The sequence below is a fragment of the Stenotrophomonas sp. STEN020 genome (assembly GCF_056760195.1).
Genome location: NZ_JBRREI010000022.1, coordinates 1 through 57102, shown reverse-complemented (window position 1 = coordinate 57102; position 57102 = coordinate 1). Strand labels below are relative to the sequence as shown.

Below are 57102 nucleotides of genomic sequence, written 5' to 3'. Positions count from 1 at the left end.
GCTGGGCAAGCATTGGCCGCTGACCTTCGCGCTACCGGGCAATGGTGCGGCGGCTACTGCCAGTACGACCTACTGGTTCGACTATCAGGGCCTACGCGTGGTGGTACTGGATGGTACTTCGGCGCTGGATCTGGGTACTGCCAAGGCGCAGGCGACCTGGTTGGAGGGTGTGCTGGAAAGCAGCCGCCAGCCTTGGAACATCGTGGTTGTGCACCAGCCGCTGTATCCCTTGCGCGCCGAGCGTGACAGCTCGGTGCTTGCCAGCGAGATCCGCCCGGTACTGCAGCGGCACAAGGTCGATCTGGTGCTGCAGGGCCACGATCACACCTACGGCCGCCGTGCCGATGCAGGTGCGGCATTGCCGCAGTACATCTCGTCCGTCGCCGGTCCCAAGCAATACCGCTTGTCGCCGGAAGCGCGCGCGACGATGAAGCCCACCGCAGAGGACACGCAGTTGTTCCAGGTGCTGCGGCTGGACGACAAGGGTCTGCGTTACGAAGCGCGTACGGCAACCGGTCGTCTGTATGACGCCTTCCAGATCAGCCGCAATGTCGATGGCGGCAAGCAGTTCAGCGAGATCACCGAGGGGCGCATCCAGCAGCGTGATTGCCCGCGTGCGGTCTCGCCCAAGGGTCGCGACGACCGTTGCTGGGAGTGAGCAGATGAAGACGATGCAGACAGTTCTATGCGGCTTGGTGCTGGCGATGGCGTCACCGTTGTTGGCAGCTGGTGAACTGCTGCATCCGTTCGCGTTGCCGCAGTCAGACAATGCACCGGAGGAAGCGCTGCTGGTGGTGGAAATCCCCGCTGGCGGCGCGATCAAGTACGAACTCGGCGAGCACGGTGAACTGCGGGTGGATCGCTTCCTGTCGATGCCGGTGGCCTATCCGGCCAACTACGGTTCGATGCCGCAGACCTTGGCCGGCGACGGCGATCCGTTGGATGCGTTGGTACTGACCCGCTTTCCGATCCAGCCGGGTGCGGTCGTGCGTTTCCGTCCGCTGGGCGTGTTGCGGATGGTCGACAAAGGCGAGGCCGACCAGAAGATAGTTGGTGTGCCGGTGGATGCAGTCGATCCCAGCTATGCAAAGGTGCGTGCGTTGGAGGATCTGCCGGCGCTGGAGATCCAGCGCATCGAAGCGTTCTTCCGCGTCTACAAGCAGCTACCCGGTGGCGCCGACATCCAGCTAAACGGCTGGGGCGATGCCGCCGAGGCCAAGCAGGTGATACGCCGGGCACTGGCCGGCTACCAGCGGGCCAAGCCTGCGCGTTGAGCATCGAACCGGCTTCACGGCTCTGCTGCTGGCTTGCTCCTATAATGAATGCGGATTTGTCCCAATGCGTCATCGCGAGTGCCGGTAAGGCTGGCACCGTGATGACAGCACGTAGCAATGACGGCTCAGCCAAGGAGTATCGGCTGGGCGATAACGGCGGGCTGCCGCTAGCGGCAGGTGCCCAATCAAGGAGGGTGGTCATGCGCATTATGGGTAAGGCGTGGAACAAGCTGGCCGTAGCGGCCATGTTGTTGGCAGTAGCAGCGAGCGCGGAAGCCGCGCCGCCGTTGGAGGAGGAGATCGTCAACCCCAGCGAAGTGCTCTTTGAGAACGGCAAGGCCTACGCCGATACCGGTGGTGGGCAGTTGGAGCAGCTGCACAGCCGCAAGCAAGGCGGTGAGACGATCTATTACCGGCTGGTCCGCTACGACAACGAAAACGGTTATGTTGAAAATGACGGCGCGCAGGTGTTGGCGCAGACCTTCCGTACCGAATCGAGCATCGGCCAAACGCCGTATCGTTACTACGGGGAAGGCAGGCTATCGCGCCCGGATTTCTACAACAGCCCCTACAACCGTGATGCCCGCCAGCGCTATTCCGGGCCGGGTTACTTCGGCAGCTGCAGCCGCTATGACGGCTGCAAGGAAGTCCATATCGTGCCGCTGTGGCCGTATTACCGTGGCTATTGATACTTCAAACGCTTGATGCATACAAAAAACGGCGGCCTGTTTGGCCGCCGTTCTTGTTTGATGCATGGCATCGCGCTCAGGCGCTGAGTGCCTCAACCACGCGCAGCTTCGGGTGCCCCTTCGAGCGCTGCTGGTACTCCTGCTCGATATCGGCCAGACGCTTGGCGTTGGGGCATTGCAGCATCATGTAGTTGGCGTCGAAGTTGAGCTTGGCGACCAGGAAGTCGATGAACGCGCGCACCTTGGGTGATACCAGTCGGCCGCCGGCAAACACCGCATTGAAGTCGTAGTCCGGGCCGGTCCAGCCGGGCAGGATCTGCCGCACCATGCCGGATTCGACGAACGGCTTGGCCATCACATCGCTGCTGAGCATCAAGCCTTCGCCGGCCACGAGAGCGGCGTTCAGTGCTGAGGGGTCGTTTGCCACAAGCAGCGGATTGACTGGAAACTCGCGCATCTCGCCGCCATTTTCCGCCAATGTCCAGGTAAAGCGTTGGGTCTGTCCGTGATGGGTCTTGCGGATCGCCAGCGTGCGGTGGAACTGCAGCTCGTCAGGGTGCTTGGGCTCGCCGTGCACGGCGATATAGGCCGGGCTGGCGAATACCTGGGTGCGTAGGCTGCCGAGCTTGCGCGCGATCAGGTTGGAGTCGGGCAGCGCGCCGACGCGCAGTGCCAGATCCACTTCGCCGGAGATCAGGTCCAGGGTTTCATTGCCCAGATGCATATCGACCCGGATCTCCGGGTATTCATTCTGGAACTGGCCCAGCAGCGGTGCAATCCAGCAGGTGCCGATGGAGTACGGCACGGTGAAACGCAGCCAGCCGCGCGGGCCGGATTGCAACTGGCTGACCGCGCTCTCGGCTTGGTCCAGTTCGCGGGCGATGCGCTGGCAGTGCTCGTAGTAGACGGTGCCGGCCTCGGTCAGGCCCAGTCGGCGCGTGGTCCGATGCAGCAGACGTGCACCCAGCCGGGTTTCCAGCTCCTGCACCTTGCGGCTGACCGTGGTCTTGGGTTGGCCGAGCAGTCGCGCAGCGGCAGTGAAACTGCCCTGTTCGACCACTTTGACGAAGATCAGGGTGTCGTTGAGATCGTTGGCCATGGGGGGACTCTTGCGGCAGCGGAATTGTGCCGGCGACGGGATGATTATTCCCTTCAATCCGTACTAATCAAGTCTGGATTAGGGGCCTATCTTGTACGCCTGTATCCAATCCGGACATGCCGTCATGCGCATGCGCTCTCCCATTGCCCTGCCAACGCCACGCCGCGAACCCAGTTACCGCAATGCTTTGCCTTCAAGGTTGGCCTGCAATCAATTGAATCCATTGCAGTTTGAGTCCTTGCTTGGTGACTTGCAGGTCGACGGCCCAAGAGCCTCCCGGCGGCAGGGTGCCCCCTTGTTGCGGCGAGTTCTAGATCACTTTGTCCCATTGGTGGGCCAAAAATTTCCGCGAGCGGGACAGTGATCCTGCCGCAGTCAGTGCTGTTTCCGCCGGCCGAGGTCCCGTTGCGCAACAAGCCGCGCAGCGAGCCGCCGCCCTGGCGATGTTGAGCTCCGCTTTGTAGTCCTGAAATCCCCTGATCACCTCCCCCTTGGAGCACGAAATGAAAGGTATCTCCCCATCACCCACGCTGCGTCGCGTTGCCTTGGCAGGCATGTCGGCACTGAGTCTGGCCGTCCTGGTCGCCTGCAGCGGCGGCCACGCTGAGAACGCCGCGCCGCCGGCACCCGAAGTAAGTGTTGCGCCGGTGCTGATCAAGCAGGTTGCACAGTGGGACGAGTTCAGTGGCCGTATCGAGGCGGTGCAGAGCGTTGAGCTGCGTCCGCGCGTATCCGGCTACATCGACAAGGTCAATTACGTCGAAGGCGAAGAGGTGAAGAAAGGTGATGTGCTGTTCACCATCGACGCACGCAGCTACCAGGCCGAGTTCAACCGTGCGCAGGCCGAATTGAACCGTGCACGCACCCAGGCTGGCTTGGCGCGCAGCGAATCCGAACGTGCGCGTCGCTTGGCCGAGCAGCAGGCTATCGCTGCGGAAACCGCCGAGCAGCGCCGCGCCAGCGCTGATCAGGCCGGTGCGCAGGTACAGGCCGCGCAGGCGGCCTTGGATGCGGCGCGGCTCAACCTGGAGTTCACCAAGGTGCGTGCGCCGATTGATGGCCGCGCCGGGCGCGCGATGGTCACCGCCGGCAATCTGGTCACCGCCGGTGATGCGGCCAGTGTGCTGACCACCCTGGTGTCGCTGGATACGGTGCATGTCTACTTCGACGCAGATGAGTCCACCTATCTGCGCTATGCGCAGATGGCGCGCAATGGTGAGCGCCCGAGCGAACGCGATCAGGCCTTGCCGGTGAAGGTTGGCTTGAGCGGTGAGCAGGGCTATCCGCATGAAGGCAAGGTCGATTTCCTCGACAACCAGATCACCCGCAGCACCGGCACCATCCGCGTGCGTGCGCTGCTCGACAACGCCAGCCGTCAGTTCACTCCGGGCCTGTTTGCTCGCGTGCAGCTGTTGGGCAGCGGCCAGTTCCAGGCAGTACTTGTAGACGACAAGGCGGTGCTGACCGATCAGGACCGCAAGTACGTGTTCGTGCTGGACAAGGACAACAAGGCGCAGCGTCGTGATGTGCAGCTTGGTCGCAATGCCGAGGGCCTGCGCATCGTCGAACAGGGTCTGGCTGCTGGCGACAAGGTAATCGTCGACGGCGTGCAGAAAGTGTTCATGCCAGGCATGCCGGTGCAGGCCAAGGCGGTTGCGATGCAGCGCGTTGCTGCACCGGCCACCCAGGCCGTAAGCAGCATCAACTAAGCCGCCAACTACCTTTGCCGGCGTGGCTGCCGGTCGTGTTTGTCTGCTCCCGATGGGGCGGGCAGGGCGGCTGCAGCCTGACGCCAGCTTTTCCAAGGATTTGCCCATGGATTTTTCCAGATTTTTTATCGACAGGCCGATCTTCGCGGCGGTGTTGTCGATCGTGATCTTCGCCGCTGGCCTGGTCAGCATTCCGTTCCTGCCGATTGGCGAGTACCCGGAAGTGGTGCCGCCGTCGGTGGTGGTGCGTACCGTGTATCCGGGTGCCAATCCAAAGGTGATCGCCGAGACAGTGGCTACGCCATTGGAAGAGGCCATCAACGGCGTTGAGGGCATGATGTACCTCAAGTCGGTGGCCGGCTCCGATGGCGTGCTGCAGATGACAGTCACTTTCCGTCCGGGCACCGATCCTGACGAAGCAGCGGTGAAGGTGCAGAACCGCGTCGCGCAGGCGCAGGCACGTTTGCCTGAGGACGTGCGGCGCCAGGGTGTGACCACCCAGAAGCAGTCGCCGACCTTCCTGATGGTCGTGCATCTCACCTCGCCCAAGGGCAATTACGACACCTTGTACCTGCGCAACTACGCACGCCTGCACGTCAAGGACGGGCTGGCACGTATTCCGGGCGTGGGTGACGCGCAGATCTTCGGCGGCGGCGACTACGCCATGCGTGCCTGGCTGGATCCGGACAAGGTCGCCTCGCGCGGCTTGACCGCCAGCGACGTGGTGCGCGCCATGCGTGAGCAGAACGTGCAGGTGTCGGCCGGTCAGCTTGGTGCCGAGCCGATGCCGAACAGTCAGTTCCTGACCCTGATCAATGCACAGGGGCGCCTGCGCAGCGAGCAGGAGTTCGGTGACATCGTGCTCAAGAGCGGAACCGACGGTGAAGTAGTGCGTCTCTCGGATGTGGCGCGTATCGAACTGGGTGCGGGCGACTACACCTTGCGTTCGCAGCTGGATGGCAAGAACGCGGTGGGTATCGGCATCTTCCAGGCACCGGGTGCCAATGCGCTGGAGATCCGCGATGCGGTGATCGGCCGCATGGACGAGCTGCAGAAAACCTTCCCGGCCGACGTGAAGTACGTGGCGGTGTACGACACCACCATCTTCGTGCGCGATTCGATCAAGGCTGTGGTAACCACGCTGTTGGAAGCCATCGCCCTGGTGGTGCTGGTGGTGATCCTGTTCCTGCAGACCTGGCGTGCCTCGATCATTCCGCTGATCGCCGTGCCTGTTTCGATTGTCGGCACCTTTGCTGCGCTGTACATGTTGGGCTTCTCGATCAATACGCTGAGCCTGTTTGGCCTGGTGCTGGCGATCGGTATCGTGGTCGATGACGCGATCGTTGTGGTGGAGAACGTCGAACGCAATATCGAAGAAGGCCTGTCGCCGACGGCAGCCGCCCATCAGGCAATGAAGGAAGTGTCCGGCCCGATCGTCGCGATTGCGTTGGTGCTGTGTGCGGTGTTCGTGCCGATGGCCTTCCTGTCCGGCGTTACCGGCCAGTTCTACAAACAGTTCGCGGTGACGATTGCCATCTCCACGGTGATCTCTGCGATCAACTCGCTGACCCTGTCGCCGGCGCTTGCAGCGCGTCTGCTCAAGCCGCATGGCGCCGCCAAGGATGCGCCGAGCCGTTTGATCGACAAGTTGTTCGGCTGGGTGTTCCGTCCGTTCAACCGCTTCTTCAAGACCAGCTCGGAGAAATACGAGCGCGGCGTATCGCGCATCCTCGGCCGTCGCGGCGCGGTGTTCGTGGTCTATGCGGTGCTGCTGCTTGGCACCGGGGTGATCTTCAAGCTGGTGCCGCCGGGTTTCATCCCGACCCAGGACAAGCTGTATCTGATCGCCGGTGTGAAGTTGCCGGAAGGCTCGTCGATTGCACGTACCGATGAGATGCTGCGCAAGGTTGCCAAGATTGCCCAGGAAACCGACGGCGTCGCGCACACCATCTCGTTCCCGGGTTTGAATGCACTGCAGTTCACCAATACGCCCAACACCGGCGTGGCCTTCATTCCGCTCAAGCCGTTCAACGAGCGCAAGGGGCGTACCGCTGCGCAGATCAATGCCGAGATCAACCAGAAGATCGCCGGGCTGCAGGAAGGTTTCGCCTTCGCGATGATGCCGCCGCCGATCCTCGGACTGGGCAACGGCAACGGCTACCAGATGTTCATCGAGGACCGCGGCAATCTCGGCTACGGTGCCTTGCAGAACGCGGTGCAGAGCATGCAGGGCGCAGTCGCACAGACGCCGGGTATGGCCTATCCGATCACCAGCTACCAGGCCAACGTGCCGCAGCTAGATGCGGAGGTCGACCGCGTCAAAGCCAAGGCGCAGGGCGTGCAGCTGACCGAGTTGTTCGACACGCTGCAGACCTACCTGGGTTCGGCCTATGTCAACGACTTCAACCAGTTCGGTCGTACCTGGCAGGTGATCGCACAGGCCGATGGTCAGTTCCGTGACAGCGTGGAAGATATCGGCAAGCTGCGTACCCGCAATGATCGCGGCGAGATGGTGCCGATCGGCTCGATGGTGACCGTCAAGGAAACCTACGGTCCTGATCCGGTGCTGCGCTTCAACGGTTACCCGGCGGCTGATCTGGCCGGTGAGGCCGACCCGCGCATGCTGTCCTCGGCCGAGGCGATGAACAAGCTCACCGAGATTGCCGGGCAGGTGTTGCCGGCCGGTATGGTCACCGAATGGACCGACCTGAGCTACCAGCAGGCGACCCAGGGCAAGGCTGCCTTCATCGTGTTCCCGGTGGCGATCCTGCTGGCCTTCCTGGTGCTGGCGGCGTTGTACGAGAGCTGGTCGCTGCCACTGGCGGTGATTCTGATCGTACCGATGACCTTGCTGTCGGCATTGTTCGGGGTATGGCTGACCGGCGGTGATAACAACGTCTTCGTGCAGGTTGGCCTGGTCGTGCTGATGGGCCTGGCGTGTAAGAACGCGATTCTGATTGTCGAGTTCGCCCGCGAGTTGGAGATGGGTGGCAAGGGTATCGTCGAGGCGGCATTGGAAGCCTGCCGTCTGCGTCTGCGCCCGATCGTGATGACCTCGATCGCCTTCATCGCCGGCACGGTGCCGCTGGTGCTGTCGCATGGCGCCGGTGCCGAGGTCCGCTCGGTGACGGGTATCACCGTATTCGCTGGCATGTTGGGTGTGACCCTGTTCGGCCTGTTCCTGACCCCGGTGTTCTATGTGGCGCTGCGCAAGTTCGTGTCACGTAACGGCGGTGGCAAGCTGATACAGCATGGTGAGCCGACCATCCACCACTGATGGCAGGTGTAACTTCGTTGCGGGAGGCTGCAGATGTGTTGCCTCCCGCAGGTCCTTGCCACCTTCACCGGCAATGACGGTTTGAAATGTTATCGGGCTTGTATCAATTCATTCCCCCAAGGAAAAGCAAATGAATACCCAGAACACCAAAGTTGCCCTGGTTACCGGCGCCACCCGCGGCATCGGCCTTGAGACCGTACGCCAACTCGCCGCCGCAGGCGTGCACACGCTGCTGGCCGGGCGCAACTACGACACTGCTGCCGCAAAGGCGCAGGAGCTGCAGGCAGAAGGCCTGCCGGTGGAAGCCATCCAGCTCGACGTCAACGATACCGACAGCATCGCGGTGGCGGTTGAGCAGGTGACCCAGCGTTACGGCCACCTCGATATCCTGATCAACAATGCCGGCGTGCTGGTCGACGACCTGCAGGCTGGTGCCAGCGGTCAGTCGCTGGAAACCTGGCGCAGCACCTTCAACACCAATCTGTTTGCAGTGGTTGAAGTGACTGTGGCGTTCCTGCCCTTGCTGCGTGGCGCGCCGGCTGGACGTATTGTCAATGTGTCCAGCATTCTGGCTTCGCTGACCCTGCACTCCCAGCCGGGCTCGCCGATCTACGGCTTCCTGGTGCCGGCTTACAACGCTTCCAAGAGCGCATTGAACGCCTGGACAGTGCAGCTGGCGCATGAGCTGCGCGAAGGCCCGATCAAGGTCAACGCGGTGCATCCGGGCTACGTCAAGACCGACATGAACGGTGGCGAAGGTGAAATCGAGATCACCGAAGGCGCGCGTTCCAGCGTAGGCATGGCCTTGATTGCTGCCGATGGCCCGACCGGTAGCTTCAGCTACCTCGGCGAGGTGCTGCCGTGGTGACGCGTGTATTGGTAACCGCAATGGCCAGCGCCCTGCTGGCCGGCTGCGTGAGCGTTGGTCCGAACTACAAGGCAGCACCGGTTGAGCCGGTGAGCCTGCAGGGCGCGGCAGATGCCGCGTTCTCCACTGCGCCGCCGGTGGCCAACTGGTGGGCGCAGTTTGATGACCCGGTCCTGGGCCAGCTGGTGCACGATGCGCTCGGCGACAACCTCGATCTGCAGATCGCCATGGCCCGCGTGCGCGCCGCACGGGCGGTGTTCACTGAGCAGCGCCTGGATCAGCTGCCGCACATCACTGCGGGTGGTAGCCAGGATCGGCGCATGCAGCCGGATGCATCGCTGGGTGGCGAGCGTGTTTCCAGCGAAACCTACCAGCTCGGCTTCGATGCTGGCTGGGAACTGGATCTGTTCGGCAGGCAGCGCCGTGCGGCCGAAGCTGCACGCGCCGACCTTGGTGCCGAACGCGACAATCTGGCCGATGCGCAGGTCATGGTGGCAGCCGAAGTGGCGCGCAACTACTTCGAGCTGCGCGGATCACAGAAGCGGATTGCGGTTGCGCGCGACACGCTGCTCAATCTGCGTGAAACCCAGCGTTTGACCGAAACCCGGTTGGAGCTCGGTGCTGGCAGTGAACTGGATGTGCAGAGCAGTCGCGCCCGTTTGAAGGCGATCGAGGCCGATATTCCGTTGTTGGAAGTTGCCGAGGTGCAGTCGCGGCATCGCCTTGCCGTGCTGCTCGGGCAGCGTCCAGGTTCGCTGGATGCCTTGCTGCAACCACGTGAAGTGCCTGCGTTCGCCAAGGCATTGCCGCTGGGCGACACCAGCGACCTGTTGCGACAGCGTGCTGACGTGCGCATGGCCGAGCGTCGCTTGGCAGCAGCTACCGCGCGCGTTGGTGTGGCAACTGCGGATCTGTTTCCGCGCATCAGTCTGAGTGGTTTCGTCGGCTTTCTCGGCGGTGATGCTTCGGGTCTGGTGAATGGCAACAACAAGGCCTGGTCGTTGACCCCGTCAATCAGCTGGGCGGCATTCGACTTCGGCACCGTGCGGGCGCGCCTGCGTGCGAGCAAGGCGCAGGCCGATGGCGCAGCCGCCGAGTATGAGAAGGCGGTGCTGCTGGCCTTGGAAGACACCGAGAACGCACTGACCCGATATGCCAAGCAGCAGGCGCAGTTGGGTATCGTGGCTGAGCAGGCACAGGCCGCACGCAAGGCGGAATCGCTTGCGCAGCTACGTTATCGCGAAGGCTCCGAAGACTTCTTGGCGTTGCTGGACGCACAGCGCAATCAGTTGGCTGCCGATGATGCATTGGCGGCAGCAGAAGCGTCGGTGAATGTCAGTGTGGTGGCGGTGTACAAGGCACTGGGCGGCTGGGGCGGGCAACCAGGTCCCGCACTGGCGGTTACCAGCGTGCGTTGAGAGAGCGGGAGCTTCTGGATCTGCAAACAGAAACAGGCGGCCAATGGCCGCCTGTTTCGTTACACATCACAGAAAATCAGGCAGCGTCAGCTTGCGCTCGACGCGGGCCTTCAACCAGCGCACGACCAACCATGTCCACCAGCACGTCGAGCTCTTCTTCATCCATGCCGAAGTGCGGGGTGAAACGCAGCGAGTTTTCGCCACCGTGGATCACGTTGACGCCATGCATGCGCAGCCACTCTTCGGTGGAGCCGGCGCCATAGCACTTGAACTGCGGGGCCAGCTCGCAGGAGAACAGCAGACCGGTGCCCTGCACCTTGGTGATCAGGCCGCCGAGCTTGGCCTTGAGCGCCTCCAGCTTCTGCACGGCCTGCTCGCCGCGCAGACGGATGTTCTGGCGGACTTCCGGTGACAGGCGGGCGAGGGTGGCAACGGCCACATCCAGTGCACGCGGGTTGGTGGTCATGGTGTTGCCGTACACGCCCTTGCGATACAGCTTGGCAGCATGCTCGGTGACGGCCAGTACCGACAGCGGGAACTGCGCGCCGTTCAAGGCTTTGGAATAGGTCTCCATGTCCGGCGGGTCCAGCATCTCGTAGCCCGGGTAGTCGACGAAGGACAGGGTGCCGTGCGCACGCAGTGCGGCCTGGATGGAATCGATCAGCAGCAGGCTGCCGTGCTCGCGGGTCAGTTCGCGGACCAGCTTGTAGAAGCTGGCCGGTACCGCGCGGCCGGGGTCGCCTTCGCCCATCACCGGCTCCAGGAATACCGCCTCGATGAACCAGTTGTTGGCCTTGGCATCGGCAAACACCTTGCGCATCGCTGCTTCATCGTAAGGCGCAACGGTGATGACGCTGTTCTCGCCGCGGTAGCTGGCCAGGTGCTGGTCATAGGCCTTGCGGCTGGAGTCCGAGTACAACGCGGGACGGTCGGTGCGGCCGTGGAAGCTGCCCTTGATCACGACCCGTTTGATGGTGGCGCCGGCATGCGGTGCGCCCGGGTCGGTCTGCAGCTTGGCGTTGATATCGGCGATGCGTGCGGCCAAGCCGACGGCTTCGGAGCCGGAGTTCAAACACATGAAGTGGGTGAACGGACAGCCGCCGCGGCTGTGGCCGATCTCTTTCTTCATGGCCTGGGCAAAGCGGCGCTGGGCCAGACTTGGGGTCATGATGTTGGCCATGACCTGCGGTTTGGCCGCAGCGGCCATCACGTCAGCCGGGGTGTGGCCGAAGCCGAGCATGCCGTAGCCGCCGGCGTCATACAGTACGGCGCCCTTGAGCGAGACCACCCACGGGCCGCAGGCGGCCAGGGCGATATAGGGAACGATGGCATCGTCGGCGTAAAAATTGACGAAACCAGCCTGCATGGCGGCGATCTGGTCGTGCTCTTCCAGATCCAGCAGGTCGGCAGCTTCGTCCTTGATGCGGGTGTATTCGCTGGCGGCAGCGGCGATGGCGCCGGCCAGATCCGGGTGAGCGACGGCCAAACGTTCAACGCTGGCGTCGTCCAGGCCTGTGGTCAGGCGGCTGCCGGCGTGCGCGCGAAGCGGGGCGAGGGGGCCGAGTACGGTCATGCTCATCTCCAGAAGTTTCTTGTATATACCCATTATGTGGAGATTCTGGACATATGGCAGCTATGATCTCGACGGATTTTCGGGTAATTTCGTCGAATCGACGAAGCTGGTTCGCAATGTGAATATTTCTCCTGCCGACGAACGCCTGTTGTCCGTGCTCCGTGAGGATGCGCGCGCCTCCACTGCGCAGATCGCCCGCCGGCTCGGCCTGTCCCGGACCACAGTGCAAAGTCGCATCGACCGGCTGGAACAGCTGGGGGTGATTGCCGGCTATACGGTGCGTACCCACGAGGACTACGAACAGGGCCAGGTGCGCGCGCACGTGCTGATCACCGTACTGCCGAAGAAGATGCCGGCGGTGGTCAAGGCGCTGCGCGATATCACCGAGGTGCGCTCGCTGCATTCGGTCAGCGGCAACCACGATCTGATCGCGATGGTGGTGGTTGGTGGCGTCAGCGAGATGGATGTGGTGACCGATGCGATCGGCGCGGTTGATGGGGTGGAGCGGACCAATAGCGCGATTATTCTGTCTACCAAGTTTGAGCGCTGAGGTAGCGGGAAGCGTTGCTTTGGCGGAGTTTTGGCTCTGCTTTGGGTTTGGCTTTGGGTTTGGCTTTGGGTCTGGCTTTGGGTCTGGCTTTGGGTTTGCATTGGGTTTGGCTTGGTCTTGCTTCGCCCTTGCTCTACAGCCGTCATTCCCGCGAAGGCGGGAATCGCTCTTGCCTTTGCCTCCAGCTGTTGATTTGACGTGACCCGCGCGAACTCAGAGCCAGAGCCAAAGCCAAAGCCAAAGCCAAAGCCAGAGCGATTCCGGCCTTCGCGGGAATGACGGCAAAAAGCGAGGCCAGTGCCACAGCCAAAGTCCAAGGCACCACCACAGCCACAGCCGAAACCACAACCACAGCCGAAACCACAACCACAGCGACAGCGACAGCCTAAAAACCAGCCCGTCCGCCCGCGAGAGCTACAATAGCCGGCTCCCCGTACGAAGTTCCGGCCTTGAAGAAGTCCGATTTCACCTATGACCTGCCTGAGGAATTGATCGCCCAGGCTCCCTTGGCTGAGCGTTCGGCCAGCCGCCTGCTGCTGGTTCCACCGGCACCGGCGCCGTTCGATGACCGCCAGGTGCGCGATCTGGCCGAGTTGCTGCAGCCCGGTGATCTGCTGGTGTTCAACGACACCCGCGTCATCCCGGCACGCCTGTTCGGGCAGAAAGCCAGTGGCGGCCGCGTCGAGATCCTGATCGAGCGTCTGCTCGGCGGGCAGCAGGCGCGCGCGCAGATCGGCGCCAGCAAGTCGCCCAAGCCCGGTAGCCGCATTCAGCTTGATGCCGGCGGCGAAGCCGAGGTGCTTGGCCGCGACGGCGAGTTCTATGTGCTGCGCTTTGATATTCCTGAGTCGTTGGAATCCTGGTTGGTGCACGAAGGCCGCCTGCCGCTGCCGCCTTACATCCATCGTGAGCCGGGTCTGGACGACCGTGAGCGCTACCAGACGGTGTTCGCCAAGCAGGTTGGCGCAGTGGCTGCGCCGACCGCCGGTCTGCATTTCGATGAAGCGCTGCTGGCGCAGCTGCGCGAGCGTGGCGTGCAGTTCGGTCATATCACCCTGCATGTCGGCGCCGGCACCTTCCAGCCGGTGCGGGTGGATGACCTGTCCCAGCACGTGATGCACCGCGAATGGCTCAATGTCGGCGCCGAGCTGGTCGAGCAGGTGCGCCGCACCCGTGCTGCCGGTGGCCGCGTGATCGGTGTCGGTACCACCGTGGTGCGGGCGCTGGAGAGCGCGATGCGCGAGGGCGAGCTGCATCCGTATGCCGGTGAGACCCAGATCTTCATCACCCCGGGTTACCGCATCCGCAGCGTCGATGCGATGGTCACCAACTTCCATCTGCCGGAAAGCACCTTGCTGATGATGATCAGCGCGTTCGCTGGCAAGCAGCGCGTGTTCGAGGCCTATGCGCACGCAATTGAACAGAAGTACCGCTTCTTCAGCTACGGCGATGCGATGTTGTTGTTCCCGGCAGTTGAGGGTGCGGCTGTTTGACGCAGTGCACGGGCGGATCAAATGAGATAAGTTCTCATTTGATCCGTGTCCGGCCATCGTGGCCGGGACCGACGACCACTTCCGGAGTAATCCATGCGTCATCCGAAGCGTGCCGCCGGCCATCTGGCTGCCCTGTGTTCCCTCGTCCTGCTTGGCGCCTGCGCCAAGACCGGTGACAACCCCGCCTCTGCTGCCGCGCCGCAGAAAACTACCGCCGCTGGTGAGGTCAACCTCTACACCACGCGCGAACCTGCACTGGTGCAGCCGCTGCTGGATGCCTTCACTGCGGATACCGGTATCAAGGTCAACACCGTGCTGCTCAAGGATGGCTTGACCGAGCGGCTCGCTGCCGAAGGTGAGCGTTCGCCGGCCGACGTGCTGATGACGGTGGATACCGGCCGTCTGCTCGATGTGGTCGAAGCCGGCCACACCCAGGCGGTGAAGTCGCCGGTGCTGGAAGCGGCCATCCCCGCACACCTGCGTTCGCCGGAAGGGCAGTGGTTTGCGCTGTCGCTGCGTGACCGCGTGGTCTACGCCGACAAGGACCTGGACCTGACCGGCTTCACTTATGAAGACCTGGCCGACCCGAAATGGAAGGGGCGGGTATGCATCCGTTCCGGCCAGCATCCTTACAACACCAGCCTGTTCGCGGCGATGATCGCGCATGACGGTGCGGAGAAGACCGAAGCCTGGTTGCGCGGCGTCAAGGCCAATCTGGCACGCAAGGCTGCTGGCGGTGATCGCGATGTTGCACGCGACATCCTTGCCGGTATCTGCGATATCGGTGTTGCCAATGCGTACTACGTCGGTCGCATGAAAAATGCGGAAGAAGGCTCCGAGCAGCGCAGCTGGGGCGATGCCATCCAGGTGGTGCGACCGGTATTCGCCAGTGCCGCTGATACCGGCACCCACGTCAATATCTCCGGCGCCGCTGTCGCCCGTCATGCCCCCAACCACGACAATGCGGTGAAGCTGCTGGAGTACCTGGTCAGCGACAGCTCGCAGAGCCTGTATGCGCGCGCCAACTACGAATACCCGGTCAAGCCCGGCGTTGCATTGGATCCGGTCGTCGCCAGCTTCGGTCCGATGAAGGTGGACCCGCTGCCCTTGGCCGAGGTGGTTGCCAACCGCAAGCTGGCCAGTGAGCTGGTGGACAAGGTCGGCTTCGATAATTGAACCTTGCGGTTCCCGACGGGCTGGTGCCGTGCATGCGGTGCCGGCCTGTTGTTTTGTGATGGATAGTGCTTGATGACGTTGCGTTGGAATCCGTGGTTGCTGGGCGCAACATCGGTGGCGGTGCTGATGTTGGCGCCGGTACTGGGCCTGGCGTGGGCGGCCAGCTATGGCAGCGCCGGGCTGTGGGCGCATCTATGGGCCAATGTGTTGCCGATTGCGCTGCTCAATACCGGCCTGTTGTTGCTGGGCGTAGGCGTACTGGTCGTTGTGCTTGGCACTGGCAGCGCGTGGCTAGTGACGGCGTTCGCGTTCCCGGGGCGCAAACTGTTGAGCTGGGCATTGCTGCTGCCCTTGGCCGTGCCTACCTATATCGCCGCCTTCGCCTATCTGGATGTGCTGCATCCGCTTGGCCCGGTGCAGGGCTTGATCCGCGACCTGCTGGGCTATGACAGCCCGCGCCAGTTCCGTCTGCCGGATATCCGCCATCTTGGCGGCTGCATCGTGTTGCTGGGCTTCGTGCTTTATCCCTATGTGTACCTGACCACCCGCGCCTTGTTCATGACCCAGGCCGCGGGCTTGCTGGAGGCGGCACGTAGCCTGGGCGCGACACCACTGCAGGTCTTCTGGCGGGTGGCGCTGCCATTGGCGCGACCGGCGATTGCGGTAGGCGTAGCGCTGGCCTTGCTGGAAACCCTCAACGACATCGGTGCCTCCGAGTTCCTTGGCGTGCAGACGCTTACCGTGTCGATCTATACCACCTGGGTGAGTCGCGGCGATCTGGCCGGCGCCGCCCAGATCGCGCTGGCGATGCTCGGTGTGGTGGCGTTGTTGTTGACGCTGGAGCGCTATGGTCGGCGCCGCCAGCGCTATGCCAGCGTGCTGCGGCCGCGCCCGTTGCAGCCGCAGCAGCTGCGTGGTGCTCAAGCCTTGCTCGCATTGCTGCTGGGGCTGCTGCCGGTGCTGTTGGGCTTTGTGGTGCCGGCGGCCTATCTGCTCTGGGAGGCTGCGGAGCGCCTGCAGGGTGCCGGTATCTCGCCGCAGCTGCTGGTCGCGCTGTGGAACACGCTGAGAGTTGCGTTGTTGGCGACGCTTGCGGCAATGGCGCTGGGTCTGCTGGTGGCTTGGGCGCTGCGGTTGGCGCAGGCGCGGCGGCGCCAGGGCCTGCCCATGGCCAATAGCCGCACTGCCACGCTGGGCTACGCGATCCCCGGCACGGTGCTGGCGATTGGCTTGTTGCTGCCGTTGGGTGGACTGGATGCCATGGCCAGCCGATTGCTGGTGCTGCTCGGTGGTCAGCCACAGATGTTGTTGATGGGTTCGGTGGCCGTGTTGGTGCTGGCGTATACGCTGCGCTTTCTTGCGGTGTCGGTGGGTGGGATTGAATCGGGGCTTGCGCGGATTCCGCTGTCGCTGGATCAGGCCGCTGCCAATCTGGGCGAAGGTGCGGCGGGTATGCTGCGACGCGTGCATTTGCCGCTATTGCGCCCGGCCTTGGCCGCTGCGGCATTGCTGGTGTTCGTCGACACGATGAAGGAGCTGCCCGCCACTTTGGTGCTGCGGCCTATGAATTTCGAAACGCTTGCTACCTGGTTGTATGCCGAGGCCGCACGCGGGACGTACGAAGAAGGCGCGGTAGCCGCCTTGTTGATTGTCGTCAGTGGCTTGCCGCCGGTGATCCTGTTGGCGCGTGCAGGCGCGGCGTATGGAGTTGAAGATGCACGTTGACGCACAACTGGTACTGGACGGCTTGCATATTGGCTATCCCGTCGCGAGCGGTTTCAAGCCCGTGGTTGAGGGCTTGTCGTTGCAGCTCGGCCGCGGCGAGATCGGCTGCCTGCTCGGCGCTTCCGGCTGCGGCAAGACCACGGTGCTGCGTAGCATTGCCGGCTTTGAGCCGCTGCAGCAGGGCAGCATCGTGCTGGCCGGGCGGGAGCTGGCTACGCCGCAGCAGGCGCTTCCGGCCGAGCAGCGTCGGGTTGGGATGATGTTCCAGGACTACGCGCTGTTCCCGCATCTGGATGTGGCGGCGAACATCGGCTTTGGTCTACGCGGCTTGCAGCGTACTCAGCGCAAAGCCCGGGTGCAGGCCTTGTTGCAATACGTGGGCTTGCCAGGTCTGGAGCAGCGCTACCCGCATGAACTATCGGGCGGACAGCAGCAGCGCGTGGCCTTGGCGCGTGCCTTGGCGCCGGCGCCGGACCTGTTGCTGCTGGACGAGCCGTTCTCGAATCTGGATGTGGACACCCGTCAGCGCCTTGCCGGCGAACTGCGTGACCTGCTCAAGGCGGCCGGCACCACGGTGCTGATGGTGACCCATGACCAGAGTGAGGCCTTCGCCATGGCCGACCGCATCGGCGTCATGCACGAGGGCCGCTTGCTGCAATGGAGCAGCGCCCAGGCGCTGTATCAGACTCCGTCGGATCCGTTCGTGGCCGGCTTCATTGGCCGTGGCGCGGTGATCCAGGCTACGCAGCTCGGGATTGGTGGGGGCGGGCGGGTGCTGGTGCGACCGCAGAGCCTGCTGCCGGACCCCGCCGCGCCATTGCGCGCGCGGGTCGAGGCCGTGGTGTTTCGCGGACCGGGCAGTAGTGGCTGGGTGCGCCTGGCCGGTGGCGAGCGGCTGGAGCTGGATTTCGGCCCCGGCCAGCTGCCTGAAATTGGCGCCGAGATCGGCCTGGTCTGGCACGATCCAGCGCCGGTCCGCTTCGCTGACTGACTATTCCGACTGACCGTTCCGGCCGAAAGTTCGCCCTGCTGGCCCATATCCGCGACAATTGGCGCAACTGACGCCTCAATGCTTCCATGTCCAGATTGCAGTTCAAGCTCCAGAACACCGATGGTCGCGCCCGCCGTGGCCAGCTGTCCTTCCCGCGCGGCACCGTGCAGACCCCGGCCTTCATGCCGGTCGGCACCTACGGCACGGTCAAGGGCGTGCTGCCTGAACAGGTGCGCGCGCTCGGTGCCGAGATCATCCTCGGCAACACCTTCCATCTGTACCTGCGCCCGGGCCTGGATGTCATCGCCGACCATGGTGGTCTGCATGGCTTCTGCCAGTGGAATGGCCCGATCCTGACCGATTCGGGTGGTTTCCAGGTGTTTTCGCTGGCGCATCGCCGCAAGATCACCGAAGAAGGCGTCACCTTTGCCTCGCCGACCGACGGCGCCCGGGTCTTCCTGGGCCCGGAAGAGAGCATGAAGATCCAGAAGGTGCTGGATTCGGACATCGTCATGATCTTCGACGAATGCACGCCGTACCCGGCCACCGAGCCGGTGGCGCGCAAGTCGATGGAGCTCAGCCTGCGCTGGGCCCAGCGCAGCCGCAACGCGCATGACGCCATGGGCAATGATGCAGCGCTGTTCGGCATCGTCCAGGGTGGGGTGCATACCGACTTGCGCAGCCGCTCGGCCGAAGGGCTGCAGCAGATTGGCTTTGATGGCTATGCGATCGGCGGCCTGGCAGTGGGCGAGCCCGAGCACGAGCGCAACGCCATGCTCGACCACATGCATCCGATCCTGCCGGCCGACCGCCCGCGCTACCTGATGGGTGTTGGCCGTCCGGAGGACCTGGTCGAAGGCGTGGCGCGTGGCGTGGACATGTTCGACTGCGTCATGCCCACCCGTAATGCCCGTAACGGCCACTTTTTCACCTCGTTCGGCACGGTTCGCATCCGTAACGCCCGTTACGAGCGCGATATGGACGTGATCGAGCCGGGTTGCGGCTGCCACGCCTGCACCGGCGGCTATACGCGTTCCTACCTGCGTCACCTGGACCGCTGCAACGAGATGCTGGCGCCGATGCTGGGCACCCTGCATAACCTGTTCTATTACGAAAAGCTGATGGCCGACATGCGTGCGGCCATTGAGGCGGGAACCTTCCTGGCCTTCCGCGAGTCCTTCTATGCAGCCCGGGGCCTGAACGTCCCGGCGTTGTCGGGGGAGTAGCGGTCTTCACACGGTCCGGGACGCGCTCCCGGACGCGTGGCATACTTCACGGCTGACCCCCGTTTCGCGGTAACTGCTGCAGGCCATCCGGCCTGCATGGGTGCCGCCCAACATCAAGGATTACAAAATGACTCTCATGGCTATCCTGCTCCCCGTCGCCCAGGCCGCTCCGGCCGCACCGGGCATGGGCACCTTCCTGCTGCCCATCGCGCTGATCGCAGTGATGTACTTCCTGATGATCCGCCCGCAGATGAAGCGCCAGAAGGAACACAAGGCAATGCTGGAGAAGATCGCCAAGGGTGACGAAGTGCTGACCTCCGGCGGCATCGCTGGCGTGGTCACCGACATCGGCGACAACTTCATCACCGTGGAAGTGGCCGACAACGTCCGCATCCGCGTACAGAAGGGCTCGGTCGGCAACGTCCTGCCCAAGGGCACGCTGAAGTCCGCTGCCTGAGACTGATCCCTTTCCGTCACGTCGTGACGCCGCACCGGCGTCACGCAGGATCCTGCAATGCTTGAATTTCCGCGCTGGAAGTACTTCCTGATTCTGATCGTTCTGGCGGTCAGCGCGCTGTACGCGCTGCCCAACATCTACCAGAAGGATCCGTCCGTTCAGATCACCGCCAACCGTGGTGGGCAAATTGATGATGCGCTGCAAGAGCGCGTCAGCAAGGCACTGAGCGAGGCCGGTGTTACCGCCAAGTCGGTGGAGAAGGAGGGCGAGAACAATCTGATCGTCCGTCTGACTTCGCTGGACGCCCAGTCGCGCGCCAATGAGGTGCTGCGTGAGACGGCCGGCGAGAACTACACCGTCGCCCTGAACCTGGCTTCGACCGTTCCGGATTGGCTGGCCAATCTCGGTGGCAAGCCAATGGTGCTGGGTCTGGATCTGGTTGGCGGCGTGCACTTCGCATTGCAGGTGGACCAGAAGGCTGCGGTGGACAAGCGCTTCGAAGCCTTCACCGAAGACGTGCGTACCACCCTGCGTGACAACCGCGTCTCCTACCGTTCGGTTGAGCGTCGTGGCGAAAGCGATATCGCCATCGCCCTGACCAACGCGGCCGATGCCGACAAGGCACGTGCGGCGCTGGCCAAGGCGCAGCCGACTTTCAGCTACTCGGTCAGTGGTGATCGCATCACCGCAACCGTGCCGCAGGCAGAAATGCTGCAGATCGCCTCCGGCGCCATCGAGCAGAACCTGACCACCCTGCGTAACCGCGTCAACGAACTGGGCGTGGCCGAGCCGATCATCCAGCGTCAGGGCGAAGACCGCATCGTGGTCGAGCTGCCGGGCGTGCAGGACACGGCTGAAGCCAAGCGCATGATCGGTGCCACCGCGACGCTGGAATACCGCGCCGTGGTCGATGGCAATGCCGAAGATGCCGCCAGCACTGGCCGCATCCCGCCGGAAGCCAAGCTCTACCGCGACCGCGCCGGTCGCCCGGTGCTGTTGAACAAGCGCACCATCGTCACCGGTGACCAGATGGTCAAGGCTGCAACCTCCACTGACCAGAACGGCTTGCCGTCGGTCAGCGTGACGCTGAACAGCGTCGGTGGCCAGCGCATGTTTGATTTCACCAGCGCCAATGTCGGCAAGCCGATGGCTGTGGTCTACACCGAGCGGATTCCGCAGGTGACCATGGTCAATGGTGTGGAGCAGCGCAGCTTCCGGGTCAAGGAAGAAGTGATCTCCGTCGCCAACATCAACGGTGTGTTCGGCAAGGAATTCCAGACCACCGGTCTGGAGAAGACCGAAGCCGACGGCCTGGCCAAGCTGCTGCGTGCCGGCTCGCTGGCTGCGCCGATGGACTTCGTCGAGGAATACGTGATCGGCCCGAGCCTGGGTAAAGAGAACGTGGACCGCGGCGTCAAGGCTGTGGTGTTCTCGTTCATTTTCACCCTGGTGTTCTTCGCCATCTACTACCGCATGTTCGGCGTGATCACCTCGGTGGCACTGCTGTTCAACCTGCTGATCGTGGTGGCGGTGATGTCGATGTTCGGCGCGACCATGACCTTGCCGGGCTTTGCCGGTCTGGCCTTGTCGGTCGGCTTGTCGGTCGACGCCAACGTGCTGATCAACGAACGTATCCGTGAAGAGTTGCGACTGGGCATGCCGGCCAAGAAGGCGATCGCGGAGGGCTACGAGCGCGCCTCGGGCACCATCCTCGACGCCAACCTGACGGGCCTGATCGTCGGTGTGGCGCTGTACGCGTTCGGTACCGGCCCGCTGAAGGGTTTCGCGCTGACCATGATCATCGGTATTTTCGCCTCCATGTTCACTGCGATCACCGTATCGCGTGCGCTGGCGACGCTGATCTACGCCAAGCGCAAGAAGCTGACCTCCGTGGCCATCTGACGCAAACCTCTTCGCAGAAGCCCGCACCTGACCGGTGCGGGTTTTCCAAGGAACTCCTTGCATGAAACTGTTTCCACTTCACATCGTTCCGAACGACACCAACATCGACTTCATGAGTCACCGCAAGCCGGTGCTCGCGATCATGGTGGTGTTGTTGCTGGCCTCGTTCGCCATCATCGGCTTCAAGGGCTTCAACTACGCCCTCGAGTTCACCGGTGGCACGGTGGTGCGTACCCACTTTGAAAAGAGCATCGACGCCGACACGGTGCGTGAGCGTCTGGAAAAGGCCGGCTTCGACAATGCCCAGGTGCAGAGCGTCGGTGGCGGCAATGACCTGATGATCCGCCTGCCGCCAGAAGGTGAGCACAACAATGCTGCCGATGCCGCGCAGCAGGTTGCCGAGAAAGTTCGCGTTGCGGTGACCGCGGCGGACAACGTCGCTACCGTGCAGCCGGGCGAGTTCGTCGGTCCGCAGGTCGGCAAGGACCTGGCGATGAACGGCATTTACGCCACGCTGTTCATGGTCATCGGCTTCCTGATCTACATCGCCGCCCGCTTCGAATGGAAATTCGCCATCGTCGCCAGCGTCACCGCGTTCTTCGACCTGATCCTGACCATCGCCTACATGTCGCTGGTTGGCCGCGAGTTCGACCTGACTGTGTTGGCCGGTATGTTGTCGGTTATGGGTTTTGCCATCAACGACATCATCGTGGTGTTCGACCGTGTGCGCGAAAACTTCCGCAGCCTGCGCGTGGAGCCGCTGGAAGTGCTGAACCGCTCGATCAACCAGACGCTGTCGCGTACGGTCATCACCGCGGTGCTGTTCTTCCTGTCCGCACTGGCGCTGTACATGTTCGGTGGCGAGTCGATGGAAGGCCTGGCCGAAACCCACATGGTCGGCGCCGTGATCGTGGTCATCTCCTCGATCATCGTCGCCGTGCCGCTGCTGAGTATCGGTCCGTTCAAGGTCACCAAGCAGGATCTGCTGCCCAAGGCCAAGGACGAGGAAGAGCTGGCCCGTCGTCCCTGACGGAATCGCACTGCCTCGCCGAAAAGCCGCGCCCTGCGCGGCTTTTCTTTTGCCCGCGATAAGGGCGAGGGCAGGCTGGTCCATGCGGTGGCGTCGGTTGTTTTCGATGCGGCGGCGCACTACGATCCTCCCGGTTCAGCGCGCAAACTGCTTGTGCTGCTGTCTTCTGTTTAGCCAACCGAGGTTTTCATGGTCATCAAACCGCGTGTGCGCGGCTTCATCTGCGTCACCACCCATCCGACTGGTTGCGATGCGGCGGTCAAGGAACAGATCGATTACATCAAGGCCCAGCCCAAGCTGGCCAATGGCCCGAAGAAGGTGCTGGTACTCGGTGCGTCCACCGGTTATGGCCTGGCCGCGCGCATCAAGGCTGCGTTTGGCAGCGATGCCGCCACCCTGGGCGTGTTCTTCGAGCGTCCTGGCAGCGAGACCAAGCCGGCTACGGCGGGCTGGTACAACACCGCCGCGTTCGAGAAGTACGCACACCAGGCTGGCCTGTATGCGCGCAGCGTCAATGGTGATGCATTCTCCGACGAGGTGAAGCAGAAGGTCATCGAGATCATCAAGGCCGATCTGGGTCAGGTCGATCAGGTGGTTTACAGCCTCGCCGCTCCGCGCCGCAAGCACCCCAAGACCGGCGAGATCATCAGCTCGACGCTCAAGCCGATCGGCGCGCCGATCACCTTGCGTGGTCTGGATACCGACAAGGAAGTGCTGACCGAAACCACGCTGCAGCCGGCAACGGCCGAGGAAATCGCCGGCACCGTGCAGGTCATGGGTGGCGAAGACTGGCAGATGTGGATCGACGCCCTGCTTGAAGCCGGCGTGCTGGCACCGGGTGCCACCACCACCGCGTTCACCTATGTGGGCGAAGAGATCACCCAGGCCATTTACTGGAACGGTTCGATCGGCGCAGCCAAGAAGGACCTGGACAACAAGGTGCTGGCCATCCGCGACAAGCTGCAGAATCTTGGTGGCGATGCACGTGTGTCGGTGCTGAAGGCCGTTGTGACCCAGGCCAGCTCGGCAATCCCGACCATGCCGCTGTATCTGTCGCTGCTGTTCAAGGTGATGAAAGAGCAGGGCACGCACGAGGGTTGCATCGAACAGCTCGATACCCTGTACGACATTCTGTACAACGGCCCGCAGGGCGGCACCAACGCGGCCGAGCATATCCGCCAGCAGCTGCAGGATGCGCAGGGCCGTGAGATCGCGCTGGTGGACGGCGAAGGCCGTCTGCGTGCGGACTACAAGGAAATGGCGCCGGAAGTGCAAAGCAAGGTGCTGGAGCTGTGGCCGCAGGTGACCAATGAGAACCTGTACGAGATCAGCGACCTGGCCGGTTACAAGGCTGACTTCCTGCGCCTGTTCGGGTTCGGCATCGACGGCGTGGATTACGAAGCCGATGTGAATCCGGATGTGGCTATTCCGGGAATTGTTGAAGTCTGAGTTTTTGGCTTTTTAGTTGTGAGAAGGCCGCGCTTTGCGCGGCCTTCTTTTTTAGCTTTTCTAGCTAGAAGCTTCCCCTCACCCCAACCCCTCTCCCGCGCGCGGGAGAGGGGCTCCGATAGGGTCGGCTGCTAGTGCACCGCAAGCCCAGGCATTGCTAGCCCCTCTCCCGCTTGCGGGAGAGGGGTTGGGGTGAGGGCAGCTTCTAGCGCAGGGCGCCAGAACGCAGTTCAATCACCCATCAACCAAACTCAAAATCCATCTGAGCCGTCGGCGGGCCGACAAAATCACCTTCCACATAATCAACGCCAGCACTGAACAACAAGCTCATCGTCGAGGCATCCGCCACAAACTCGGCGATGGTCAAAATGCCAGCAGACTGCGCCTTGGTGGTGATTTCCTGGGTCTTTTCCAACTGCTCCTTGGCAAGTGTCGGGTCAGCAGTGAACGCGCTGTCCAGCTTGAGGAAGCCCGGCTGGAAATGCGCCAGCAGCTGGAACGAATCCAGTCCCGAACCAAACTGCTCCAAACCAACCTTGCAGCCCAGCTTGGTGACGTCACCCAGGAACTGCTGGGCATTGCGCAGGTGGGTAAACACTTTGGCCTCGGGAATCTGCAGCCACAGCTGCGCGCCTTCAACGCCTTCGGCCTGCAAGCCATTGCGAATCACTGTCAGCAGCTCAGGATCGGAGAACGACTCGGGTGTGATGCGGACCATCAGATGGGTGCGATGGCCGGCACGGCGGCGCTCGCCCAGCGCGCGGATGGCGTTGGCCACCACCCAGCGGTTGATCGGCGCCAGCAGCTCATGTTCCTGCGCGATCGGCAGGAAGGTGGCTGGGCCAATCATCTCGCCATTGTTTTCCATTTGCAGCGAGGTGTCATACAGCTGGATCGGCTCGCCCATCAGGTTCAACACCGGACGGAAACGCAGATGGAAGCCATCACCGGCCACCGCCTCGCGGATGCGCTGGACCCAGCTTTGGATGCGTTCTTCTTCGACACGGTCGGCCGCGCCCGGGTCGAATACCTTGAACGTATTGCCACCCAGCTCGATCGCAGCGCGCGCGCAGTCATTGGCACGGTTCAATACCTGGCCGACGCTGGCAATCTTCTCGCCTACCTGTACGCCGCCAATGCTGACGGTGACGGTTGCCGAGCGCTCGCCGATGCTGAATACCGACGAGGCAAAGGCGCTGCGCACGCGTTCGGCCATCTGCGACGTGTGTGCGTAATCGCCTTCGGTCAGCAGGGCGAAGTTGTGTTCGCCGAAGCGCGCCAGCTGCGCGTCTTCGCCGATGGCCTGGGCCAGCTTCTGGCCGAGGGCGGCAATCAGCGCATCGGCCGAATCCAGGCCGATATCGGGCAGCAGGCGCGAATAGTGATCGGGTTCGACCAGCAGGAAGCCGTACTGGCCATCGCTGCGGCCCACCTGGGCCACGGCCTTCTCCAGCTGCACCATGAAGGTCGGGCGGTTGAGCAGGCCGGTGACCTGGTCACGCTGGCGCAGGGCTTCCACTTCGCGTGCCAGTTCCGGGTCAAACTCTTCGCGGCGGCGGAACACGATCTGGAAGCAGCTCTCGTCCTCGTAGGTCGCGGCGGTGAACTCCATCGTCGCCGGGAACGTGTCGCCGTCCTGGTTGCGTGCGTGCACCTCGTATTGCGGTGGCGGTGCTTCGCCCTTGCTCAGGGATTTGAGCAGCTGCTTGAAGTTCTCCACATGCTGCGGTGCCACCATGTCCAGCAGCGAGATGCCCTCCACATCCTCGAACGACTCGAATCCGAACATGTCCAGATAGGCTTCGTTGGCGCGGATGTGCATCCCTTCATGGATATAGGCGATGGGATCACGCGAGGACGAGATCAGTGCATCACAGCGGCGCTCGGTCTCGCGCATCTGTGCTTCGATCCGGCGCAGGCCGCGACGTGCCTGCAGGTCGGTCCATTCGGTCTGCACCACCGACAACAGATGATCCGGTTGCTGGCGCAGTGCGATGGCGCGGATGCCATTGGCGGCCGAGTCCAGCAGCATCTGTGCATCGATGCTGTCGCTCAGCAGGATCATCGGGATGTCCTTGCCGCTGGCCGCGACCTGCTGGGTCAGCAGCGACTGCGGGATGACGTAAGAGTTGGCCGCCAGCACCAGATCGATGGGCTGGCCCAGCGCCTGGTTCAGCTCGTCGGGGCTTTGCGGCCGCGACGGGCGTACTGCGATGCCGCTGTTGCGCAAGGTGCTGACGATGGCCTCGGCGTTTTCGGCACTGTCGTCAACGATCAGCAAGCGCAAGGTGATGTCTTTGGCGTTCTGCATTCAGGACTCCCGGGGGACGGGGTTTAATACACGATGCACGGCGCTGGCGTCTATGCGCAGATCGCTTGCCTGTGACGTACTCCCGTGAGTGTAGTCTCAAGGCCGGCTTCAGGCCGTCGTCGCCACCGGCCGCAGCGCATATCAGCAGGTGCTGCACCCGGCCGTGTGAGGGTACTTATGACTCGATGGATCCGTTTGCTGAATCCGCTTACACGGCCATGCCGGCGGCGCGCCCGGAGGCCCAGGCCCATTGGAAGTTGTAGCCGCCCAGCCAACCGGTCACATCCAGTACCTCGCCGACAAAGTGCAGGCCCGGCACCAGCTGCGATTCCATCGTCGATGACGACACCTTGCGGGTATCCACGCCGCCCAACGTGACCTCGGCGGTGCGGTAGCCCTCGGTGCCGCTGGCCACCAACGGGAAGTCGGACAGCAGGCTGGCGGCGGCCTTGAGCTCGGGCTCGTCCATCTGCCGCATCGGTTTGTCCTTCAGCCATTGCTCGCACAGGCGCAGGGCCAGCCGCCGCGGCATGACTTCGGACAGCACGGTGCGCAGCTCGGAGGCACCGCGCTCGCGCTTCATCTGCCGCAGCCATTCAGCTGCATCGTGATCGGGCAGCAGGTCCAGCCGCAGGTCATTGCCTGGCTGCCAGTACGAGGAGATCTGCAGGATCGCCGGGCCGCTGACGCCGCGGTGGGTGATCAACATGGAGTTGCGGAAGCTCTGGCCGTTGCAGCGCGCCTCCACCGGCAGGGCAACGCCGCTGAGCTCGGCAAAGCGCTGCTGGTGGGTACCGCTCAGGGTCAGCGGTACCAGGCCGGCGCGGGTTGGCAGCAGCTCATGGCCGAAGTTGCGCGCCACCTCGTAGCCGAAGCCGCTGGCGCCCATGCTCGGGATCGACAGGCCGCCGGTTGCGATCACCACTGAAGCGCTGTGGAACTGGCCCTGCGCGGTACGCACATGGAAGCCATCGGCACCACGCTCGATCTGCTGCACGCCGCAGTCGGTGCGGATCTGCACGCCTGCGTCGGAACATTCGTCCAGCAGCATCTTTACGATCTGCTTGGACGAGATATCGCAGAACAACTGACCCAGCTCCTTCTCGTGATAGGCGATGCCGTGGCGCTCGACCATCTCGATGAAATCGGCTGGCGTATAGCGCGCCAGCGCCGATTTGCAGAAATGCGGGTTGTTCGAAATGAAGTTCGCTGCGGTGGTGCCGGTATTGGTGAAGTTGCAGCGGCCACCGCCGGACATCAGGATCTTCTTGCCAACCTTGTTGGCATGATCGATCACCTGCACGATACGGCCGCGCTGGCCGGCGGTGAGCGCACACATCAGCCCGGCCGCGCCTGCGCCGATCACCAGTACGTCGCAGCGGATTACCTTGTCTGCCACCACTGCTTACTCCGCCGGACGCTTGCGCCAGACCGGGATCACGTCCAGCTGGATCTGATCATTGAGGATCTGCACCTCGCCATCCTGGATCAGCACGCTGAAGCGCATTGCCCGCTGCACCAGCTCACCCCAGCGTTCGACAAACGCGGACGGCAGATCGACCACCGACAGGTTGTTGAAACGGGTCAGGTGCTTGCCCTGTTTCTGCCACCAGATATCGGAGGCATTGCCGCCGTAGTTGACGATCTGCACGCGGCGGCTGCGGTTGCAGGCCTTGCGCACGCGTGATTCGTCCGGGTGGCCCAGATCGATCCACTGCTCGATATCGCCGGTGTAGTCCTGCTGCCACAGGTCCGGCTCGTCCTCGCTGCTCAGGCCCTTGCCGAACTCCAGCCGGTCCTCTGCATTGAGGGCGAAGGCGAGCAGGCGCACCATTAGGCGCTCGTCGGTTTCGGAGGGATGCTGGGCCAGGGTCAGGTTATGGGTCGCATAGTAGCCGCGGTCCATGTCGCTGATCTGCAGCTCGGCCTTGCGGATGGTGGCGGTGAGGGCCATGGGAATACCGGGTACAAAGACCGCCCATCATAATGCCTGGCCCCTCAACGGACCCGTTTCAACGTGCCTGATCATGATCTGCCAAGCCGCCTGCAACTCGCGCCAGGCCCGTGGGCCAGCCTGTTGGAGGGTTTGTGCGCGCGCTTTCCGGCGATAAGTCAGGCGCAATGGTTGGACCGGTTTGCGCGGGGCAGGGTGCTGGGTGGCGACGGCCAGCCGCTGACGCCGGCGCAGCCGTGGCGGGCAGGGCAGGAGATCCAGTACTTCCGCGAGGTTGCTGACGAGCCGGAAGTGCCGTTTGCCGAGCAGATCCTGCATCAGGACGAGCATCTGCTGGTGGCTGACAAGCCGCATTTCCTGCCGGTCACCCCGGCCGGCCGCTTTGTGCGCCAGACCCTGCTTGCGCGTCTGATCGCCAGCACTGGCAATCGCGAGCTGGTGCCGCTGCACCGTATTGATCGCGGCACCGCCGGCTTGGTCTTGTTCTCCTGCAACCCGGATACGCGTGCTTCGTATCAACGGCTATTCGCCGAGCGACGCATCGACAAGAGCTATGAGGCCTTGGCCCCGGCCTTGCCAGCGCTGCAGTTCCCGCTGCTGCGAAGCAGCCGCATTGGCCGTGGCGAGCCGTTCTTCCGCATGGCTGAGCTGGCGGGCGAGGCCAATGCGCTGAGCCGGGTGGATGTCATCGAGCGGCGTGGTGATGTCTGGCGCTATTCGCTGGAGCCGGTGAGCGGGCGCAAGCACCAGTTGCGCGTGCATATGGCGGCGCTGGGTGCACCGATTCTAGGTGACGACTTCTACCCGCAAGTGATCGAACGCGCGCCGGATGACTATCGGCAGCCGCTGCAGTTGTTGGCGCGGCGCTTGACCTTCATCGACCCACTCAGCGGGGAGCCGCGCGAGTTCTGTAGTGCGCGTGAGCTGGTGTGAGTTTCAACGTCGCTGCGCCAGCCAACGGTCGAGCTGTGCGGCAAAGGCCTGGCGGTCGCGTGCGTGCAAGGTCGCCGGGCCGCCGGTCTGAACGCCGGCTCCGCGCAGTTCTTCCATGAAGTTGCGCACCGACAGCCGCTCGGCAATGGTGTTGGCGGTATAGAGCTCGCCGCGCGGGTTCAGTGCGACGGCATTCTTCTCCAGCACGCGTGCTGCCAGAGGAATGTCTTGAGTAACAACCAGATCACCTGCGCTCACCCGCTCAGCGATAGCGTCGTCGGCAACATCGGGTCCGCCCGGCACCTGCATGGCGCGGATGAAGCGCGAGGGTGGGGTGCGCAGCCATTGGTTGGCGACCAGCACGGTCTCGACCTTGGCCCGTTCGGCAGCACGGAACAGGATTTCCTTGATCACCACGGGGCAGGCATCGGCATCGACCCAGATCTGGGTGGCCGAACGGGTGGCGGAAACGGCGTCTTCAGGGCTCATGCCGCGCAGTCTATTGGATTTGCCGACTTTGCTGTTATCGAGCTATCGCCAGAAAATTGACTGATTTCAGCAACTTAATGGCCGAACTGAACCATATTGAATTTCTGAATGCGGTAAATATCGCTTTTTGGAACAAAGCGGCGTATCGTCCATCCCACTGTGCTTGCAAGGGTCACCGTGAATCGTGGCCTGATGCAGTTGATCTTCTTGATCGGCTCATCGATCCGCTTTACCAACGCCTGCAACTCAGTCTCGGCCCCGATACCCGGTGGCCGCGATTATTTCAACTTATGTTTCAGGAGTTAGTACATGTCTGATCGTCAGACCGGCACTGTCAAGTGGTTCAACGACGCTAAGGGCTTCGGCTTCATCACCCCGGAAAGCGGCCCGGACCTGTTCGTGCATTTCCGCGCCATCCAGGGCAACGGCTTCAAGTCGCTGCAGGAAGGCCAGAAGGTGACTTTCGTCGCCGTGCAGGGCCAGAAGGGTATGCAGGCTGACCAGGTGCAGGCGGTCTAATCGACCCCTTGCTACCGTAAGGTTGCTTGGAACGCCGGAAGCGAAAGCTTCCGGCGTTTTTGTTTGTGTTTTTTGTGCCGCGACGTCGTAGCGGAGTGATGCTGGGTTCCGCTGGCCTTGGTTAGGATGCGGTTTCGATTTCGATTGCACGGAGCCGGTGATGATCACGGTGCACCATCTGGAACAGTCGCGTTCGCAACGCGTGCTGTGGATGCTGGAAGAGCTTGGCCTGGACTACGAGCTGGTCAGCTACAAGCGTGACCCCAAGACCTGGCTGGCACCGCCGGAACTGCGCAAGGTGCATCCGCTGGGCAAGTCGCCGGTACTGCAGGACGACACGCTGATCCTGGCCGAATCCGGGGCCATCCTCGAGTACCTGGCTGACCGTTACGACCTGCAGCGCAGTCTGTCGCCGCAGCCCTTGCCGGTACAGGCGCCAGAGCGGCTGCAATATCACTATTGGATGCACTACGCCGAAGGCTCGGCGATGCCGCCGCTGGTGATGAGCCTGGTATTCGCGAAAGTACGCAAGGCGCCATTGCCATTCTTCGCCAAGCCGATTGCCCACAGCATCGTCGACAAGGTGATGAGGAGTTTCATCAGCCCGCAGCTGCGTCTGCACCTGAACTGGATGGAGCAGGCCCTGGCCAAATCCACCTGGTTCGCCGGAGAGCACTTCAGCGCGGCCGATATCCAGATGAGTTTCCCGATCCAGGCAGCGGCAGTCCGCGCCGGCCACATGACCGACTACCCGAAACTGCAGGCCTTCCTGGCACGTATCGTCGAACGACCTGCCTATCAGCGGGCCGAGCAGCGCGGCGGTACCTTGGATCTTATTGGCGGCGCTCGCTGAGCACGGCGGGCCGAGCTTGCAGCAGCGGCCGCCAGCCCCCACGTTGAGATGATGAACGACACGTCCCCGCAATTTGATAACCGCTTCCAGCGCGAGCTGCCCGGCGACCCCGAAACCGGCGCGCGCCGCCGCGAGGTGCTGGGCGCCGCGTGGTCGGCGGTAATGCCGACGCCGGTAGCCGCGCCGCGCTTGTTGGCGCACTCGGCCGATGTCGCAGCCCAGCTTGGCTTCGACCCGGCAACGATCGCAAGTCCGGAATTTTCCGAGGTATTCGGTGGCAACGCCTTGTTTGCCGGCATGCAGCCGTGGGCGGCCAACTACGGCGGCCATCAGTTCGGCCATTGGGCCGGGCAGCTCGGCGATGGCCGCGCCATCTCCTTGGGCGAGTTGCTGGCTGACGGCAAGCGCTGGGAGCTGCAGCTCAAAGGTGCTGGTCCGACCCCGTACTCGCGCGGAGCCGATGGCCGCGCGGTACTGCGCTCGTCGCTGCGTGAGTTCCTGTGCTCCGAAGCCATGCATCATCTCGGCGTGCCCACCACCCGTGCATTGAGCCTGGTCGGCACCGGCGATGCGGTGATGCGCGATATGTTCTACGACGGCCATCCGCAGGCCGAGCCTGGCGCGGTGGTGTGCCGGGTCGCGCCTTCGTTCATCCGCTTCGGCACATTCGAGCTGCCGTCGGCGCGCGGCGATGTCGCGCTGCTGCGGCAGTTGGTCGATTTCTGCATCGCCCGCGACTTCCCCGAGCTGCCGGGCAGTGGTGAGGCGCTGTACGCTGACTGGTTCGCGCAGGTCTGCACGCGCACCGCGGTGATGGTGGCGCAGTGGATGCGGGTCGGCTTCGTGCATGGGGTGATGAACACCGACAACATGTCCATTCTTGGTTTGACCCTGGATTACGGCCCTTACGGCTGGGTCGAGAACTACGATCCAGACTGGACGCCGAACACCACCGACGCGCAGGGCCGTCGCTACCGCTTTGGTACGCAGATGCAGGTGGCGTATTGGAATCTGGTGCGACTGGCGCAGGCGCTGTCGCCATTGTTTGCCGAGGTGGCACCGCTGCAGGCCGGATTGGATGGCTTCCGTGAACGCTACGAAGCCGAAGAGCGTGCTCACCTGGTCGCCAAGCTCGGCCTTGGCGAATTCCGCGACGGCGACGCCGAGCTGATGGCGCAATTCCAGCAACTGCTGCAGGAAGGCGAGATGGATATGTCGCTGGCGTTCCGCGCCTTGGCGGCCATTGATGTCAACGCCCCGGAGATAGCTCCGCTGGAGCAGGCCTTCTACTCGCCGACCGCCCGCGAGCAGGTGCTGCCGGCGCTGACCGCGTGGCTGCAGCGCTACGCGGCACGAGTGCGGGCCGCTGGGCAGCTGCCGCAGCAGCGTCGTGATGCCATGCAGGCAGCCAACCCCAAGTACGTGTTGCGTAACTGGCTGGCGCAGCAGGCCATCGACCGTGCCGAACAAGGCGATCTGGCCGGAATCACGGACTTGCTGGACGTGATGCGGCATCCTTACGACGAACAACCCGGGCGCGAGGCATTTGCCGGCAAGCGCCCGGAATGGGCGCGCGACCGCGCCGGCTGCTCGATGCTGTCGTGCAGCTCCTGAGCACTTTCTTCTTGAATGACTGATATGACCACCTCTGCCTACCCCGAATGGTCGCGCCCGATCCGCGACATCGCCGACTTCCCCAAGCCCGGCATCCTGTTCAAGGACATCATCCCGCTGCTGGGCGATGGCGCCTGCTTCCGTGCCGCCGTGCAGGCCATGGCCGAGCCGTGGCGTGACGCTGGCTTGCATGCGGTGCTGGGCGTGGAGGCACGGGGCTTCATTCTCGGCACCGCATTGGCCCTGGAGCTGGGCGTGGGCTTCGTGCCTGTGCGCAAGCCGGGCAAGCTGCCGGGTGCGACCTTGAAGCAGGAATACGCGCTGGAGTACGGCACCGATCGTATCGAAGTCAGTGTCGGCGCAACGCCGCCGGGGGCGCGCGTGCTGCTGGTCGATGACGTGCTGGCTACTGGCGGCACCTTGCTTGCGGCCCTGCAGCTGGCTGCGCAGCTTGAGGCGCAGGTTGTCGGTGGCGCGGTGCTGGTCGAGCTGGATGGACTTGGTGGCCGTGAGCGCTGGCCGGATGGTTTGCCGCTGACCGCTACACTGGTTTACTGAGCACCTGATCCAACCCCAAACCTGCGGAGTTCCGAATGCCGACGTTGAGTGAGCTGCTGTCTTCCTTCGATGTTGGACAAGGGCTGCTGCTCCCTGACAGTTGGCGCCAGGGGCGTACCGCCTACGGCGGCGTGCTCAGTGCGCTGGGTGTGGCCGCGGCGATGCAGAGCCATGCAGAACAGCTGCCGCCGCTGCGCTCGATGCAGGTGACCTTCATCGGCCCTGCGGCTGGCCTGCTGCGATTCGTACCGGCGGTGCTGCGTGAGGGCAAGTCGGTGGTGAATGTCGGTGTGGACGTATACTCCGACGACGCCTTGGCGGCACGCTTGTCGCTGGTGTTCGGCCGCGCCCGCGAAAGCGCGATTGCGCATGATTTCGCCGGCGAGCTGCCGGCCAAGGGGCCCGCCGCGTACCGCGATTTCGATTTGGCGGCGATGCCGTTTGCGCCCGCCTTTACCCGCAACTTCCAGATGCGTCCTGCCGGTGGCGCGATGCCGGTTTCGGCTGCAGAATTTCCCGAGTTGCTGACTTGGATCCGCCATCGGGATGCCGGTGGAGTAGATCCTGCCGTGGCTCTGATCGCGATGGGCGATGCGATGCCGCCGGCAGCATTCACCAGCTTCAGTGCGCCTGCGTCGATCAGCTCCATCACCTGGAACGTAGAGCTGCTTGAGCCTGCGCCGCATGGCGAATGGTTCCTGCTGCGTTCCTTCAGCCAGCATGCGCGTGATGGCTATTCGTCGCAGGACATGCAGGTCTGGGATGAGCAGGGTCGGGTGGTGATGCGTGGCCGTCAGAGCGTGGCGGTGTTTGCCTGATGCGCGCCGCGCGCTGGCTGGGTGGATTGTCGTTGCTGCTGGCGATGCTCGGCTGGAGCGCGTGGTTCGTCATCTGCAATGTGTATGAATTTTCACCAGCGCTGGACCCGGTGGCGTTTGCCAGTGGCTGGCTGCTGAGCGCTGTGCTGCTCTGGCGCGTATTCCGCCGTGCTGCGTGGCCCTTGTTTGCGCTGGCGACCTGCATTGGCGTTTACATCCTGCTGATCCATCGCGGAATGGGCGAGGGCACCGCGCTGGCGCTTTTTGTCGCGGCCAGCGTGGCGATTGTTGCCGCGGCATTTAGGGTCACGATGCGCGCTCGCGCTGCCTGAAGCAGGTTCAGCGCGTCAGCCGGATCTCCCCTTCGGCCAGCGCCTGCCGCAGGAATGCCAATACTGCCGGGCCGCTTTGCTGGTCGGCGCGGGCATAGCCTTTTGCAGTACCGCCAACCGGGATGTAAGGACCGGTGTCGCTGCGGAAGGTGGTGGGTTGCAGGAAGGGAGTGATCAGGTGACCGGCGTCCGAGTAGTACAGCAGGGTGTCTGGTTGTGGCGCAGTGCGACGTTGTAGGCGCTGCATCGCCAATGCAGCCATCTCGCCGGAAACACCGAGCTGATCGTCACCGCCTGCGACCAGTAGCAGTGGGCCGTTGATGCGTTCGATTGGCAGCATCGCCTGCTCCAACGCCGCAGCATGCGCGCCGGGCTGATTCCAGTTCAGCTTTTCCACATACGGCAGGAAGGGCAGGTCGCGGCCGCCAATACTTAGAGCGGGCTCATCAACCGCGCGGAAATCAGCCGGCGGCACATCACGGCGAATGCCACGGAACGGTGCGGGACTGCCCACCCACGACACCGCCGCCTGCAGACGTGGATCATGTGCTGCTGCCGCCATCGCCACGATGCCGCCCCAGGAGCCGCCCATCACGCCGACCCTGCCTGCAAAGGGCTGGGTGCGCAGCCAATCGACCGTGCTGCTGACCGGATCGATCGGTACGCGGATCAGATCCTTGGGCAGTCCGGGCATCCGGTAATAGGCAACAGCCACGGCGAGGAAACCGTTGGACGCTAACCAGGCGGCATACAGATTCGCGGTATCGATGCCGCCTTCGGCGCCGCCCAGGGTGATCACGACAGGATGTCGGCGGCCATCGTCCAGAGCTCCTGCAGGGTGATAGAGATTTCCCAGCACGCCGTGCAGTTGCAATGGCGTGGCAATGACGTCTGCCGCGTTGATCCGCCGTAGCAATGTCTGTTCACCGATCTGTTTGCCATCGACGAAAGCCTCCAATTGCATCGTTGCTGGCGCATGGCGCAGGCCGTCGGCTTCATGGCGCATGGGTAGTGGCGTGGGTCGGCCCTTGCCCGATTCCGGCCGCATCGACCAGAACAATCCCATCGCATCGACACCCGCGTAGCTGCCTGCCTCGGCGCCGGCAGTGGCGGTATCGGCGATGCCGTTGTGATCGGCACGGTAGTTGGCGTGTGCAAGCCAGCGGTTGCCGCTGCTGTCCTGCATGGAAAGCTGCAGCTTCACCGCTTGGCTTGGCAGCAGCCCGGCAACGCTGATCTGTACCGGTTGATCGGCTGGACCGTCCACGGGATGTACGCGCAGTTCGGCGGCGAGGGCGAGGGAGCTGTAGCTGAGCAGCAGCGGAAGCACTAGATGCTTGAGCATTGATGTTGTGAGCGAGAGGCGGCCTGCGATGTTGCCGCTGCCGCGACTGCGCCGGAACATGTTGATGCCGCCAATGGCGCAGGCGGTGCAGAGCTTGGCGTGAACCGTGCGCGATCAGTTGCGCTGATGCATCTTTGCTTCAAATGTCTCGCGATGAATCCGGCTCAGCGGCAGCTGGGTGCCATCGAGCAATTCCAGCGTCGCGTCACCATTGCGGCGCGGCAGTAGGCTGCGGACCCTTGCGCAATTGACGATAACCGCGCGCTGCACCTGCACGAAGCCGGCCGGCGCCAGCTGCTCGGCGAGGCGGCCGATGCTCTCGCGCAACAGGTGCACCTGCTTGCCGACATGCAGACAGGCATAGTGGCCGGCGCTGTCGATGTAGTCGATGTCGGTCGGTGACACGTAGTCACTGCGGCTGCCATTGCGGATGCAAAGTGGTGCCAGCGGATTGATGACCTCGCGTGATAGATGCCGACGTAGTCGGTCCAGCGCAATAGCGAGCCGACTCGCATCCAGTGGCTTGGGCAGATAGTCGATGGCGCCGAGCTCGTAGGAAGCCAGCGCGTGCTCGGCGTGGGCGGTGGTGAAGATGATGGCTGGTGCAGTGGCAGGCAAGCTGCGCGCTAGTTGCAGGCCATCTTCATCGGGCAGCTGGATGTCCAGCAGCAACAGGTCGATCTGCGTTTCCGCGAGCAGCGTGCGGGCCTGCGCGATGCTGGATGCCTCGCCGACTATCTGGATATCCGCATGGGCGCCCAATAGATGGCGCAGCTTGTCACGGGCCAAGGCAACATCGTCGACCAGTAGAGTGCGGATCATGCTGCCTGCTCGCTGGCGACAAGTGGTAGTTGGATGCGCACCTGATAGTGCGCACCATCGCGTTGCGCGTGGAGCGTGGCACGCTCGCCGTAGATCGCCAGCAGGCGTTCGCGGCTGGCTTGCAGGCCGATGCCCATGCCGGCTGCGGCGTCGCCAAGCGGGTTGCGGATCTGCAGGTAAAGCTGATCATCCCGCGACGCGAATTGCATGCTGATCGTGGCGTCGCCCGTACCCGCGGCGCTGGCGAAACGCACGGCGTTTTCCATCAATGGCTGCAACAGCAGGCTGGGAACGCGCGCCTCCCAAGCCTCGGTGCTGGCCTGCAACTGCACCTGTACGGGCTGTTGCAGCAGCAGTTGCTGCAGTTCGACGAAGGCCATGGCCTGCGCTACTTCGTCACGCAGGGCGACGAAGGGTTCGCTCTGCAGCAAATTGCGCAACAACTCCCCCAGCTGCGCCAACGCAGCATCGGCGCGCCCGGCATCGCGGTAACCCAGTGCGCCGATCGCATTGAGTGCGTTGAACAGGAAATGGTGATTCAGGCGTGCCCGCAATGCTTGCTCGCGCGCCTGAGCCAGCAGTTCGCCACGGCGGCGATAGCGGCGGATATAGGCCAGTGTCTGGCCGATGCCGACGACCCCGATGTAGGTGGGCAGCGCGAACAGACTGGTGGCGACAACCGCGTGCAGCCAGTTGTCCGGCAACACGCGAGGCAGCGCCAGTTGCGAGAGGTAGTAGCCGAACAGCCAGCCAATCAGTGACAGCGCCGGAATGATGCAGATACCGGCGGCCAGCAGCTTGCTCGTCGCCTTGGCGTCGTTGCCCATGCCCAGCGGCCAGCGCGCGCACAGTTGCCAAAGAACCGGTGTTGCCAGAAGCCAGGGACTGTAGATGCCGAGCAGGAACAGCAGTGATCGAGCCAGTGAGGCCAGTGTTGTGCTGCCTGCCGCAGGCCCGGTCAGCTGCACCGCTGGCAAGGTGACCAGGGTCAGCAGCAACCAGCCAGCACACACCGCACGCCACGGGAACGCCGTGGCATGCGTGTCTCCAGCAGAGCTGGAAATGCCGGAATCAGGCCGGGTAGACATTTGTGCGTGCAAGCGCCGGGCTGGGCCGGCGCCCGCTTACATCTTGCGAACGCGGAAACGCTTGCCCTTGATCTTGCCGGCTTCCAGCCGTGCCAAGGCCTTGCCAACCTGCTCACGGGCAATAGCCACGTAGGAGCGGGTGGGGAAGATATCGATCTTGCCGATCGCCTTGGCTGACAGCCCGGCATCGCCGGTCAGTGCACCGAGGATGTCGCCAGCGCGCAGCTTGTCGGTCTTGCCGCCATCAATGCGCAGGGTGGTCATCGCCGCTTGCGGCAGCTCTGCCGGACGCGCGGTTGCCAGCGGGGTCTTCTGCCAGTTCAGTGGCTTGCCCTGCTGCGCTTCCAGTGCATCGGCACGGCTGCGCTCGCGGCCTGCAACCAGACTCAGCGACAAGCCATTGCGACCGGCGCGGCCAGTACGACCAACGCGGTGCTGGTAGGTGTCGATGTCGGTCGGCAGCTCGTAGTTGACCACGGCAGCCAGGTCTTCCACGTCCAGGCCGCGTGCGGCCACGTCACTGGCGACCAGCACGTTGCAGCTGCGGTTGGAGAACTGCATCAGCACTTCGTCGCGGTCGCGCTGTTCCATGTCGCCATGCAGCGCCAACGCCGAGAAGCCGAACTGGCGCAGTGAGTTGGCCACTTCGTCCACGTCCTTGCGGGTGTTGCAGAACACCACTGCCGATTCCGGCGTATACCTCAGCAGCAAGCCGCCGAGTGCCTTCTGGCGGTTGGCCGGCTCGGTTTCGAAGAACAGTTGCTGGATGGCCGGTGCCTCGGCTTGGCCATCGATGGTCACTTCGACTGGCTCGTTGAGCAGGGCGCGGGCCAGTTCGCGGATCGCTTCCGGGAAGGTCGCCGAGAACAGCAGGCTCTGGCGGTCCTTGTGGGTGCGGCCGGCGATTTCGCGGATCGGCTCCTCGAAGCCCATGTCGAGCATGCGGTCGGCTTCATCCAGTACGAAGCTGCGGACCTGGCCCAGGTTCAATGCACGCTTGCGCGCCAGTTCCTGCACGCGGCCGGGGGTGCCGACCACGACCTGCGGGTCATGGGCTTCCAGCGAGGCTAGCTGCGGGCCCAGCGGCATGCCGCCGGTGAGGATCAGCAGCTTCAGGTTGGGGATGCCGGTGGCCAGCTTGCGCAGCTGCTTGCCGACCTGGTCGGCCAGTTCGCGGGTAGGGCACAGCACCAGCGCCTGGGTGCGGCTGACGGACAGGTCGAGCCGGTTGAGCAGGCCAAGGCCGAAGGCGGCGGTCTTGCCGCTGCCGGTCGGGGCCTGCGCGATCACGTCGCGCCCTTCCAGGATCGGCGGCAGGGCCAGCGCCTGTACCGGCGTCATCGAGGTATAGCCCAGCGCGTCGATGCCAGGAGCGAGTGCCGGCGACAGCGGCAGGGAAGAGAAGTCAGTCATGCCGTATTTTCGCAGAAGCCGGGCGGCGGCGCTTGCCATCCTGAATGGGTACCACCGGCGGCTTCATCTAGCGTCCGTGGGACGAACTCAATCCTTGCGATTGTTGCTGACGGGCTTGCTCTTGGGCGTGACGGTCTTGGCCCCGGTTGGGCGCTGGTAAACGAAGGGATAGGGCACGGCAGGTGTGTCCGGCAAGCCTGCACGCCACTGTTCGAGCGCGGTAGCCAACGCCTTGCCGTTCTTGAACTGCGGTTCGGAGGGGAGCTCGCCTTGCTCCTTCTCGCGGCGGCGGACGCTGCCTGCAGCCAGTGTGTAGGCGTGGGCGAAGTCATTGGTAGCGTTCAGGGCCTCGACCAGGAAGGCGCGGCCAAACCAGGTGGCGCTATCGGTATTGCCGCAGCCAAAGGAGGGGCGGTCCTTGCGCGCGGCAGTGATCACCATGCGCTGCGGAGACATGAGTGCCGGTACGAAGGCGCCCGAGAAACAGGCCGAGACCACGATCACCGCATTGCCGATCTGCGCTTCGTCCAGCATCCGCGCGAGCTGTGCCGGTGCCAGATAGTCTTCCTGGTCGCGGCCGGTGTGCAGGTAGACGCTGTTGTCATGCAGGCCGTGGCTGGTCAGGTAGAGGAATAGCACATCTTCATTCGGGTCCAGCTTTTGCCCGAGCCCGTTCAGCGCATGGCCGATGCTGTCGGCGGTAGCCAGAACCTGCGGCGGGCCGCCATGGCCAAGGGCGGGCCGGTTGACCAGGCTGACCATGCGGCCTTCGGCACCCCAGCGCTTGGTGGACAGCTCGCGCAGGTAGGCGACCTCATTGGTGAATACGTCTTCGTCGGTATCGCCGGCCACGCCCAGCACGTAGATATCGGTCACTCCGGGGCGCTGGGCGGGGAGGCTTGCCAATGCGGCGTCCAGCATCGAGAGCTGGCTGCCTTCAAGCTTGGGCGTGGTGGCCCGCCGCTCCGGTTCCTCCGCTGCGCCGGCGAATGCAGGCCAGGCCGCACAGGTTGCCAGTAATACGCTTGCGATGGCTTTGATCAGCCGGGGAGGGGAATGCTGCGAGCTGCTTTGGGCTGCCATTGCCGTAATCCATGACGGTGGGTATGGCGGCAAGGTCGTGCCGACCGTGCTGCATCCAGTGGCTGCCTGTAGGCAGCCTTGATGGCTATGGTGCCGGAGTTGAAGCCTGGATGCGTAGCAGGCGGCTTGCGGATGTCTGCAGCGCGCGCTGTGACTGGGTAAATTCCGTCAGGGCTGCTCCCTATCGGTCGGGTTGATGCTCAGTCCGCCTGTAACGACCAGCCATAGGCCAGTGCGGACTTCTTCCTGAGGTTCTCAAGCTGCTCGGCAGCATTGATGGCGCTGTTGGCGCGGTACACCAGGTCTTCCAGCCGGCACAGGATGCTGGCCTGTTCGTCATCGTCCGGCACCACCTCGACGATCCTGTCGACCAGTTGATGCATCTCCAGCAGTTTCTGCTTGCGCTCGTATTCGCCAAGCGAGGTGGCGTCCTGCACGACCTGCTGCGCCAGAACGTCGAAGTGATCGCGCAACTTCTCGTAGTCCATACAGCACCCGGAGCGATGGCGGACAGCCAAGAGTCTGCAATGGTGCTGTCGGGGATGCCCTTACATCAATGAGGGATACACCTTGTTGAGACTAGGATTTATCTGACAAGGCCGTATGTTGAAGAGGGCTGGAAGGGGGCCAAAGGGCGCTTGAATCGCCAATCAGGCGCGCGCCGATGTCGACGTGAGGTTCGTGTGGATGGGCTGATCTTGGGCGGCTTGTCTGGTCGGCCAAGATCGGTGCTGTCTTACGGTGTGATCGCGTAGATGTAGAAGTCGTTGTCCCGTGCCCACCCGAGACCCTCATAGAGTCTTTGCGCTGGAACGTTGTCCTTTGCGGTCTGCAGCTCAATCCGCCCAGCGCCAAGTTCCTTTGCAACAGAAACGGCAGCAATCATCAGTTCTCTGGCCACGCCCAGGCGGCGAGCGTCTGGAGATACAAACAGGTCGTAAAGAACGTAGCTCTTCGTAGCTCCAACGGAATCGAACAGCGGATAGAGTTGGGTGAAACCGAAAAGGTGGCCTTCGGAATCAGGGGCAACCAAGATAAGGGAGGATCCCTCCCGCAGGCGGGCACCAATGAATACCCGGGCCAGGCCGGGATCGGAAGGTTGACCATAGAACTGTCGGTATTGATCAAAGAGCGAGGCGACGGGCTCAATGTCAGCAGCAGTGGCAGGGCGAACGGAAATTCCCATTTTCTATTTCCTTGCGATTGGTTCCAATGGCTTCGAGCATGGCTGATGTGGTTGGGCTGGGTTGGTGACACAGCTGCTGCATAGCAATCGGACGATCATCAACATGAAGCAAGATCACTTCATGACGCGGCGCAATCCAGATTCAACCGCGCTGTAGGTGCTGTACACCATCGTAGATGGCAAGGGGCATTGGTTGGCCTGATCATGGAGTGCCTGAGGTAACATCCCCATTCCACACCATAGGGGGTGACCAGTGAAGTATGTGATTGCGGCACTATTGGCTGTACTGCTTTGCACGGGAGCTTCACGTCTAGACAGGCTGCTTTTGCGAAACAAGGAGCCTGCGCTTGTCATGGACTCAAACAGGACGCCGGATGATTTCATTGGCTGCTTCAACCCCAAGTTGTACGAACTTCTTCCTTCCATCCAGACGGTTAGGGATGGTGATTCAACAATTCTCGTCGCTTCGACACTAGGAAATCCAACTGTCGCGGTAGAGGTTTCGCCCAATGGCGCGGGATCAAGGGTTGCCTATCGACCTAGATTCAATACAGTGGGCTACGGAAAGTACAAAGAAGCCGTTGAATCTTGCCGCTAGTTAATAGCGCGCAATAATATCTGCCCCGCCTAGTGCGGGGCTTTTTACTGGGCGGGGCGTGACACTTAAAGCGGGTCAGGACGCGCAGGTCACCATTGCGATGGACGTGAGTAGGCACGTCAGCGGCATGTACAGCGACAACAGCGGAACGCTAAGCAGCTTCTCCTTCCTTGCCACTGCCTCCGGCTTTACGGGCATGGAGTGGCAGGATGGCTACCTTCGACTTTTGAAGTCCGCTGCACCGCTGGCCCTCGGCCACACCTGGGGTTTCGGAGATACGGTGATGTGGTGCGGTGCCAACGTTGGGGGCCACCAACTCGACCAGGGCCTGGGCGAGGGCAAGCGGCACTAAATCGGGGTGGACGCCCAAGGCCAACCGCTTTTCCTTGCAGTCGAAACGGTACTTCAGGTCCCAGCGCCGGCCGTCTTTGGGGGAAGTCTCCATGTCCACCGCCGTCGAACTACTGCTGTGTGCGGCTGGTGGGCTTGGCCTTCCGGATGGCCATATCGGTCAGTGGGGGCATGTGATTCGTCGTTGGGGGCAGGTGCCCCAAAATATGCCCCCACAGTCTCATGGTCTGCAACGCAACGAGGCGGACTGCGACGGAAACAAAAAAGGCCGGAAACCCGTGCTGCTATTGGGTTTCCGGCCTGATCGGGACCTTGACGGTCCAACTAATGGTGGAGGTGGGCGGAGCCATTTGCGCCCGTTTGCAACCCATTGAAAGTAAAAGAAATTCAGCTTTCAAAAGGTGCAAATTCTGATACCTCCGATGATACCCGGCATAGGGCTGAGGTGCAAAGCACAACTGCTTAGGAGCAGTTGTGCGCATTGCATTGGTGATGGTGATGTTGGCCGTTTGGCTTGGAGCGTCCGGTGAGGCCGTGGCGCAGGCAGGCTCAATTCCGCCCACCGGAACCAAACAGGGTTGGGAGCGCCAGCATCTGGGCGACCATGTCAGCGAACCCGGCGAGGCTTTACCGGACTTCCTCCGACGCACCGGGCGAGTGCTCCACGACTACACCCGCCAGAGCGGGAACGAGGCCTGTGGCGCGATTGCCAGCGACGGCCAGCGTTTTTCCCTGCGCCTCTACACAGATGGTGTGCCACACGGCTGTGCCATACGGACCAGCGAGGTGATGGACGGTTCTGCTTTCACCGGCGAAACCATCCACAGCCATCCTTGGCAGAAGGTGCTGACGATGACGCCGGCCGCAAGGGCGTGGAGCCATTTCTACAAGGATGGCAATGCCGGGGCTCCGACCCTGCGCAACGACGGAGCAGTAGGGTTCAGCAGAGCCGACCGCGCTAACGGAGACGGTTGGCTGATTGCTGGCGGGCAGTTGCTGCATCTGGTCAACGGAAAGACCGAGCGCCTTGGCCCGGTCTTCCTCTCCACGGAGTGATGTAGGTCGATGGCTTGACATTGCCTTGAGCTGCCTTAGATTTGGAACGTCGGCAGTTCACTGCCCTATGGGCAGCTTAGAAAATTAGAGAAATTGCTTTGCCCGCCGACACCCAAAGCCCTCGCTCAAACGGGGGCTTTGCTTTTTTGGCTTGGCGCGGCTTGGCCCGGTCTCCCTCTCCACGGAGTGAACCAATGGCCGTTTACTGGCATTGGAACTCGAAGGCTGACCAGTCCGATGCTCCCACGGTCTGCCAGTAGAACACCGAGCCAGCTCCGACCACATCACAGGCGCACTCTGTCGGCCAATTAACTGACCCGGTGCTTGGGGAGCCAAATCCAGGCATTGGTGTCAGCTTCTGTTTAAGTGCGGCGACGCAGGTCCGGCGCTCTGGCGTCAAAGTCTGTTCTTGAGGCCTCGCGAGGCCGCCCGAAAACGTCGCGTCATCGTTGGTATTAACGCTCTGCGTGCAGTGAAATTGGTCAGCGAGGAACTGCGACACCGAGCAGAACACGCCCCAGCCGTAAAGCCCACCGTCGCCCCAGGAAATCCACGATTTTCCGGTGTAGGTCGGATAGGTTCTTGCCGGAGGCGTGCAGGTGTTGGAGGTGGTAACCCAGCCACTGGATGCCGTGTAGGTGCCGCTCCAGCTCTCTGAGGTGCTCGACACCGGGGACCCGGTCGCCGCCGGGCAGGACCAGGACGTGGTGCGCGTGCCGTTCTCAACGCGGTTGCGTTGTTGCCAGTGCTGACCTGCATGCCCAGCCGGGCAACCCACGTTCTGGCTCTCTGCTGGCGCGGCGCGCGTCATTGCAACGCTGGTTGGCGGCGCAGACGTGCATGCGGGAGCACACATACTCGCTGCTGCCGGTAACCAGGCTGACCATGGTCCCGTCAGCGCGATTGGGCTTGCGAACGGGTCGGGGCATGAATACGTCGTAGTGCGGGTGCGGGTCTGCGGAAAAGAAGTGGCGCCACTGATGGTGAGAGTGCCTGAAGGACAAACGCCCGTTTGCGCCGCGCTTTCGCTCAACGGTAATGGCGCTGAGCAGGCGGGTGTGATGACGGGAGGGACAATAGGAGGAGTGACGGCGGGTGGCGCCGGTGGTGCGGTTGGAATTGGAGGTTGAGCGGCGATTGGCACGCATAGCGCCAGCGGAGACCAGCAAGCAGGAGCAGCTACCGAATTCCAAATAAACGAACACGTTTGACCCGCAGGTGTCGTTCCTGTGGCTGGAGTCGTGGGAGCCGCTGCGCAGCCAGGAGATGGAGCAGGTGGAGTAACAGTTACGGGCGGTGGCGCCACCACCGGCGCCGGTGGTGGCGGAGCTGATGTTGGAGGGGGCGGTTGCAGCGCAACGGGTGTGAGAACTTGCGCTGACAGGCCAGTAGCGCCGCCGTAGTATGTGAACGCGAGCCTTGCTGGATTCCTGCATCGTTGAGTAGCGGCCTGGATGTCCAAAATGGTCGGACGACCATTGTTGCCTCGATGAAAGACCGATGTGTCGTCTATTTCGAGGTCATACATGCCTCCACTCGCTGCAGCGGCTAGCTTTAGGCACGCACGCGTTGGAACCGCATGGTAAACAATCTTCAACCCTGCGTTGGGGCGGCCATCAATAGAGGTAGGCTCAAGAATAACGGGTTGCGCCCATCGGCTGGTTAGGCCAACGCCAGAGTTCATTGAAACGGGTGGAACGCGGTCGGCAATAGCCTGAGCGATTGTCAGTCCCGCATAGGAGCCGAGCGCTCCATACGTCATGTCTGCATTGCGTGCAATGGTGTGAATATTCGCTTGTTCCGCGCGAACATCTGTGTTGTTTGCCGATGACTGATAGATAGCGAAGGCAGCACCGGAAAGAAGTGTCATAGCACCCGTCGCCAACATCAGCTCGATCAATGAGATGCCACGTTGCGGATGTGGGCGGCTTGATGGCTTCATGGTTAGCGCTTCTTTGCGCGGGATGCTTCTCGCTCGGCTAGATGCATTCGCCCGCGCGTGCGCATCTCATTTCGTTGTTGAACGAAGGCCGGCTTTGAGATGTGCTCTCGATACCCAAGTAGTAGGCCAACAAGCTCAGCCTCATCCAGTGAATCAGCCCCAGCGGCGATGACCGCGCCGCCTAGGAGAATCTTGCGGTGCGCGTCTGCTTTGCGTTCACTCGCTCTTGTCTTTGCTTTTGATCTTTGCTCGGCCAGCATCTCCCGTGCTTTCAATTTTGCGAGACGCTCAGTGGCGGCGGTGATTTGTTCTTGTATAGAGCGTGTTGCCATTGTTGAGTTCTCCTAATGTCCTACACCTCATGCAAACAGAAAATCGGCTATTGGCAAGTCATTGACTTGTCATATTGCAATTCCCTGTCATCCTGAAATAGAGGGGCACAGGCGAGCGAGAGCGAGCCAGCCCCAGCGGGAAACGCGAGCGAAGCGAGCCCCGGTCTCTTGCCCGAAGCCGTCACGAATAGTGGCGGCAAGGATCAAAGCAAGAGCGCACTTATGGTTTCCCTGCGGGAAACCGTGCGCCGGGGCTCCGCCCCAGACCCCGGCCCGCTTCGCAGGCCGCCCCCGATGCTAGCCCCCTTGGGGGCGTCGCCAAAAACAAGAATAGGAGCAAGGACAAAAATCGAAATGGCCATTTATCACGCCACCGTCAAAGCCTTTTCGCGCGGCAAGGGTCATTCCTCTACTGCCGCTGCGGCGTATCGTGCGGGCATTGTGATTAATGACGAATTGACCGGTATCAAACACGACTACACAAGGCGCAGTGGCGTTGCCTCGGTTGATATGTTGGCCCCGCAAAATGCCCCCGAATGGGCGCGAGATCCGGTCGCCTGTTTCAATCGCTCGGAAATGGCCGAGACCCGGCTAAACGCCAGGACGGCGCGTGAGCTTGAAGTTGCTCTGCCTGCAGAACTGAACGAAGCGCAGCGTCGTGCGCTCGCGTGCGATTTGGGTCAGATGTTGGTTGACCGCTATCAGGTTGCGGTGCTTGTTGCAGTCCATGAGCCCGATAAGAAGGGAGATGAGCGCAATCACCATGTGCATCTCCTGATGACACCGCGTCAGATCGGTCCTGAAGGCCTGGGTGCACGTGCATGTGCTGAATTTGATGCGTGTGGTGGCGCAGGTCCGGAGGCTATCCGCATTCTTCGTGAAGCGGTTGCTGACCGTATCAATTCGCATCTGGAACGAGCACAGGTCGCTGAACGTGTCGATCATCGCAGTCTGGCTAAGCAAGCGCATGCCGCCGAAGCTGATGGCCATATTGGGTTCGCAGCCGTGTTGGCTCGTGAAGCCACCCAGCACGAGGGTAAGGCAGCAACCGCGATGCGTAGGAGGGGGGAAGATAGTGAGCGGGGCACGGTAAACAACCAAATCCAAGAAGCCAATCGCATTGAACTGCGTAACTACCTGGAACGCTTGGAGAAAGAGGGAAGGGTGATGGCGACGCCACACTCCCATATGCAAGAAGCAGCTCAACGTGAGAGGCTTGCAGCGGTTGGCAAAGAAGAGCGGCCACACCTCGGGCAGGTCGCGGTGGCGCCCCCACGAGCGCGAACAAGGCCAGTATCAGTAGCGCAGCGCGCAGGGCGAGTGGGGTCGGGCGCCTCGCGCTTTCCGCCAAGTCTCAAGCCAGCCTTGATGAAGGCGGCTAGCCGCCTTCGTAGCAAGATTGCGAATAAGCAAGCAGACGAGGCCATGGCTCGTTACGAAGCCGAAATAGAGCAGCTGGAGATGGAAGCGAGGCGGGTGTGGCTGGAGGGTATAGATGCCACCGTTCGGCAAAGCCTTTCGACGGTCGCCACGCTCTTTGACATGTCGAGCAGGGCGGGCGCCTACCCCCAGAGGGCGTCATATCGAAACGATATGCGCGAGCTTCACAGTTCATTGAAACAGGTGGCTCGTGACACCACTCGATGGGAGCGCAGGTTACAGGCCGAAGTTAAGGCAGACCTTTCACTCACGGAAGCCAAAATGAAACTGGAGACGTGGGAAAGGAAAAATCCCAAGCCGTCGCTCTGGAGCGGTAGCAGACGCGATTGGGCGCAGCGGCGTCGGAGTGGTGAAGAGCGCATTGAGCGGCGCAGGACGCGGCGCGATGCTGCGCGTCTAGCTACAGGCCCGGAAGCCCAGGTGAAGTATGCGGCGCAGGCAGTTGCGAGTGTAGAAGCTTTGGATAAGCTCGCAGCATCAATGCTGAAGCGCTATCCAATCACCGCTGATACAGCACAGCCGCACAAATCGCAGCGCCCTGGAGCGACCTCAGCGCGCACGCTTACGGAACAACTGAACGATAGCGATCTGCAGCAAAAGGATCAAAGAAGATCTCGCGGGCCTCGCGTCTGAAGCTGAAAAAAACAATGCCCCCGAACATTCTTCGGGGGCATTGACAGAATTGGCGTTGGCCTCATGCTGTTTTTTAGCGGCAGCTCGTTGATAACAGCAACGGCTGCGAGTAGGTAGAAAGCAGCTCTACACACCCAGGCATCGGCCCCAAGCAACAACATAGCCGACATCGGGAAGAGCGCAACCCCTCGCAACCCAGCTAGAAGCAATGGCTATCGCACGGAGGTCCGATTAGTTCGCGCCCGGTGGCAATCCGGGGCTATCCGTAGGACGCGGGTGGCGGCCTTAAACCGTGGAGGAATACGTCCACATCCGGCAGCATGGCTTCTGCGTCGCGGAGGTTCCAAGGCATGGGTTCCCTAGCTGGTCTTGGATTGTGTGCCCCGTCTCGGGTCGGCCATGTATGCGAAGGGCAAGATTGGATAGCGTCAGGCGACAGCCTGATCACGGGGCAAAGCCCATGGGAGAGACGCCAGTGCAGTGAATGCTGGTGGCAGGACCCCAGCCCCGGCGCCATGTCAGGCGTGAACCTGCCGCAGCTGTGTATTGACAGTGATCACAGTGCCGACGATGGTCCTCTGCCCAGGCAAGAGTAGACCGACCCGGCAAAGGTCCCCAGACTCGCTTATTGCGGGTTGGGGGAGACTTTGCCTCGGTCGGTCGGCGGTTAGAAGCAAAGACCGAGGCAAAACAGCGGGCCCATAGTGTCCTGAGTCAGCAGGAGGATGTGTCCTGAATCAGATGCCGTAGGTGGCCTTGTCGGTAAAAGAGCACTTGGAGTTCTTCAGCAGAAAAACGGAGCGCGCCGAGAATTTTCGGGCGCCGATGAATTTTTCAATGCTGGTTCAAAGAGATATCAGATCTGACCCCAGGGAAGGAAGAAGCGTCGCCCTACCTTCAGGCTGCGAATTCGAGCTTGCCAGTCACTGAGCTGCTTAATGAAGGTATCGACTGGATACGCAGAGTGCTTGCATGCTGCTATTGAATTTAGAAGCTCATTGTTAACTTCCATCAAAGAAACTCCGGCGCGCTTGTGCTTGAGAAGGAAGAGCTCGGATGCTATCAGTTGAAGCTCTTCACTCTTATCTGAACTGATGATCTGTGTGTTACTGGCATCGCCCATGTAGTTGATTGATCGAATAGCTCGAAGTGCTTCGTATTTCAGCGCATTGAACTTTGAGAGCTTGGCCATCAGCAAGCCCGAGTAGTATCCAGCGGCCGTGCCGGGAATCAATGCCATCAGGAGGTCGTAGGCGAGGCTTGCCATTAGGGTCTTCCTTGCTGGCACCTAGGCATAGCGTAGGAAGTCGCCAGGCCGTTCGGTGCGCGTCACTTGCTAGCGGGGGCGAGGCTTTTTAGAAGCGCCAGTGCTTCTTTCTGTTTTCGGGCATCAAGCTGTGTCAGCACCAAGATTGCCTCCGCAACCACGTCAGAGGCAGCAAGGAAGTAAGCGGCTGGGAGATCCAGAAGCTCCGCGAGCTTCTCAATGGTCTCCAGATCAGGCTTATGAAGGCCCCTCTCATACCTGCTGATGCGGGGCGCAGTGGTGTTTGGGTCATCCACTCCCATCAATAGTTCCCCTAGCTGGGCCTGAGTCCAGCCCTTGGCTGCGCGTGCGGCGCGGAGGCGTTGGCCAAGGGCAGTGGTTGTTGGTAGCGGCGCGGGCATTCGGGGCATCAAGAAAGGCATTGACTACCCGAAGTGTGCCCGCCTAAGCTTAACTGGTCATTTGCACTGAGCGCAAATGATTGCGCGAGAGCCTAGAGTTGCTCGGCTCATGGGAGTTCATCACATATGAGGGAGCTGAAATGAAGAAGGTCTGGATGGTTTCCGCAGCAGCCCTGCTGGCTGCTTGCTCGGGTGGGCCTGGTAGTAGCGATGTTGAGACGGCGCTGACCGCGTATTTCAGAGAGGCCACAGGAACGACGGTGACGTTTGAGCGGTTGAAGGTGGGCGAGTGTGTGCGAGGCGGCAGTCCCGGCTACGCGTGCAGTGTCACTGGAATTGCGCGGTATCAGCTGGGCACTCGCATTGAGCAACAGCAGCTTGTTGGCACCTTCGTTATCGACAAAGTTGGCGGCAACTGGACTGTCGTAGACCGTCGTTGACGCTGGTCCTCCCCAACCATCGCTAGGAAGCTCGTATGTGGACCTTGTTCAAGGCAGTCCGCTGGATCATCACCGGTCTTGCACTTTGGTGGCTGTGCGGTGTGGTGTTCGAAAAGGGCACGACGGCTGACGGGGCAGTCTTAGGCCTGATGCTGTTCGGGCAGTTGGTCTTCTGGCCGCTTGCGCTGCTGTGGGGCTTGCCGTGGCTGTTCCGTCGCCGAACTCCAAAACTGAAGAAGCATAGGCCTGAAGAGTTCGAGCCCACGGTATCCCATGATCACATTGCCTTGGACGTGGGCAGGGACACTATCTGGGTTCGGGACCCCATGAAGGGCGAGCGCTATCTGCGGCGGTCTGAAGTGCTCGCCATCCGCACTGGGGAATACAACTACAAAGGGGTAGTCACTCATCGCCTGGAAGTCCAGGTGCGGGACGTTGTTCACCCGCTCTGGCTGGTTCCTTTCGTGCGCCACTCTGACCGTTGGCTAAAGAGCACAGCGGTCAACGAGGCTGAGAGGGATGAGTGGTTCGCAAGGATAAAGGCCTGGCTATCTTGAGGGTAGCTCGCTCCTACTCCGATAGCCCAAAGACTAGTGGTTGGGGCGCGGCATCCCGGATCGCTGGGCAGCGACGCATTCTTGGGGCGTCATTGCTCGGCAATTCGCCGAGCTAAAGATCAAGTTCCGGTGCTCTCAAGGAGGTGCATAGGCTGGACAGCGTCAGGAATGGCGAGGCTGTCAGAGAAGAACATCGCCTCCGCGCCTTTATATCTGTCCTGTGCGCTATAGCTCAATCCGTAAACGATGCTTCTGAAATTCCTATACATTCCATGGATGGGCTCAGCATTGTCGTAGGAAACTATCCAGTTCTTACTTTTAAGTCTCGATACCCGCTTGGAGATCTTTACATGATCTTCATGCTTGTAGTGATGCAGGTAGAGGTCACTGCCTTTCACGTAGTAAGGAGGGTCTAAGTAAATTAGGCTTTTTGCGGGGAGTCTTGGGGAGACTAGGTCAATAAACTTGATGGCATCCAGTTGGTGGAATTCAATCCGATCTCGCACACGCGCTATCGCGTGAATGCGACGGATAAGGTCTGGCTTGTTGAATCGGGCGTCAAGCTTCCATTTGCCGGACTGTGATTTTCCACCAATCACCCCGGCCCCCAGAATTCCAGAACGATTTGTGCGGTTTAAAAAGAATGTGGAAAACCCGAGTTCCAAGTCGCCGTGCTCAGAAGTGTTGTTTTGAATATTCTTCTGGCGATGCCACTCCTCAATCGTGACGTTCGTGTTTTGAATGAGCGCGCAAATGCTATCGGTATTTTCCAGGATGGATCGCCAAAAGGCAGAGACGCCATCGCTAATATCGTTTATGTAAACTTTTTTGGCGTATTCTTGGAGGACTAGTTCCATGGCAACTGCAGCGCCGCCGGCATAAGGTTCGACATACGCACCATCAACTAGCTCGTTAGCTTCCATGATGCTCTTTACGTAGGGAGCTAGCTTGCCTTTACCGCCAGGATAACGCAGTGGTGTGTAAAATGATGGTCGTGGTTCGCTCTTCATTTCATCATGCCCAAATCTTAGTGAACGCTACCTGGACTTCTGACCAGCCGGAGCGCAGTTCGGAAGAGGTTGGCAGCGAATATTTGCTATGAATTATGCCATGCAGTCGATCAATGCTCAAAGCCTTATTTGGGTTCGATGCAAGGGCGCGGAATTCTTGGAGGTCGCGCTTCGTTGCGCCATTTTGCTGCAGATCTGCAGCCACGCTCTCTAGTTTCTGTTTTAGGCTCAGATCGCTGTTGTATTTGGGGACTTTATTTTCAGATCCGTAATGGTCCAGAGATAGTTCAAGGAATACTCTGAACGATGCCGCAATTGCCACTGGGTAGTTATCAAGCGGAAGCTTTCTCAGTTCCTTGCACATCTGCTGAAGTTTGTGATCATTGATGTTCAGCGGGCACTGAGAGTTGGGTGGGATGAGAGTTTTTCTGTCGATCAGAGACTTACTCTTGGAGCCTGCTCCAGATTTCGATGCTGCCTTTTTGCTTTGTGCCGAGAGCTGGTCGAGCGGCTCTAGTGTTCCCGTGCGCTTGTTGAGGTCGGGCAACGCTGATCCAAGTGAGTCTAGGTATTTGATTCGATCATCCTTCCCCTTGATCTTACTGACACGAACCTTCTTCAGCCCGATGTCCGATATTATTTTCTTGAGCGGCTTTATCAGTTCTGATTGCGGCAGGTCCGAAAGGAATTCGCCATTCTCAAATACAAGGCCGAGACGTTCGCGGACTTCAGGTGTTCCAAGCAAGCGATCCAAGTTTGTGATGGGGAAGCGCTCGAGAGCAGCATCCTCCTCATCTGAGAGTTTTCCTGCGGTGCGAACAAATTCCAGAACTTTGAGGGAATTTGTATGGCCTCGATAGCGGGCTGTCGCAATGCCGTCCCAATCCACTACACCTCTGCCGTCATTTGCGCCTGTATGAATAGCTTCAATCCAGTGCCTTGCCTCCTCCTCGTCCCTGCATACAGAAACGTCAATAGGCTGAACGTCGGATGGAGTGAAAGACTTCGCAAGATTTCGCAACCGGCGGGCGGTAATGTCACCCACGCCATCCATGCCATCAAGCACGGAAGGATTGGAAAGGACCCTCAGGGCTGCTAGACGCCTGTTCCCATCCAAGGCGATGTAGGTGGAGCTTTTCTTTCCGGGGGCCTTCATTACGAGCATGCGATGTGCCGGGCTCAATCCGTTAAGGACGATATCCTCGGCTAGATTAACCAGCTTGATCCCCTGATTAACTACTATCTTCTCAAGTGCCTCTCGCTGGCTGCTAAGCCCCGCGAATCGTGGGTTCTTGAGGTCGAGTTCTAGTTCGTCAATGTTGAGTTCTAGTGTGCTACTCATTCTTCCCCCTGGAAATTAATGTGGCTACTGAAGTGCAGGTAAGTGCCTGGTCGCCGCCAATCATTGCCTTTGCGCGTTTCCTCTGATGATATGTTGGGCGTTGACTCGTCGGATTTCAACAAGAATTCAACGGGCGTCCATCATGGTCTTCTGGGCAATTGACGTTTCCGGGCAGATGAGTTTGCCGTTCGTTGCTTGGCTCTCAGGTGCGCCTTCTTTAGTGCCGTTAGAGCTTGGCCTGCCTGATAGAGCGGCAATGTCGTGGGGACTGGCAGCGAAGCGACCGCTGCCGCTCGAGCTTGGAGGGTAGGGGTGTCTACATACGTGCCGAGTTCGCCTGGCAGATGAACTTTGTGTCCTGTGATCGCGGCAATGATCGAACTCAGCACTCCGGCGTAGTGCAGCCTTGTGCTTGCAGTGTGCCTGAACGAATGAAACCCCATACCAGGCGTCATCATCTTCAGGCTCGTCAAGTAGGCGCGGAATTGATCGCCTAGCGCATCGCCGTAGCCTGCCTTCTTGTTCCAAGGCAGGTGCGGGAAAAGTCGCTCATGGCCCGACTGCGCTACATCTTCGACGTAAGCTAAGAAGCCTGCCTCCAACAAGCGCGGGTGGAGCGGGATGAAGCGCAAAGAGTTTGCGTTTTTCAGCTTTTGATCCCGCCGGCCCGCACGAATGTGGATGCCCCAAATGCCATTCACCTCGGCCACATCGTCGGCATAGAGTTGCCCGAGCTCGTTGACCCGTGCCCCAGTGCCCGCTGCTAGCAGGACTCCCCAGTATCGATCAGGCCGCTCCTCTGACCAGGGAAGGAACTTCTCCATATCGAAGAGTTGGTTGATTTCCTCAATGCTGAAGGGGCGACGGGGGAGCGTGGCGACTGCGGTGGCCGAGCTCTGGCGCTTAATTCCATCGAGCGGCGAACGTGTGAGCAGTCCACCGGCTACTTGTGCATTGAGGAAGCTGGCCAGTCGGTCACGATGTTTGCCTAGAGTCCGATCAGACAGGCCCGCGATAACGAGCCCTTTGGTGCGTTGTTGCTTCACCTTGGCGATGATTTGCGCGGCGCTCAGGCCTTTGTATTCTGCTTTCTTGCGCGCATTGCTCGGCCAGTCATGAAGCCCATTTAGGAAGGCGCGCACTTGGGTCTCCCCCACTTGCGACATGAGCAGGTCGAGCCCTGCTATTTCGCGGAAGATGGTGAGCGTGTTTTCACTGTCGAGCAGGTTGCCTGGCGATGTCTTAGCGTTCCTAAGGTCTTCCAGGTAGAGATCAACACGCTTTTTCAGGGTGTCCCCGGCTCCGGGCAGCGGTGAACTTTGGGCAAAGCCTGAGCTCGCGAGTCCCTTGATGGTGTCCAGCAGAGCTTTGGCGTCCTCGCGTCCATTCACCTGTAGGTCGGTCAATCTCGCGCCGTTAGGCAGCTCAATGTTCCCGGTCCAGCGGTCAATGGTTCCCGTCAACGCTCTCAGCAGGGCGTCCCGATCCTTCTCGGTCATTGGGCTGCGTCTCATGCGGTCGAATGCCTGAGAGAGTGCCACAGCGGCGCTTGCGGCTGTAAGACGCATCAGATCGATTGAAGCAGGGGGCAGGCGTCGCACCAGATAGCGGGAGCCGACAAGAGGCTGCAGATCCGTAGGCACAAAAAAACGGACGTATAGCCCGCTCGGTCTGCGCAGAAAAAATGGCTTTGGCACGGAGTGATACCTACTTTGATACCTGCAGACAGGCTCAGTTCGTGTATCACTCCGATGCCAAAACCCTTGCAAAATCAGCCACTTAGTGATAGATTTTGCAAGCAGTTGGTGGAGGTGGGCGGAATTGAACCGCCGTCCGAAGGCACTCCATCCCCGGCACTACATGCTTAGCTCACCGTTGGGTCTCGTCCTGTGGCAGCACGGTGTGCAAAGCGCACCCCAGGACCAGCCTGTTTTGGTTAAGCCATGACTGACAGGCAGCCGTCACAGCCGGTTCCGTGATAATGACCCTACATCCACGAGCACGGGCACAAGTGGGTTCGGGGCTTACGCCTTAAGCGGCGAGAGCGTAGTTGTCGTCGTTGGCAACTAGAGTTTTGCAGCTGGATTTACGAGGAAAGCTACCCCCTCGGCATGCGCCAAGCGACTTCACAACCCCCGTCGAAACCAGTGCACCCCCGGTTAAGCGTTGATTTGTAACGACTTTTGGGTGAAACGTGACGAAAAACTGCCAAAAGTCTCGCTGACCATGTGAATGCTACAGCCAAAGAGCTGAACAGTCACGCATACCAGGGAAGTACAGCGATCACGGGACAGAGACGGACATCATGAGGCTTCTCCATTACGTCAGCTGGTAGACCTGGTAGTTATGACAATCAGAGCCCCGAGCGGGGGCGCTGGCTGGTACAGAACAATCAAGTGCACCTCGTCGTCCTATGCGGAAGCCCCCAGTCCCTGGTTGGGGGCTGACGAGGCGGCTCTTACGGTACCCATTTATACTTATAAACTGTTAATGTATGTGACGGAAATGTGAGCTTGCAGGTTGATGCGAGCTTTTATTTAGTTAGGACGATTCATATCCGCGACTTCGCATGGAGTGCGGAAACAGGGGGATAAACATGAAGACCACCATCCATCGGCCTGCCGTTCTGGCAGCCGGTTTCATCGCGCTCGTGTCGGCGACGGCGAGCTTTCCAAGTCAGGCGTTTCTGGGCATGTCAGCGGATAAGTGCAAGGCGCCGCAGGGCAGTCTGCGCATCGTCGAGCCGGATGACGGCATGGGAATCTGGGCGACCTACGGCCTGCCTGCACCTACCCGCATGCTGCGGGTGCTGGTCAATGATTCCAAGTGCTTTACCGTGCTTGATCGCGGCGCCGGGTTTACCGCAGCGCAGGCTGAGCGCGAGCTGGCCATGGGCGGGCATTTGCAGGAAGGTCAGAATATCGGCGGTGGGCAGATGCGTGGCGCGGACTTCGTGCTGGTACCGGATATCGTGTCGCAGAATCCCAATGCCGGTGGCATGAGCATCGGCGCAGGCGCATCCAATGGCGGTAGCAAGCGGGGCTTGATGGGGGCGATGATGAACGTTGCCACCTTGGGCGTGGCAGGCAAGCTGTCGACGAAAAGACAGACCGCCGAAGTGGTGCTGACCCTGGTTGATGTACGCACGTCCGAGCAGCTTGTCAGTGTGACCGGCGAAGCCAAAATCACCGACAAGGCGTGGGCGGCAGCGGTGTCTGCCTCGAACCTGCAGGGCAGCGCGGGGGTGAATGCTGGCAGCTGGGACAACACCGAGATCGGCAAGGTCATCAAGGAGGCCTACGAAGAGGCCTATGAGCGGATGGTTGAGGAGGTCAGCAAAAAGCGCGGTGTTTTGGCCAATCGCAATGTGCCGCAGGCAACCCGTGGAGTGGCGCCGATAGCGCCGCCGGATGCTTACCAGACGCTGGCTGCATCGCAAGCCAGGCTGGCCAATGTCGCCGCAGCAAGGTTGCAGGAACGGCCTGCGGTGCCGATGGCGGTACATGCCGGCGCAGCGCAGACGGGTGCAATCGGCAGCATGGCGGGCCAGGCCATGCAGCATGGTGTGAATCACATTGTTGACGGCGGTGTGGCGCCGGCTGCAACGGGCGCATTGCCCGATTCTGGCGGCATGGTTGGTGCTGCGGGTCAGGTGTTGCAGCAGGTTGCAGGCCAGGGAGTGGGTGCTGGTGTGGCGCAGGCTGCGATGGGAGCTGTGGCGCAGCAAGGTGGCATGTTGGGCGCTGCTGGCCAGGTGGTACAGCAGGTTGCAGGTCAGGGCATCGGTCCAGGTGTGGCGCAGGCTGCGATGGGCCTGGCAGCCCAGCAAGGCGGCATGATGGGTGCAGCGGGGCAGGTGGCACAGCAGGTTGCAGGTCAGGGCATCGGTGCAGGCGTGGCGCAGGCTGCGATGGGCTTGGCTGCCCAGCAGGGCGGCATGGTCGGTGCAGCGGGGCAGGTGGCGCAGCAGGTTGTAAGCCAGAATGTAGTCGCCGGTGGCCAGATGGCCGCAACTGCGGGGACCATGATCTTGCATCGCATGGCGCGATTGCTGACCCAGCCGGACAGTCAGGCGACTGTGGTGGCCGAACTCAAGCCTGGCATGCTCGCTTACCCCACAGGGGGGCGCAATGGCGGAATGATCGAAGTCGACGATGAAATGGGTAATCGTGGTTGGCTGCCGTCGGCGGTGCTTGGCGTCAAGCAGTAAAAGCTGGCCAAGCGCTTCCAGAACATCTCTGTTTGGTACTACAGGACGGAAAAGCCCGCCGAGCGTAAGTGCTTGGCGGGTTTTTTTGTATTTTCGTCGGGGGCTGAGAGAGTCGGCCTATCGGCGACAGTGGGCCCCCCCCCCCCCCGCGGGGGGGGGGGGGGTTGGGGGGGGGGGGGGCGGCCGCGATTTGCGCTGTAAACGCTTTTCCCGTCCTGGGCGCGCCACTACGCTGGCTATCTGGCCCGTTCCATTGATGGGAAGCACTTGTTCAGCCCGGCCAGGGCCTTCCCCGGGGC

General features: G+C 61.7%; 51 protein-coding genes, 1 other RNA gene and 1 pseudogene (1 of these 53 only partly in view). 31 read left to right on the top strand and 22 right to left on the bottom strand.

The features are described from left to right. The 3 genes from ACVOLZ_RS11305 to ACVOLZ_RS11295 form a co-directional block, all read left to right on the top strand. Positions 1-658, top strand: partial view of a purple acid phosphatase family protein gene (locus ACVOLZ_RS11305; protein WP_481516216.1) — the end only. It extends 698 nt beyond the left edge of the window; 658 of the gene's 1356 nt are visible here — the last part of the coding sequence; the start codon falls outside the window, past its left edge; it ends in the stop codon at positions 656-658. A gap of 13 nt (positions 659-671) precedes the next feature. Further along, entirely contained in the window at positions 672-1274 is a 603-nt protein-coding gene (locus ACVOLZ_RS11300; RefSeq protein ID WP_481516233.1) for an inorganic diphosphatase, read from the top strand. A 209-nt stretch (positions 1275-1483) separates the two neighbouring features. Beyond that, the gene (locus ACVOLZ_RS11295; protein WP_481516232.1) at positions 1484-1963 is read left to right on the top strand and encodes a hypothetical protein; all 480 of its coding nucleotides are present in this window, start codon (positions 1484-1486) and stop codon (positions 1961-1963) included. Between the two features lie 76 nt (positions 1964-2039). Here the strand turns inward: ACVOLZ_RS11295 and ACVOLZ_RS11290 are convergent, their stop codons facing one another. Next, positions 2040-3062, bottom strand: coding sequence for a LysR family transcriptional regulator (locus ACVOLZ_RS11290; RefSeq protein ID WP_481516215.1), 1023 nt, complete (start codon positions 3060-3062; stop codon positions 2040-2042). 512 nt (positions 3063-3574) lie between these two features. On the opposite strand from ACVOLZ_RS11290, the gene ACVOLZ_RS11285 reads away from it, so the two are divergent. The 4 genes from ACVOLZ_RS11285 (at position 3575) to ACVOLZ_RS11270 (ending at position 10334) form a co-directional block, all read left to right on the top strand. Further along, positions 3575-4771 (top strand): efflux RND transporter periplasmic adaptor subunit, encoded by a 1197-nt coding sequence (locus ACVOLZ_RS11285; RefSeq protein ID WP_481516231.1) that lies wholly within the window; start codon positions 3575-3577, stop codon positions 4769-4771. 106 nt (positions 4772-4877) lie between these two features. Continuing rightward, complete coding sequence (locus ACVOLZ_RS11280; protein WP_481516214.1) at positions 4878-8048, top strand: efflux RND transporter permease subunit; 3171 nt, start codon at positions 4878-4880, stop codon at positions 8046-8048. 130 nt (positions 8049-8178) lie between these two features. Further along, positions 8179-8916 carry an SDR family oxidoreductase gene (locus tag ACVOLZ_RS11275; protein ID WP_481516213.1) on the top strand — a complete coding sequence of 246 codons (738 nt, stop codon included), beginning with the start codon at positions 8179-8181 and terminating at the stop codon, positions 8914-8916. A 20-nt stretch (positions 8917-8936) separates the two neighbouring features. Beyond that, positions 8937-10334: an efflux transporter outer membrane subunit gene (locus tag ACVOLZ_RS11270; protein ID WP_481516230.1), complete on the top strand. Its 1398-nt coding sequence runs from the start codon at positions 8937-8939 to the stop codon at positions 10332-10334. 76 nt (positions 10335-10410) lie between these two features. Here the strand turns inward: ACVOLZ_RS11270 and ACVOLZ_RS11265 are convergent, their stop codons facing one another. Beyond that, on the bottom strand, positions 10411-11907 hold the full coding sequence (locus tag ACVOLZ_RS11265) for an aminotransferase class III-fold pyridoxal phosphate-dependent enzyme (protein WP_481516212.1): 1497 nt from the start codon (positions 11905-11907) through the stop codon (positions 10411-10413). Between the two features lie 118 nt (positions 11908-12025). Here ACVOLZ_RS11265 and ACVOLZ_RS11260 point away from each other — a divergent pair, with 118 nt between their 5' ends. From ACVOLZ_RS11260 to fabV, 10 genes are all read left to right on the top strand, one after another. Beyond that, positions 12026-12457 (top strand): Lrp/AsnC family transcriptional regulator, encoded by a 432-nt coding sequence (locus tag ACVOLZ_RS11260; protein ID WP_282271858.1) that lies wholly within the window; start codon positions 12026-12028, stop codon positions 12455-12457. A gap of 449 nt (positions 12458-12906) precedes the next feature. Then, positions 12907-13950, top strand: a complete 1044-nt coding sequence (queA, locus tag ACVOLZ_RS11255) for a tRNA preQ1(34) S-adenosylmethionine ribosyltransferase-isomerase QueA (RefSeq protein WP_481516211.1) — start codon at positions 12907-12909, stop codon at positions 13948-13950. A gap of 93 nt (positions 13951-14043) precedes the next feature. After that, a complete protein-coding gene (locus ACVOLZ_RS11250; protein ID WP_481516210.1) occupies positions 14044-15126 on the top strand; it encodes a Fe(3+) ABC transporter substrate-binding protein in 1083 nt (360 codons plus the stop codon). A 72-nt stretch (positions 15127-15198) separates the two neighbouring features. Then, positions 15199-16851, top strand: a complete 1653-nt coding sequence (locus tag ACVOLZ_RS11245; protein WP_481516209.1) for an ABC transporter permease — start codon at positions 15199-15201, stop codon at positions 16849-16851. Next, a complete protein-coding gene (locus ACVOLZ_RS11240; RefSeq protein WP_481516208.1) occupies positions 16841-17842 on the top strand; it encodes an ABC transporter ATP-binding protein in 1002 nt (333 codons plus the stop codon). The genes ACVOLZ_RS11245 and ACVOLZ_RS11240 overlap by 11 nt, the downstream gene beginning before the upstream one ends. A gap of 86 nt (positions 17843-17928) precedes the next feature. Further along, positions 17929-19068 (top strand): tRNA guanosine(34) transglycosylase Tgt, encoded by a 1140-nt coding sequence (gene tgt, locus ACVOLZ_RS11235; RefSeq protein WP_481516207.1) that lies wholly within the window; start codon positions 17929-17931, stop codon positions 19066-19068. A 127-nt stretch (positions 19069-19195) separates the two neighbouring features. Beyond that, the gene (yajC, locus tag ACVOLZ_RS11230) at positions 19196-19525 is read left to right on the top strand and encodes a preprotein translocase subunit YajC (RefSeq protein WP_481513552.1); all 330 of its coding nucleotides are present in this window, start codon (positions 19196-19198) and stop codon (positions 19523-19525) included. Between the two features lie 57 nt (positions 19526-19582). After that, a complete protein-coding gene (gene secD / locus ACVOLZ_RS11225) occupies positions 19583-21427 on the top strand; it encodes a protein translocase subunit SecD (protein ID WP_481516206.1) in 1845 nt (614 codons plus the stop codon). Between the two features lie 61 nt (positions 21428-21488). Then, complete coding sequence (secF, locus tag ACVOLZ_RS11220) at positions 21489-22457, top strand: protein translocase subunit SecF (protein ID WP_481516205.1); 969 nt, start codon at positions 21489-21491, stop codon at positions 22455-22457. 189 nt (positions 22458-22646) lie between these two features. Continuing rightward, a complete protein-coding gene (gene fabV / locus ACVOLZ_RS11215) occupies positions 22647-23906 on the top strand; it encodes an enoyl-ACP reductase FabV (protein ID WP_481516204.1) in 1260 nt (419 codons plus the stop codon). A 241-nt stretch (positions 23907-24147) separates the two neighbouring features. Here fabV and ACVOLZ_RS11210 read toward each other — a convergent pair whose 3' ends face one another. From ACVOLZ_RS11210 to ACVOLZ_RS11200, 3 genes are all read right to left on the bottom strand, one after another. Next, the gene (locus tag ACVOLZ_RS11210) at positions 24148-26217 is read right to left on the bottom strand and encodes an EAL domain-containing response regulator (RefSeq protein WP_481516203.1); all 2070 of its coding nucleotides are present in this window, start codon (positions 26215-26217) and stop codon (positions 24148-24150) included. A gap of 208 nt (positions 26218-26425) precedes the next feature. After that, complete coding sequence (locus tag ACVOLZ_RS11205) at positions 26426-27616, bottom strand: BaiN/RdsA family NAD(P)/FAD-dependent oxidoreductase (protein WP_481516202.1); 1191 nt, start codon at positions 27614-27616, stop codon at positions 26426-26428. 6 nt (positions 27617-27622) lie between these two features. Beyond that, positions 27623-28171, bottom strand: a complete 549-nt coding sequence (locus ACVOLZ_RS11200; protein WP_481516201.1) for a YaeQ family protein — start codon at positions 28169-28171, stop codon at positions 27623-27625. A 63-nt stretch (positions 28172-28234) separates the two neighbouring features. Between ACVOLZ_RS11200 and ACVOLZ_RS11195 the strand changes: the two genes are divergently transcribed. Then, positions 28235-29104, top strand: coding sequence for an RluA family pseudouridine synthase (locus tag ACVOLZ_RS11195; RefSeq protein WP_481516200.1), 870 nt, complete (start codon positions 28235-28237; stop codon positions 29102-29104). Between the two features lie 3 nt (positions 29105-29107). Here ACVOLZ_RS11195 and ACVOLZ_RS11190 read toward each other — a convergent pair whose 3' ends face one another. After that, positions 29108-29593: a YaiI/YqxD family protein gene (locus ACVOLZ_RS11190; protein ID WP_481516199.1), complete on the bottom strand. Its 486-nt coding sequence runs from the start codon at positions 29591-29593 to the stop codon at positions 29108-29110. 77 nt (positions 29594-29670) lie between these two features. On the opposite strand from ACVOLZ_RS11190, the gene ACVOLZ_RS11185 reads away from it, so the two are divergent. The 7 genes from ACVOLZ_RS11185 (at position 29671) to ACVOLZ_RS11155 (ending at position 34287) form a co-directional block, all read left to right on the top strand. Continuing rightward, complete coding sequence (locus ACVOLZ_RS11185) at positions 29671-29910, top strand: hypothetical protein (RefSeq protein WP_481516198.1); 240 nt, start codon at positions 29671-29673, stop codon at positions 29908-29910. Then, entirely contained in the window at positions 29903-30112 is a 210-nt protein-coding gene (locus tag ACVOLZ_RS11180) for a cold-shock protein (RefSeq protein ID WP_054659637.1), read from the top strand. Before ACVOLZ_RS11185 ends, ACVOLZ_RS11180 begins: the two co-directional genes overlap by 8 nt. A 160-nt stretch (positions 30113-30272) precedes the next feature. After that, positions 30273-30965: a glutathione S-transferase family protein gene (locus ACVOLZ_RS11175; protein ID WP_481516197.1), complete on the top strand. Its 693-nt coding sequence runs from the start codon at positions 30273-30275 to the stop codon at positions 30963-30965. A gap of 51 nt (positions 30966-31016) precedes the next feature. Further along, positions 31017-32579 (top strand): protein adenylyltransferase SelO, encoded by a 1563-nt coding sequence (locus ACVOLZ_RS11170; protein ID WP_481516196.1) that lies wholly within the window; start codon positions 31017-31019, stop codon positions 32577-32579. 15 nt (positions 32580-32594) lie between these two features. Continuing rightward, entirely contained in the window at positions 32595-33137 is a 543-nt protein-coding gene (locus tag ACVOLZ_RS11165) for an adenine phosphoribosyltransferase (RefSeq protein ID WP_481516195.1), read from the top strand. A 35-nt stretch (positions 33138-33172) separates the two neighbouring features. Further along, the gene (locus ACVOLZ_RS11160; RefSeq protein ID WP_481516194.1) at positions 33173-33955 is read left to right on the top strand and encodes a thioesterase family protein; all 783 of its coding nucleotides are present in this window, start codon (positions 33173-33175) and stop codon (positions 33953-33955) included. After that, on the top strand, positions 33955-34287 hold the full coding sequence (locus ACVOLZ_RS11155; RefSeq protein WP_481516193.1) for a hypothetical protein: 333 nt from the start codon (positions 33955-33957) through the stop codon (positions 34285-34287). Before ACVOLZ_RS11160 ends, ACVOLZ_RS11155 begins: the two co-directional genes overlap by 1 nt. A 7-nt stretch (positions 34288-34294) precedes the next feature. Here ACVOLZ_RS11155 and ACVOLZ_RS11150 read toward each other — a convergent pair whose 3' ends face one another. From ACVOLZ_RS11150 to ACVOLZ_RS11120, 7 genes are all read right to left on the bottom strand, one after another. After that, positions 34295-35632 (bottom strand): acyl-CoA thioesterase/bile acid-CoA:amino acid N-acyltransferase family protein, encoded by a 1338-nt coding sequence (locus ACVOLZ_RS11150; RefSeq protein WP_481516192.1) that lies wholly within the window; start codon positions 35630-35632, stop codon positions 34295-34297. Positions 35633-35746: 114 nt separating this feature from the next. Further along, complete coding sequence (locus ACVOLZ_RS11145) at positions 35747-36454, bottom strand: LytR/AlgR family response regulator transcription factor (protein ID WP_481516191.1); 708 nt, start codon at positions 36452-36454, stop codon at positions 35747-35749. Then, complete coding sequence (locus ACVOLZ_RS11140) at positions 36451-37542, bottom strand: sensor histidine kinase (RefSeq protein ID WP_481516190.1); 1092 nt, start codon at positions 37540-37542, stop codon at positions 36451-36453. Before ACVOLZ_RS11140 ends, ACVOLZ_RS11145 begins: the two co-directional genes overlap by 4 nt. Before the next feature lie 36 nt (positions 37543-37578). Further along, complete coding sequence (dbpA, locus tag ACVOLZ_RS11135) at positions 37579-38955, bottom strand: ATP-dependent RNA helicase DbpA (protein WP_481516189.1); 1377 nt, start codon at positions 38953-38955, stop codon at positions 37579-37581. A gap of 87 nt (positions 38956-39042) precedes the next feature. Next, positions 39043-40038, bottom strand: a complete 996-nt coding sequence (locus ACVOLZ_RS11130) for a C13 family peptidase (RefSeq protein ID WP_481516188.1) — start codon at positions 40036-40038, stop codon at positions 39043-39045. Positions 40039-40238: 200 nt separating this feature from the next. Continuing rightward, positions 40239-40526, bottom strand: coding sequence for a hypothetical protein (locus ACVOLZ_RS11125; RefSeq protein WP_481516187.1), 288 nt, complete (start codon positions 40524-40526; stop codon positions 40239-40241). A 248-nt stretch (positions 40527-40774) separates the two neighbouring features. Next, a complete protein-coding gene (locus ACVOLZ_RS11120; RefSeq protein WP_481516186.1) occupies positions 40775-41224 on the bottom strand; it encodes an N-acetyltransferase family protein in 450 nt (149 codons plus the stop codon). A 656-nt stretch (positions 41225-41880) separates the two neighbouring features. On the opposite strand from ACVOLZ_RS11120, the gene ACVOLZ_RS11115 reads away from it, so the two are divergent. Both ACVOLZ_RS11115 and ACVOLZ_RS11110 read left to right on the top strand, forming a co-directional pair. Continuing rightward, on the top strand, positions 41881-42174 hold the full coding sequence (locus ACVOLZ_RS11115) for a hypothetical protein (protein WP_481516185.1): 294 nt from the start codon (positions 41881-41883) through the stop codon (positions 42172-42174). A gap of 473 nt (positions 42175-42647) precedes the next feature. Then, positions 42648-43229: a hypothetical protein gene (locus ACVOLZ_RS11110; protein WP_115804042.1), complete on the top strand. Its 582-nt coding sequence runs from the start codon at positions 42648-42650 to the stop codon at positions 43227-43229. 202 nt (positions 43230-43431) lie between these two features. Here the strand turns inward: ACVOLZ_RS11110 and ACVOLZ_RS11105 are convergent, their stop codons facing one another. From ACVOLZ_RS11105 to ACVOLZ_RS11095, 3 genes and pseudogenes are all read right to left on the bottom strand, one after another. Next, entirely contained in the window at positions 43432-44040 is a 609-nt protein-coding gene (locus ACVOLZ_RS11105) for a hypothetical protein (RefSeq protein ID WP_239683755.1), read from the bottom strand. 636 nt (positions 44041-44676) lie between these two features. Then, a pseudogene (locus ACVOLZ_RS11100) lies at positions 44677-45099 on the bottom strand (type 4 pilus major pilin); the annotation flags it as partial. A gap of 74 nt (positions 45100-45173) precedes the next feature. Then, positions 45174-45503 (bottom strand): conjugal transfer protein TraD, encoded by a 330-nt coding sequence (locus ACVOLZ_RS11095; RefSeq protein ID WP_080355294.1) that lies wholly within the window; start codon positions 45501-45503, stop codon positions 45174-45176. 354 nt (positions 45504-45857) lie between these two features. Here ACVOLZ_RS11095 and ACVOLZ_RS11090 point away from each other — a divergent pair, with 354 nt between their 5' ends. Further along, a complete protein-coding gene (locus ACVOLZ_RS11090; protein WP_481516184.1) occupies positions 45858-47576 on the top strand; it encodes a MobA/MobL family protein in 1719 nt (572 codons plus the stop codon). Between the two features lie 856 nt (positions 47577-48432). Here the strand turns inward: ACVOLZ_RS11090 and ACVOLZ_RS11085 are convergent. Then, the gene (locus ACVOLZ_RS11085) at positions 48433-48843 is read right to left on the bottom strand and encodes a hypothetical protein (protein WP_049441681.1); all 411 of its coding nucleotides are present in this window, start codon (positions 48841-48843) and stop codon (positions 48433-48435) included. 62 nt (positions 48844-48905) lie between these two features. Next, the gene (locus ACVOLZ_RS11080; protein ID WP_049441679.1) at positions 48906-49244 is read right to left on the bottom strand and encodes a helix-turn-helix domain-containing protein; all 339 of its coding nucleotides are present in this window, start codon (positions 49242-49244) and stop codon (positions 48906-48908) included. 140 nt (positions 49245-49384) lie between these two features. On the opposite strand from ACVOLZ_RS11080, the gene ACVOLZ_RS11075 reads away from it, so the two are divergent. Both ACVOLZ_RS11075 and ACVOLZ_RS11070 read left to right on the top strand, forming a co-directional pair. Further along, complete coding sequence (locus tag ACVOLZ_RS11075; RefSeq protein WP_148708647.1) at positions 49385-49684, top strand: hypothetical protein; 300 nt, start codon at positions 49385-49387, stop codon at positions 49682-49684. Positions 49685-49719: 35 nt separating this feature from the next. Then, the gene (locus ACVOLZ_RS11070) at positions 49720-50241 is read left to right on the top strand and encodes a hypothetical protein (protein ID WP_049441674.1); all 522 of its coding nucleotides are present in this window, start codon (positions 49720-49722) and stop codon (positions 50239-50241) included. Between the two features lie 119 nt (positions 50242-50360). Here the strand turns inward: ACVOLZ_RS11070 and ACVOLZ_RS11065 are convergent, their stop codons facing one another. The 4 genes from ACVOLZ_RS11065 to ssrA form a co-directional block, all read right to left on the bottom strand. Beyond that, positions 50361-51251 (bottom strand): DNA adenine methylase, encoded by an 891-nt coding sequence (locus ACVOLZ_RS11065; RefSeq protein WP_049441673.1) that lies wholly within the window; start codon positions 51249-51251, stop codon positions 50361-50363. 4 nt (positions 51252-51255) lie between these two features. Further along, positions 51256-52593, bottom strand: coding sequence for a hypothetical protein (locus tag ACVOLZ_RS11060; RefSeq protein ID WP_148708648.1), 1338 nt, complete (start codon positions 52591-52593; stop codon positions 51256-51258). 140 nt (positions 52594-52733) lie between these two features. Beyond that, entirely contained in the window at positions 52734-54236 is a 1503-nt protein-coding gene (locus ACVOLZ_RS11055) for a site-specific integrase (protein ID WP_481516229.1), read from the bottom strand. Positions 54237-54396: 160 nt separating this feature from the next. Further along, positions 54397-54750: a transfer-messenger RNA gene (gene ssrA, locus ACVOLZ_RS11050) on the bottom strand. Between the two features lie 439 nt (positions 54751-55189). Here ssrA and ACVOLZ_RS11045 point away from each other — a divergent pair. Beyond that, positions 55190-56803 (top strand): CsgG/HfaB family protein, encoded by a 1614-nt coding sequence (locus tag ACVOLZ_RS11045; RefSeq protein WP_481516183.1) that lies wholly within the window; start codon positions 55190-55192, stop codon positions 56801-56803. Positions 56804-57102: the final 299 nt, after the last annotated feature.

Coding starts and splice junctions, on each gene's coding strand:
- ACVOLZ_RS11295 (WP_481516232.1), top strand. CDS start 1,484: ATGGGTAAGGCGTGGAACAAGCTGGCCGTAGCGGCCATGTTGTTGGCA.
- yajC (WP_481513552.1), top strand. CDS start 19,196: ATGACTCTCATGGCTATCCTGCTCCCCGTCGCCCAGGCCGCTCCGGCC.
- ACVOLZ_RS11045 (WP_481516183.1), top strand. CDS start 55,190: ATGAAGACCACCATCCATCGGCCTGCCGTTCTGGCAGCCGGTTTCATC.
- ACVOLZ_RS11265 (WP_481516212.1), bottom strand. CDS start 11,907: ATGACCGTACTCGGCCCCCTCGCCCCGCTTCGCGCGCACGCCGGCAGC.
- dbpA (WP_481516189.1), bottom strand. CDS start 38,955: ATGACTGACTTCTCTTCCCTGCCGCTGTCGCCGGCACTCGCTCCTGGC.
- ACVOLZ_RS11240 (WP_481516208.1), top strand. CDS start 16,841: ATGCACGTTGACGCACAACTGGTACTGGACGGCTTGCATATTGGCTAT.
- ACVOLZ_RS11070 (WP_049441674.1), top strand. CDS start 49,720: ATGTGGACCTTGTTCAAGGCAGTCCGCTGGATCATCACCGGTCTTGCA.
- ACVOLZ_RS11155 (WP_481516193.1), top strand. CDS start 33,955: ATGCGCGCCGCGCGCTGGCTGGGTGGATTGTCGTTGCTGCTGGCGATG.
- ACVOLZ_RS11150 (WP_481516192.1), bottom strand. CDS start 35,632: ATGCTCAAGCATCTAGTGCTTCCGCTGCTGCTCAGCTACAGCTCCCTC.
- ACVOLZ_RS11180 (WP_054659637.1), top strand. CDS start 29,903: ATGTCTGATCGTCAGACCGGCACTGTCAAGTGGTTCAACGACGCTAAG.
- tgt (WP_481516207.1), top strand. CDS start 17,929: ATGTCCAGATTGCAGTTCAAGCTCCAGAACACCGATGGTCGCGCCCGC.
- ACVOLZ_RS11065 (WP_049441673.1), bottom strand. CDS start 51,251: ATGAAGAGCGAACCACGACCATCATTTTACACACCACTGCGTTATCCT.
- ACVOLZ_RS11130 (WP_481516188.1), bottom strand. CDS start 40,038: ATGGCAGCCCAAAGCAGCTCGCAGCATTCCCCTCCCCGGCTGATCAAA.
- ACVOLZ_RS11165 (WP_481516195.1), top strand. CDS start 32,595: ATGACTGATATGACCACCTCTGCCTACCCCGAATGGTCGCGCCCGATC.
- ACVOLZ_RS11105 (WP_239683755.1), bottom strand. CDS start 44,040: ATGACGCGCGCCGCGCCAGCAGAGAGCCAGAACGTGGGTTGCCCGGCT.
- secF (WP_481516205.1), top strand. CDS start 21,489: ATGAAACTGTTTCCACTTCACATCGTTCCGAACGACACCAACATCGAC.
- ACVOLZ_RS11250 (WP_481516210.1), top strand. CDS start 14,044: ATGCGTCATCCGAAGCGTGCCGCCGGCCATCTGGCTGCCCTGTGTTCC.
- ACVOLZ_RS11085 (WP_049441681.1), bottom strand. CDS start 48,843: ATGGCAAGCCTCGCCTACGACCTCCTGATGGCATTGATTCCCGGCACG.
- ACVOLZ_RS11175 (WP_481516197.1), top strand. CDS start 30,273: ATGATCACGGTGCACCATCTGGAACAGTCGCGTTCGCAACGCGTGCTG.
- ACVOLZ_RS11095 (WP_080355294.1), bottom strand. CDS start 45,503: ATGGCAACACGCTCTATACAAGAACAAATCACCGCCGCCACTGAGCGT.
- ACVOLZ_RS11190 (WP_481516199.1), bottom strand. CDS start 29,593: ATGAGCCCTGAAGACGCCGTTTCCGCCACCCGTTCGGCCACCCAGATC.
- ACVOLZ_RS11080 (WP_049441679.1), bottom strand. CDS start 49,244: ATGCCCGCGCCGCTACCAACAACCACTGCCCTTGGCCAACGCCTCCGC.
- ACVOLZ_RS11170 (WP_481516196.1), top strand. CDS start 31,017: ATGAACGACACGTCCCCGCAATTTGATAACCGCTTCCAGCGCGAGCTG.
- ACVOLZ_RS11145 (WP_481516191.1), bottom strand. CDS start 36,454: ATGATCCGCACTCTACTGGTCGACGATGTTGCCTTGGCCCGTGACAAG.
- ACVOLZ_RS11060 (WP_148708648.1), bottom strand. CDS start 52,593: ATGAGTAGCACACTAGAACTCAACATTGACGAACTAGAACTCGACCTC.
- ACVOLZ_RS11275 (WP_481516213.1), top strand. CDS start 8,179: ATGAATACCCAGAACACCAAAGTTGCCCTGGTTACCGGCGCCACCCGC.
- ACVOLZ_RS11140 (WP_481516190.1), bottom strand. CDS start 37,542: ATGTCTACCCGGCCTGATTCCGGCATTTCCAGCTCTGCTGGAGACACG.
- fabV (WP_481516204.1), top strand. CDS start 22,647: ATGGTCATCAAACCGCGTGTGCGCGGCTTCATCTGCGTCACCACCCAT.
- ACVOLZ_RS11245 (WP_481516209.1), top strand. CDS start 15,199: ATGACGTTGCGTTGGAATCCGTGGTTGCTGGGCGCAACATCGGTGGCG.
- ACVOLZ_RS11210 (WP_481516203.1), bottom strand. CDS start 26,217: ATGCAGAACGCCAAAGACATCACCTTGCGCTTGCTGATCGTTGACGAC.
- ACVOLZ_RS11075 (WP_148708647.1), top strand. CDS start 49,385: ATGAAGAAGGTCTGGATGGTTTCCGCAGCAGCCCTGCTGGCTGCTTGC.
- ACVOLZ_RS11125 (WP_481516187.1), bottom strand. CDS start 40,526: ATGGACTACGAGAAGTTGCGCGATCACTTCGACGTTCTGGCGCAGCAG.
- ACVOLZ_RS11090 (WP_481516184.1), top strand. CDS start 45,858: ATGGCCATTTATCACGCCACCGTCAAAGCCTTTTCGCGCGGCAAGGGT.
- ACVOLZ_RS11300 (WP_481516233.1), top strand. CDS start 672: ATGCAGACAGTTCTATGCGGCTTGGTGCTGGCGATGGCGTCACCGTTG.
- ACVOLZ_RS11120 (WP_481516186.1), bottom strand. CDS start 41,224: ATGGGAATTTCCGTTCGCCCTGCCACTGCTGCTGACATTGAGCCCGTC.
- ACVOLZ_RS11185 (WP_481516198.1), top strand. CDS start 29,671: ATGGCCGAACTGAACCATATTGAATTTCTGAATGCGGTAAATATCGCT.
- ACVOLZ_RS11290 (WP_481516215.1), bottom strand. CDS start 3,062: ATGGCCAACGATCTCAACGACACCCTGATCTTCGTCAAAGTGGTCGAA.
- ACVOLZ_RS11200 (WP_481516201.1), bottom strand. CDS start 28,171: ATGGCCCTCACCGCCACCATCCGCAAGGCCGAGCTGCAGATCAGCGAC.
- ACVOLZ_RS11160 (WP_481516194.1), top strand. CDS start 33,173: ATGCCGACGTTGAGTGAGCTGCTGTCTTCCTTCGATGTTGGACAAGGG.
- secD (WP_481516206.1), top strand. CDS start 19,583: ATGCTTGAATTTCCGCGCTGGAAGTACTTCCTGATTCTGATCGTTCTG.
- ACVOLZ_RS11270 (WP_481516230.1), top strand. CDS start 8,937: ATGGCCAGCGCCCTGCTGGCCGGCTGCGTGAGCGTTGGTCCGAACTAC.
- ACVOLZ_RS11280 (WP_481516214.1), top strand. CDS start 4,878: ATGGATTTTTCCAGATTTTTTATCGACAGGCCGATCTTCGCGGCGGTG.